This is a genomic window from Mesorhizobium sp. M0998 (genome assembly GCF_040318885.1).
GTDB lineage: Bacteria > Pseudomonadota > Alphaproteobacteria > Rhizobiales > Rhizobiaceae > Mesorhizobium.
This window is the reverse complement of the sequence record NZ_JAMYND010000023.1, coordinates 1-56077: the sequence shown is the minus strand read 5'-3', so window position 1 is coordinate 56077 and position 56077 is coordinate 1. Positions and strand designations below refer to the sequence as shown.

At 63.4% G+C, this 56077-nt stretch carries 56 protein-coding genes (1 of these 56 cut by a window edge); 27 read left to right on the top strand and 29 right to left on the bottom strand.

Features of this window, described 5'->3' with window-relative positions; all coding sequences use genetic code 11:
• The 4 genes from NKH59_RS21335 to NKH59_RS21320 all read right to left on the bottom strand — a co-directional run.
• Nucleotides 1–2222: the 5' portion of a lysozyme inhibitor LprI family protein gene (locus tag NKH59_RS21335; protein WP_353022953.1), read on the bottom strand. 73 nt of this gene lie to the left of the window's left edge; the window shows 2222 of its 2295 coding nt (coding positions 1–2222); the start codon lies at nucleotides 2220–2222; its stop codon lies off the left edge, out of view.
• A 39-nt stretch (nucleotides 2223–2261) separates the two neighbouring features.
• A complete protein-coding gene (locus tag NKH59_RS21330) occupies nucleotides 2262–3182 on the bottom strand; it encodes a Do family serine endopeptidase (RefSeq protein WP_352683976.1) in 921 nt (306 codons plus the stop codon).
• Nucleotides 3183–3295: 113 nt separating this feature from the next.
• A complete protein-coding gene (locus NKH59_RS21325; RefSeq protein WP_352473549.1) occupies nucleotides 3296–3736 on the bottom strand; it encodes a hypothetical protein in 441 nt (146 codons plus the stop codon).
• 35 nt (nucleotides 3737–3771) lie between these two features.
• Nucleotides 3772–4161, bottom strand: coding sequence for a hypothetical protein (locus tag NKH59_RS21320; protein WP_352614715.1), 390 nt, complete (start codon nucleotides 4159–4161; stop codon nucleotides 3772–3774).
• Between the two features lie 777 nt (nucleotides 4162–4938).
• Between NKH59_RS21320 and NKH59_RS21315 the strand changes: the two genes are divergently transcribed.
• Nucleotides 4939–5325 carry a hypothetical protein gene (locus tag NKH59_RS21315; protein WP_352822486.1) on the top strand — a complete coding sequence of 129 codons (387 nt, stop codon included), beginning with the start codon at nucleotides 4939–4941 and terminating at the stop codon, nucleotides 5323–5325.
• Nucleotides 5326–5464: 139 nt separating this feature from the next.
• On the opposite strand, the gene NKH59_RS21310 is transcribed toward NKH59_RS21315, so the two are convergent.
• The 8 genes from NKH59_RS21310 to NKH59_RS21275 all read right to left on the bottom strand — a co-directional run bounded on the left by NKH59_RS21310 (nucleotide 5465) and on the right by NKH59_RS21275 (nucleotide 15223).
• Nucleotides 5465–7105: an ABC transporter substrate-binding protein gene (locus NKH59_RS21310; RefSeq protein ID WP_353022951.1), complete on the bottom strand. Its 1641-nt coding sequence runs from the start codon at nucleotides 7103–7105 to the stop codon at nucleotides 5465–5467.
• Between the two features lie 330 nt (nucleotides 7106–7435).
• Nucleotides 7436–8428: an alpha/beta hydrolase gene (locus tag NKH59_RS21305; protein WP_353022949.1), complete on the bottom strand. Its 993-nt coding sequence runs from the start codon at nucleotides 8426–8428 to the stop codon at nucleotides 7436–7438.
• 16 nt (nucleotides 8429–8444) lie between these two features.
• Nucleotides 8445–9122 carry an isochorismatase family protein gene (locus NKH59_RS21300; RefSeq protein ID WP_352458179.1) on the bottom strand — a complete coding sequence of 226 codons (678 nt, stop codon included), beginning with the start codon at nucleotides 9120–9122 and terminating at the stop codon, nucleotides 8445–8447.
• Between the two features lie 20 nt (nucleotides 9123–9142).
• Complete coding sequence (locus NKH59_RS21295; RefSeq protein WP_352458178.1) at nucleotides 9143–10447, bottom strand: M24 family metallopeptidase; 1305 nt, start codon at nucleotides 10445–10447, stop codon at nucleotides 9143–9145.
• 293 nt (nucleotides 10448–10740) lie between these two features.
• On the bottom strand, nucleotides 10741–11718 hold the full coding sequence (locus NKH59_RS21290; RefSeq protein ID WP_353022947.1) for a GlxA family transcriptional regulator: 978 nt from the start codon (nucleotides 11716–11718) through the stop codon (nucleotides 10741–10743).
• 316 nt (nucleotides 11719–12034) lie between these two features.
• Nucleotides 12035–13216, bottom strand: a complete 1182-nt coding sequence (locus tag NKH59_RS21285; protein WP_353022945.1) for a cystathionine gamma-synthase — start codon at nucleotides 13214–13216, stop codon at nucleotides 12035–12037.
• Nucleotides 13213–14637 (bottom strand): pyridoxal-phosphate dependent enzyme, encoded by a 1425-nt coding sequence (locus NKH59_RS21280; RefSeq protein ID WP_352542812.1) that lies wholly within the window; start codon nucleotides 14635–14637, stop codon nucleotides 13213–13215. The genes NKH59_RS21285 and NKH59_RS21280 overlap by 4 nt, the downstream gene beginning before the upstream one ends.
• Before the next feature lie 187 nt (nucleotides 14638–14824).
• Nucleotides 14825–15223: a RidA family protein gene (locus NKH59_RS21275; protein WP_352614704.1), complete on the bottom strand. Its 399-nt coding sequence runs from the start codon at nucleotides 15221–15223 to the stop codon at nucleotides 14825–14827.
• A 157-nt stretch (nucleotides 15224–15380) separates the two neighbouring features.
• Between NKH59_RS21275 and NKH59_RS21270 the strand changes: the two genes are divergently transcribed.
• Both NKH59_RS21270 and NKH59_RS21265 read left to right on the top strand, forming a co-directional pair.
• Nucleotides 15381–15710 carry a hypothetical protein gene (locus NKH59_RS21270; protein WP_352458586.1) on the top strand — a complete coding sequence of 110 codons (330 nt, stop codon included), beginning with the start codon at nucleotides 15381–15383 and terminating at the stop codon, nucleotides 15708–15710.
• On the top strand, nucleotides 15707–16354 hold the full coding sequence (locus NKH59_RS21265; RefSeq protein WP_353022943.1) for a cysteine hydrolase family protein: 648 nt from the start codon (nucleotides 15707–15709) through the stop codon (nucleotides 16352–16354). Before NKH59_RS21270 ends, NKH59_RS21265 begins: the two co-directional genes overlap by 4 nt.
• 80 nt (nucleotides 16355–16434) lie before the next feature.
• Here the strand turns inward: NKH59_RS21265 and NKH59_RS21260 are convergent, their stop codons facing one another.
• From NKH59_RS21260 to NKH59_RS21245, 4 genes are all read right to left on the bottom strand, one after another.
• Nucleotides 16435–16788 (bottom strand): winged helix-turn-helix transcriptional regulator, encoded by a 354-nt coding sequence (locus tag NKH59_RS21260; protein ID WP_352473975.1) that lies wholly within the window; start codon nucleotides 16786–16788, stop codon nucleotides 16435–16437.
• 328 nt (nucleotides 16789–17116) lie between these two features.
• Nucleotides 17117–18463 (bottom strand): FAD/NAD(P)-binding protein, encoded by a 1347-nt coding sequence (locus tag NKH59_RS21255; RefSeq protein ID WP_352473976.1) that lies wholly within the window; start codon nucleotides 18461–18463, stop codon nucleotides 17117–17119.
• Nucleotides 18464–18512: 49 nt separating this feature from the next.
• Nucleotides 18513–18965 carry an RrF2 family transcriptional regulator gene (locus NKH59_RS21250; protein ID WP_023675902.1) on the bottom strand — a complete coding sequence of 151 codons (453 nt, stop codon included), beginning with the start codon at nucleotides 18963–18965 and terminating at the stop codon, nucleotides 18513–18515.
• 147 nt (nucleotides 18966–19112) lie between these two features.
• A complete protein-coding gene (locus NKH59_RS21245; protein ID WP_352458582.1) occupies nucleotides 19113–19304 on the bottom strand; it encodes a hypothetical protein in 192 nt (63 codons plus the stop codon).
• A 339-nt stretch (nucleotides 19305–19643) separates the two neighbouring features.
• On the opposite strand from NKH59_RS21245, the gene tauA reads away from it, so the two are divergent.
• The 4 genes from tauA (at nucleotide 19644) to NKH59_RS21225 (ending at nucleotide 22606) form a co-directional block, all read left to right on the top strand.
• A complete protein-coding gene (tauA, locus tag NKH59_RS21240) occupies nucleotides 19644–20657 on the top strand; it encodes a taurine ABC transporter substrate-binding protein (RefSeq protein ID WP_353022941.1) in 1014 nt (337 codons plus the stop codon).
• Between the two features lie 107 nt (nucleotides 20658–20764).
• A complete protein-coding gene (locus tag NKH59_RS21235) occupies nucleotides 20765–21538 on the top strand; it encodes a taurine ABC transporter ATP-binding protein (protein ID WP_352491242.1) in 774 nt (257 codons plus the stop codon).
• Nucleotides 21535–22398 (top strand): ABC transporter permease subunit, encoded by an 864-nt coding sequence (locus tag NKH59_RS21230; RefSeq protein WP_353022939.1) that lies wholly within the window; start codon nucleotides 21535–21537, stop codon nucleotides 22396–22398. Before NKH59_RS21235 ends, NKH59_RS21230 begins: the two co-directional genes overlap by 4 nt.
• Nucleotides 22399–22417: 19 nt before the next feature.
• On the top strand, nucleotides 22418–22606 hold the full coding sequence (locus NKH59_RS21225) for a hypothetical protein (RefSeq protein WP_352473982.1): 189 nt from the start codon (nucleotides 22418–22420) through the stop codon (nucleotides 22604–22606).
• 59 nt (nucleotides 22607–22665) lie between these two features.
• Here the strand turns inward: NKH59_RS21225 and NKH59_RS21220 are convergent, their stop codons facing one another.
• Entirely contained in the window at nucleotides 22666–22851 is a 186-nt protein-coding gene (locus tag NKH59_RS21220) for a hypothetical protein (protein ID WP_352491244.1), read from the bottom strand.
• 305 nt (nucleotides 22852–23156) lie between these two features.
• On the opposite strand from NKH59_RS21220, the gene NKH59_RS21215 reads away from it, so the two are divergent.
• The 3 genes from NKH59_RS21215 to NKH59_RS21205 all read left to right on the top strand — a co-directional run bounded on the left by NKH59_RS21215 (nucleotide 23157) and on the right by NKH59_RS21205 (nucleotide 25879).
• Entirely contained in the window at nucleotides 23157–23516 is a 360-nt protein-coding gene (locus NKH59_RS21215; RefSeq protein ID WP_352473985.1) for a septal ring lytic transglycosylase RlpA family protein, read from the top strand.
• 255 nt (nucleotides 23517–23771) lie between these two features.
• Entirely contained in the window at nucleotides 23772–25049 is a 1278-nt protein-coding gene (locus NKH59_RS21210) for a polyhydroxyalkanoate depolymerase (protein ID WP_352473986.1), read from the top strand.
• A 212-nt stretch (nucleotides 25050–25261) separates the two neighbouring features.
• Entirely contained in the window at nucleotides 25262–25879 is a 618-nt protein-coding gene (locus NKH59_RS21205) for a transglutaminase-like cysteine peptidase (protein ID WP_352473987.1), read from the top strand.
• Between the two features lie 9 nt (nucleotides 25880–25888).
• Here the strand turns inward: NKH59_RS21205 and NKH59_RS21200 are convergent, their stop codons facing one another.
• Genes NKH59_RS21200 through NKH59_RS21185 form a run of 4 tightly spaced genes read right to left on the bottom strand, consistent with a single transcriptional unit; the run spans nucleotide 25889 to nucleotide 28681 of the window.
• The gene (locus tag NKH59_RS21200; RefSeq protein WP_352818054.1) at nucleotides 25889–26257 is read right to left on the bottom strand and encodes a helix-turn-helix domain-containing protein; all 369 of its coding nucleotides are present in this window, start codon (nucleotides 26255–26257) and stop codon (nucleotides 25889–25891) included.
• Between the two features lie 53 nt (nucleotides 26258–26310).
• On the bottom strand, nucleotides 26311–26847 hold the full coding sequence (locus NKH59_RS21195) for a Smr/MutS family protein (protein ID WP_352818052.1): 537 nt from the start codon (nucleotides 26845–26847) through the stop codon (nucleotides 26311–26313).
• On the bottom strand, nucleotides 26844–27950 hold the full coding sequence (gene mltA, locus NKH59_RS21190; protein WP_353022937.1) for a murein transglycosylase A: 1107 nt from the start codon (nucleotides 27948–27950) through the stop codon (nucleotides 26844–26846). Before mltA ends, NKH59_RS21195 begins: the two co-directional genes overlap by 4 nt.
• A gap of 23 nt (nucleotides 27951–27973) precedes the next feature.
• Nucleotides 27974–28681, bottom strand: coding sequence for a Tim44/TimA family putative adaptor protein (locus tag NKH59_RS21185; RefSeq protein ID WP_353022990.1), 708 nt, complete (start codon nucleotides 28679–28681; stop codon nucleotides 27974–27976).
• A 199-nt stretch (nucleotides 28682–28880) separates the two neighbouring features.
• On the opposite strand from NKH59_RS21185, the gene NKH59_RS21180 reads away from it, so the two are divergent.
• Together NKH59_RS21180 and secB are read left to right on the top strand one after the other, a co-directional pair.
• On the top strand, nucleotides 28881–29372 hold the full coding sequence (locus NKH59_RS21180; RefSeq protein ID WP_352491248.1) for an FxsA family protein: 492 nt from the start codon (nucleotides 28881–28883) through the stop codon (nucleotides 29370–29372).
• 113 nt (nucleotides 29373–29485) lie between these two features.
• Nucleotides 29486–29989: a protein-export chaperone SecB gene (secB, locus tag NKH59_RS21175; protein WP_352491249.1), complete on the top strand. Its 504-nt coding sequence runs from the start codon at nucleotides 29486–29488 to the stop codon at nucleotides 29987–29989.
• A 153-nt stretch (nucleotides 29990–30142) separates the two neighbouring features.
• Here secB and dnaQ read toward each other — a convergent pair whose 3' ends face one another.
• From dnaQ to NKH59_RS21150, 5 genes are all read right to left on the bottom strand, one after another.
• Nucleotides 30143–30865 (bottom strand): DNA polymerase III subunit epsilon, encoded by a 723-nt coding sequence (gene dnaQ, locus NKH59_RS21170; RefSeq protein ID WP_353022935.1) that lies wholly within the window; start codon nucleotides 30863–30865, stop codon nucleotides 30143–30145.
• An 86-nt stretch (nucleotides 30866–30951) separates the two neighbouring features.
• Nucleotides 30952–31554, bottom strand: coding sequence for a dephospho-CoA kinase (gene coaE, locus NKH59_RS21165; RefSeq protein WP_352473995.1), 603 nt, complete (start codon nucleotides 31552–31554; stop codon nucleotides 30952–30954).
• Nucleotides 31551–32393 carry a shikimate dehydrogenase gene (locus NKH59_RS21160; RefSeq protein WP_352491250.1) on the bottom strand — a complete coding sequence of 281 codons (843 nt, stop codon included), beginning with the start codon at nucleotides 32391–32393 and terminating at the stop codon, nucleotides 31551–31553. The genes coaE and NKH59_RS21160 overlap by 4 nt, the downstream gene beginning before the upstream one ends.
• Complete coding sequence (locus NKH59_RS21155; protein ID WP_352473997.1) at nucleotides 32386–32985, bottom strand: Maf-like protein; 600 nt, start codon at nucleotides 32983–32985, stop codon at nucleotides 32386–32388. Before NKH59_RS21155 ends, NKH59_RS21160 begins: the two co-directional genes overlap by 8 nt.
• A 164-nt stretch (nucleotides 32986–33149) precedes the next feature.
• Entirely contained in the window at nucleotides 33150–33968 is an 819-nt protein-coding gene (locus NKH59_RS21150) for a pyruvate, water dikinase regulatory protein (RefSeq protein WP_254817949.1), read from the bottom strand.
• Between the two features lie 401 nt (nucleotides 33969–34369).
• Here NKH59_RS21150 and hemE point away from each other — a divergent pair, with 401 nt between their 5' ends.
• The 3 genes from hemE (at nucleotide 34370) to rho (ending at nucleotide 37378) form a co-directional block, all read left to right on the top strand.
• Complete coding sequence (gene hemE / locus NKH59_RS21145; RefSeq protein WP_352980325.1) at nucleotides 34370–35398, top strand: uroporphyrinogen decarboxylase; 1029 nt, start codon at nucleotides 34370–34372, stop codon at nucleotides 35396–35398.
• A 2-nt stretch (nucleotides 35399–35400) separates the two neighbouring features.
• Complete coding sequence (gene hemJ, locus NKH59_RS21140; protein ID WP_502893764.1) at nucleotides 35401–35946, top strand: protoporphyrinogen oxidase HemJ; 546 nt, start codon at nucleotides 35401–35403, stop codon at nucleotides 35944–35946.
• 166 nt (nucleotides 35947–36112) lie between these two features.
• Entirely contained in the window at nucleotides 36113–37378 is a 1266-nt protein-coding gene (gene rho, locus NKH59_RS21135) for a transcription termination factor Rho (RefSeq protein WP_023675925.1), read from the top strand.
• A 47-nt stretch (nucleotides 37379–37425) separates the two neighbouring features.
• On the opposite strand, the gene NKH59_RS21130 is transcribed toward rho, so the two are convergent.
• Nucleotides 37426–39444: a thioredoxin domain-containing protein gene (locus NKH59_RS21130; protein ID WP_352837260.1), complete on the bottom strand. Its 2019-nt coding sequence runs from the start codon at nucleotides 39442–39444 to the stop codon at nucleotides 37426–37428.
• A gap of 58 nt (nucleotides 39445–39502) precedes the next feature.
• On the opposite strand from NKH59_RS21130, the gene mnmE reads away from it, so the two are divergent.
• The 5 genes from mnmE to NKH59_RS21105 all read left to right on the top strand — a co-directional run bounded on the left by mnmE (nucleotide 39503) and on the right by NKH59_RS21105 (nucleotide 45322).
• Nucleotides 39503–40831: a tRNA uridine-5-carboxymethylaminomethyl(34) synthesis GTPase MnmE gene (mnmE, locus tag NKH59_RS21125; RefSeq protein ID WP_353022933.1), complete on the top strand. Its 1329-nt coding sequence runs from the start codon at nucleotides 39503–39505 to the stop codon at nucleotides 40829–40831.
• 202 nt (nucleotides 40832–41033) lie between these two features.
• Nucleotides 41034–42923: a tRNA uridine-5-carboxymethylaminomethyl(34) synthesis enzyme MnmG gene (gene mnmG / locus NKH59_RS21120; protein WP_352837266.1), complete on the top strand. Its 1890-nt coding sequence runs from the start codon at nucleotides 41034–41036 to the stop codon at nucleotides 42921–42923.
• Nucleotides 42920–43561, top strand: a complete 642-nt coding sequence (rsmG, locus tag NKH59_RS21115; RefSeq protein ID WP_352837269.1) for a 16S rRNA (guanine(527)-N(7))-methyltransferase RsmG — start codon at nucleotides 42920–42922, stop codon at nucleotides 43559–43561. The genes mnmG and rsmG overlap by 4 nt, the downstream gene beginning before the upstream one ends.
• A gap of 33 nt (nucleotides 43562–43594) precedes the next feature.
• Entirely contained in the window at nucleotides 43595–44395 is an 801-nt protein-coding gene (locus NKH59_RS21110; RefSeq protein WP_084642633.1) for a ParA family protein, read from the top strand.
• A 45-nt stretch (nucleotides 44396–44440) separates the two neighbouring features.
• Nucleotides 44441–45322 carry a ParB/RepB/Spo0J family partition protein gene (locus NKH59_RS21105; protein ID WP_352491256.1) on the top strand — a complete coding sequence of 294 codons (882 nt, stop codon included), beginning with the start codon at nucleotides 44441–44443 and terminating at the stop codon, nucleotides 45320–45322.
• Nucleotides 45323–45550: 228 nt separating this feature from the next.
• On the opposite strand, the gene holA is transcribed toward NKH59_RS21105, so the two are convergent.
• A complete protein-coding gene (gene holA / locus NKH59_RS21100; protein WP_352837324.1) occupies nucleotides 45551–46597 on the bottom strand; it encodes a DNA polymerase III subunit delta in 1047 nt (348 codons plus the stop codon).
• Between the two features lie 429 nt (nucleotides 46598–47026).
• On the opposite strand from holA, the gene NKH59_RS21095 reads away from it, so the two are divergent.
• From NKH59_RS21095 to lpdA, 4 genes are all read left to right on the top strand, one after another.
• Entirely contained in the window at nucleotides 47027–48259 is a 1233-nt protein-coding gene (locus NKH59_RS21095; protein ID WP_352818028.1) for a 3-methyl-2-oxobutanoate dehydrogenase (2-methylpropanoyl-transferring) subunit alpha, read from the top strand.
• A gap of 2 nt (nucleotides 48260–48261) precedes the next feature.
• Nucleotides 48262–49275, top strand: coding sequence for an alpha-ketoacid dehydrogenase subunit beta (locus NKH59_RS21090; protein WP_352770114.1), 1014 nt, complete (start codon nucleotides 48262–48264; stop codon nucleotides 49273–49275).
• 10 nt (nucleotides 49276–49285) lie between these two features.
• Nucleotides 49286–50677, top strand: coding sequence for a dihydrolipoamide acetyltransferase family protein (locus NKH59_RS21085; protein ID WP_353022931.1), 1392 nt, complete (start codon nucleotides 49286–49288; stop codon nucleotides 50675–50677).
• 263 nt (nucleotides 50678–50940) lie between these two features.
• Entirely contained in the window at nucleotides 50941–52335 is a 1395-nt protein-coding gene (lpdA, locus tag NKH59_RS21080; protein WP_352837331.1) for a dihydrolipoyl dehydrogenase, read from the top strand.
• A 168-nt stretch (nucleotides 52336–52503) separates the two neighbouring features.
• Here lpdA and NKH59_RS21075 read toward each other — a convergent pair whose 3' ends face one another.
• On the bottom strand, nucleotides 52504–53607 hold the full coding sequence (locus NKH59_RS21075) for a saccharopine dehydrogenase family protein (RefSeq protein WP_353022930.1): 1104 nt from the start codon (nucleotides 53605–53607) through the stop codon (nucleotides 52504–52506).
• 122 nt (nucleotides 53608–53729) lie between these two features.
• Here NKH59_RS21075 and NKH59_RS21070 point away from each other — a divergent pair, with 122 nt between their 5' ends.
• The 3 genes from NKH59_RS21070 to NKH59_RS21060 all read left to right on the top strand — a co-directional run bounded on the left by NKH59_RS21070 (nucleotide 53730) and on the right by NKH59_RS21060 (nucleotide 55963).
• Nucleotides 53730–54158: an Lrp/AsnC family transcriptional regulator gene (locus tag NKH59_RS21070; RefSeq protein WP_352474012.1), complete on the top strand. Its 429-nt coding sequence runs from the start codon at nucleotides 53730–53732 to the stop codon at nucleotides 54156–54158.
• Between the two features lie 187 nt (nucleotides 54159–54345).
• Nucleotides 54346–54711 carry a RidA family protein gene (locus NKH59_RS21065; protein WP_023675940.1) on the top strand — a complete coding sequence of 122 codons (366 nt, stop codon included), beginning with the start codon at nucleotides 54346–54348 and terminating at the stop codon, nucleotides 54709–54711.
• A gap of 22 nt (nucleotides 54712–54733) precedes the next feature.
• Nucleotides 54734–55963, top strand: coding sequence for an amidohydrolase/deacetylase family metallohydrolase (locus NKH59_RS21060; protein WP_352837337.1), 1230 nt, complete (start codon nucleotides 54734–54736; stop codon nucleotides 55961–55963).
• Nucleotides 55964–56077 lie beyond the last annotated feature (114 nt).

Below are 56077 nucleotides of genomic sequence, written 5' to 3'. Positions count from 1 at the left end.
AGCGTGCCGCCCTCCTTGACCATGACTTCGCCGGAGACCTCTCCGTCAACGACAAGCAGTCCCGAGACGGAAACGTCACCGGTCAAAGAGCCGGTCACGTGCAACTCCGCTCCCGCCACCACTTCCGTCATGCCCGAATATTTGTTCTTGCCGCTCAGCGTCAGCTTGCCACCGGCAACAACGAGGCCGCCGCTGTCGCCGGCGTCATCAAAGTCCGCGATGGTTCCATCAAATTGCCCGTCGGCTGCTGTCAGGATCAGTCTGCCCGCGCCCAGATAGACCTCGCCTTTACCGCCAAGGTTGCGAATGGCCGTATCGTTCAGGGAGTGCGCCACTCCCCAGGGCTTCAGGTGGTTTCCTTTCTGATCGATGTTGAGCACACCGTCGACTATGACGCGCGAGGAATGCTCGATGCTGCCCGGCCCGGCCAGAGTAAGATAGCCATCGGCCGCGATGTGGGTTGTGCCCGTGTAGGTATTGGCCCCGGTCATGCGCACGTCCGCGTCCTTCTCGATCGTGAAGTCGCCGGCGCCGAAGATGTTCCCGGCCAATCCGAGCCATCCGTCGCTGCCCATTTCGCCGTTCACTCGGTTGAGCTGCACTTGATCCTTGACAGCCGCGTCTGTCGTAAAGTCGGCAGCGCTGACAAAATAGGGTGAATAGGCGGTTGTTTTGTTCTCCAGATCATACATCACGGAATTGGACTGAAAGAAGGGTAGGCCGACCCAAATTCCATGGCCTCTCTCCTCATCGCTTTGGCGATCGATAACGACATCGCTGTATTCCCTGTTGTTGAAACTATCGTCAAATCCAAAAAACTTGAAGTTTATTATGCCAGAACTGTATTTATCAATTTTAAAACCTTTCGACTTTAGCTTATTTAAAGTATCTTCATTCGTAATATGAACAAATGTCGCTGTTCCTGTATCCAATAAGACGGGTCCGCTGAAATCAACCGATTGCTTCTTTCCCTTATGGTCAAAAGAAATCGTATAACGGTAAGACCCTTCGTACTCATTGGATGCATTCGCGCCTGATCGCGGGAATCGTCTCTGGTAAGCCTGAAAATCCCCTTCGCCCCACGGCGTCAGGGCCGTAAACTGGGATCTCAGACTGGGGGACAAATTCAGCGTCAGGCACGGACCGCAGCCCGGTGTCGTCTTCCTTTTTCCAAGATTTGCATTGGCAGAGACCACATAGCCGCTTCGGGTTTGACCGCCGGGGGCACTGGTCTGGTCTCCTGGAAAGATAAAATCGGCGGCTCCAAAGATGCCGTAAAACGTCGTCGAACCACCGGGTTCGCCTTTCTGCATTCTCTCGCGCGCATTAAGATCCGCATAGACTGGCGTATCGCCGTATTGACCAACGGGCTTCTGCATCAATTTCACATCCTCGAGGTCGCCGAAACCCTTGGTGTAGACGTAATCCACCACCCGAGCAGCGCTAAAGCCGCCGTCGAAGGTTACGACAGGCTCCCACGCATCATCCGGATCGTAAAAAGACAGGCTGTCGAACCGTACCTGTTGTACCCAATCGCCATAGGTGCCGTCACCATAGGCGTACATTGCGGGCTTGCTGCCGGGCACCGGCTTTACGCCAGGGACGCTCGAATCGATCTCCGCGTTGAACTCATCCGACCCGGTGTCGAATTCGAACAGACGAGGCTTGGCACTATTGATGCCCACCATGATCCCGAGTTTGTGACAACCACCGTCGGTTCCGTATTCCCTGACGTGTTGCAATGGAATAAGTATCGGGCCGGCAGCCTGGACAGGGACGGTCTCTTCGGCCACCGCAGGTGCGGCATGTGATATGTTCGCTGCCGGAACGGGGCAGCTCGGATCGCCTTCCTGGCATTTCAGGTAATCCTCGAAGTCTTTGACACGGGATTGCGTCAGGCTGTCCATGCACTGCGCGACGAGCATTGGCATTACACTTCCTCCGGCCGCTCCCACGGTCTGGAAACTGCACTCCGCGTCGCGAAATTTGACCCAATCGCGCTGTGCTTGAACAAAAAGCGTCTTGGTATCCACATCATCCTTCACGCGGGTTTCAATCTGCTTGTAAAGCTCGTTGAGCTTGTTGTCGGATTTCTTGGACGCGGCATCGGCGCACTCGTTCGCGGCGGCCTGATCCTTGGCGGCGTCGTAGCACTTGTCCTGGGCAAAAACGAAAGCCGGCATGGCCAGGACCATGGCAATGGTCAGCGTCGCGGTTTTCATCGGTTGACCTCTGTTTAGAACTGCCGGCCCGGTCGGCTGCTAGTTGGCATCGTCGTCGTTCGATCCGGCAGCGTCGTCGGTACTGTCATCCGTCGCATCGTCATCCGAGCTGATGTCGTCAGTGTCGGTGTTGTTGTCGCCATCACCACCGTCCGTTGGGTCTGCATCGTCATTCTGATCGCTCGAATCGTCCTGATCGTCGGAACTATTGTTGTCAGTGCTGTCATCCGACGCATCGTTATCCGTACTATCGTCGTCAGTGTCGTCGTTCTGATCGCTCGGATCGTCCTGATCATCGGAACTTTTGTCATCGGCATCGGGAGGAGACGTTTCTGCGTCCTGACTGGCGTCCCCAGGCTGCGAGTCGTCCCCGCGATAGCTTGTGTCATTGAGGCCCGTCTCCATCTCCTCGTCATACTCATCGACGATCTGCGTCCATTCCTCTCGATTGTCGACGCTCGTCCATTGGGAGATATTGTTGACCGAGATGTTGGTGTTGAAGTTGTTGACGGTGATGTTGGTGTTGACCTCGACGACGTCTGTGACTTCTGTCCCGCGGTTCACGCCAAACAGGAAACTGGTGGCACTCGCGGCAAGGGCGGCCCAAACGAACCTATCGACATCGCGCGGCGTCGAAATCGGCTGATGCCGCACTGTGGCAAGCACGTCACCCGGTCGGATGCCTTGCCGCGCGGCAACACCGTGGGGTGCAACGGCCAGGACATACACGCCGCGAAGCTTGGGCGGGATCTGGTAGCGGTGCCGAGAGGCGTGATTGATCGGTATCAGAACCGCGTTAAGAGCCCGGGAAACATAGGGTTTCGGCAGATCATATTTGCTGGCATACGCAACATTGATCGTGTGCGGGACAGCTACACTCACAACAGCCGTCATTTTCACTGAAGTTGCCAATGCACGGGCGAGCTGCATTATCAGTCTGGATTTTCGAACGGTTTGCATTTTGCACATCCTGCAGCTGATGATTGGAGTCGATCTCAGAGCCCCGGCGCCCCGGAGCGCTCACCAATCATTCTCCCCCTGCACCAACGGTCAGCGGCAATTTCCAGCGATCATCACCGTCGTTCCGTAACTTCCTCGGCAAAACACTTTGCCAGGTCTTGCGGCGCTCCGAGCTTCTTCGCCCAGGATACCAGTTCAGGTTTTTCCGACGGCTCGGCATAGCCGCCCCACACGTCGCGAAACTGCTTCTTTCCGTCGACTGTCTGGAAGAACATCACGCCGTCGTCGCTCACCGGCGTGGAGACGTAGGCGGCGCTCCAGCTGCCGCTCTCCATGATCGTGAAGAACTTTGCCTGAGCGGGCTTGAACTTATTGGTCATCGCCGAGACGACGAGAGGGGCATATTCCTGCTTGCGCGCCTTCGTCACTTCGACCTTTATACCGTCACAGGCGTTATTCGCAGCGAAAGCGGACGTCAGCGCCATTCCCAACCCCGCAAGGCCGACCATAACGATTTTGGCATGTCGCCGGACCAGGCCGCTGAATTCAGACATGATTGGCTTCCTCCTTGTTCGCGCCCCCGAGTCCGTTAATCGGAATCGTCATCGTCGGATGAATTGTCATCGTCCGGTGTATCGACCTCGCAGCCGATGCCGCGGCAGCCTTGGTAGTTGCCTTGCGTATCGAAGTTGGGATTGCCTTCTCTGTCGTACTGCGGTCTGTCGTCGATACTTTGATCCCCGTCATCAGGATCGTCGACTTTACATCCGAGCCCATGGCAGCCGATGTAACGGCCCCTGGTATCGAAGTTGGGATTGCCGTTCCTGTCGAACTGCGGCCGATAGTCAATCTGTCGGCCACCTTTATGGGGCCGATCAGCCAGGCAGCCCTTTCCGCGACAACCGCCGTAGTCGTCGGTGGTACAACCGGCGATCGCCATCAAAGCAGTGGCCAAGGTCGCATAGATTACGAATTTCATGATTCATTCCTCCGACTGGCTGGCGGCGGACATCGTCCATATCGGAAGGCCATTGCAGGCGGCGATCCCCGCTTTTGCCGCGAAGGCTGGCGCCAATCGGAGGAGGGCAAAGCTTCGCCGGCCATCAAACGAGAGCCAGGCTGTGGGCGATGCATTCGACGACTTAGCCGACGGTTGCCGTAGTCTCTTGCGTCGGGTCGAACGCTCCCGGCCGGGGCCGCCGCATTAGCGAGTGTCAATATTCCTCTCCATGCTTAGTGCCCCGTCCGCCCAAGCATGTTTCAACGATCCGCTGACGCGGCTGTGCTTCCAAGAAATGCATCCGTGTCAGCCTATGACAAGGACAAATCCCAATATCGCAGGATTGAATTTTGCAAATGCTTAATAATTCGGAATCAGCACGGGCTATCTTAGCAGATACTGAAATGTGACCAGCAGCAAGATTCCGGAATGCTTCCTTAGTTTTGTTCTCATTAAGCCGAGTTAGTACAAGCAATATTCTATGTTGTTGTGAATTTTGCGCCAGCTCTACAAAAAAGGCGCGACGATAGCACATCTTATACGATCGCCCTAATCGCGATCTATTGTAGTATTTTTTCGAACCCAGCCAACCGTTGCGAGGGCCGAAAGAAACGCGCCCCTTTGCCCGACTTTTCAACGCTGCGGAGTGCCAAATAGGGGCGCAGTGGGGGCGGCACATCCCACAAAAGCTCGCAGAGGCGGCTGCGGCCGACCGGATGCGGCGCCAGCGCCAGATAGGCGAGCAGCGCACACAGCTTGCGCGATTTTGGGAGCCGGCTGATCGACCAGAACATCGCGCAAGGGCATTATCTCGGCGCGCTGATCGCGGCCGAACCGGCACTCGCACTGGCGGCGCCGGTGAGCATCAACATCGTGTGCTTTCGCTACCGCGCGGACGGACTGGGCGGGGAGCGCCTGAAAGCGCTCAATACCGAGATCATGCTGAGGCTGCAGGAAGAAGGCATCGCCGCCATTTCCGACACGACGGTGCATGGCCAGCATAGCCTCAGGGTGGCGATCAACAACCACCGCACCCGGCGCGACGATCTGGACCTGCTGGTGCGGGAGACCGTGCGGCTTGGATTGGAGATTTCAAGGCGTGGCGTGGCTCTTCCTTCTCCCCTTGTGGGAGAAGGTGGATGAGGGGTGTTCCAGCTTGATACTGACGGCACTCCGTCCGCACCCCTCAACCGTCTTGGCGCTGCGCGCCAATCCACCTTCTCCCACAAGGGGAGAAGGAAGAAAGAGCGGCGCTGGCCCCGACAATTGGTCGTCTGCAAGGCTACGCCTCGAGCCAGACCTTCTCGAAATGCTGCTCGAGCGATTGGTGCTGCTCGCAGCCATGCACGCCCTTGCGGTAGGTGCGGTAGACCGAGCGCCAGTAGGGCTGGATGATGACGCCGGAATCGCGCAGATTCTGTTCGATCTTGGCCATGAGCTCCTTGCGGGCGCCGGGATCGGGCATCGCCAGCGCCTTGTCGAGCAGACTGTCGAATTCCGGATCGGCGTAGGCGGTCTCGTTCCACGCGGCGCCAGACTTATAAGCGAGCGCCAGCACCTGGACGCCGAGCGGCCGGCCGAGCCATTCCGTGCAGGAGAAAGGATATTTGCTCCAGTCGTTCCAGAAGGTCGCGGCCGGCAGCACGGTGCGCTTGATCTTCAGCCCGGCCTCGCGCATCTGCGCAGCGATGGCGTCGCCGGAGCTCTTCTGCCAGTCCACGTCGACCGAGATGAGTTCGTATTCGTGGTCGGCCTTGCCGGCCTCGGCGAGCAGGGCCTTGGCTTGATCAATGTTGCGGACGGCCGGGCCGATATCGGCATATTCGGGATGCATCGGCCCGACATGATGGTTCTCGGCAGGCTTGCCGCGGTTGTCCATGCCGATCTTCAGCACGGCGGCGTTGTCGACGGCGAGCTGGGCGGCGCGGCGCACCTTGATGTCGTCATAGGGCGGATTGCCGATATTGAACCGCGCGACGATGGTCGAGCCGGTGGCGATTTCCGAATTGCTCAGGCCCATGGAGTCGGTCTGCGCAACCGTGTCGGAGGCGGTTTCGTGATCGGTGTCGATCTCGCCCGATTCGAAGGCCGACAGCATCGCATTGGGGTCGGAGCCGTAGTCCACCCATTTGATGCCGTCGAGGTAGAACTCGCCCTTCCACCATGGCTTGTCTTTGCGGCGGACTTCGGCGCCGACCTCGGCGTCCCATGCCACGAGTTCGCAAGGCCCGGTGGTGATCGCCAATGCCTTCAGCGGATCGCCGTCGCCTTCATAGCTGCGGTGCATGATCAGCGCCGGGTAGTCGGCCATGCCGGCGATCAGCGAAATGTCGGGCTTCGGCAAATTGAGCCGCACGGTGACGTCGTCGACGCGCTCGATGCCGCCGTCGACGGGCTTCTTGGTATCGGCGTTGACCAGCGCGCCCATGCGCGCGGCGACTGAATTGCCGGCGACGGACGCATCACACCAGCGCGTCAGATTGTGGATCACGTCGTCGGCGTTGAAGGTGTCGCCGTTCGACCAGGTGATGCCCTTGCGGACATGCAGCGTCAGGACGCGGGCGTCGTCGCTGGTCTCCCAGCTCTCGAGCAGCCATGGCTCGAAGGTGAAGTCGCGCTTCCAGCGCACCAAATATTCGTTGCACTGGCGGGCGACGTTGGACATCTCGACGCCGTCGAAGGTGCGCGGATCCTTCCAGCCCTTGACGTTCATGGCAACGCGCAAGACGCCGCCGCGCTTCGCCTCCTCGGCCCTGGCCGGTGACGGAGCAAGCCCGCCAAGCGCCAGCGCGCCGGCAGCGCTGATACCGAGCGCAGCCATGGTGGCGAGATATTCGCGGCGGTTCATCTGGCCTTTCTTGAAGCCATCGGCGACGGGCTCGGCCTGCGGATGCAGTTTTCGATCGGTCAGCATGAACTTCATTGTCGTCATTCCCCTGTTGTTGGGCACCTCTGCCGATCGCCAAACGCGGGGGACGGATGCGATCGCCGGAGCGCCATTGCCTCGGGGATGATAGGGCGAGCGCCCGTGCGGGAGTGTTCGGACTTCCGCAGTTCTTGTGCGCTGTTCCGCAAGCGGAAAGTCCCCCTCACCCGGATCGCCAACCGAATTGCGAAGGGCAGTTCGGGGCAATCCGACCTCTCCCCCGGGGGACCCCCGGGGGAGAGGAGGTCGCCTGCGTTGATGCCCGGCTCTTCTCGCCAGCGGGGAGAAGGTGGACGCGAAGCGGCCGGATGAGGGGCCTTCGCAACCTCAGTAAGGCCAGTCGCCTTTGCCAAGCGCGGCGATGGCCGCAATGATGCGGGCGAAGGCTTCACCGGCGCGCGGAACGGTTTTGCGGGCGCGCAGGAAACTGTGCACCAGTCGCGGCTCCTCGCGCCACCAGGCGCGGCCGCCGGCGGCGAGGATGCGGTCGCGATAGGCCCCGCCGTCGGAGGACAGCGGATCGCACTCGGCTGTGATGATGAAGGTCGGCGGCAGGCCGGAGAAATTGCTGCCTCGGAGCGGCGAAAAGGTCGGACCGTCGGGCGACTGTGCCTTTGCGGAGCGCACGTTGCGATAGAATTCGATATCGCGCAACGTCAGCAGCGGCGCTTCGGCGTGCTCGACACAGGAGCCGGCGCTCTCTTTGCCAACTGGTTCCGGGCCGCCGAGCTCGGGATAGATCAGCACCTGGCCGATCGCATGGCGAGGATGGCGGTGTGTCGCCAGTGCCACCGCAGCGGCCAGATTGCCGCCGGCGCTTTCGCCGCAGAGCACTATCGGCAGGCCGGCCGTCGCCGTCGCCCATTCGAATACGGCCAGCGCATCGTCGAAGGCGGCCGGATGCAGATGCTCGGGCGCCAGCCGGTAATCGGCGGACAGCACGGCAAAGCCGGTGCCGGCGCATATCTCGGCGCAGATGTCGTCATGGCTGTCGAGCCCGCCAAGGACGAAGCCGCCGCCGTGATAATAGACAACCATCGCCTGCGGCGCCGTGCCCGCCATCTGGTAACGTCGGACCGGGATCGCACGGTCGCCGGCAGGAACCGCGCTGTCGCTGGCCTTGACACCAGGTGGATAGGGCTCGCGAAACGTCCGGCACATGGCATCATAGACCGCCCGCTGCCTGTCGATCGGCATGTAGACGATTTCGGGCGGATACCACTCGTTGACCCGATCGATATAGGCCCACAGCTCCGGATCGAGCAGCGTCTGGTATTTTCCGCGCCCTCTCGTTCCGGGTCGCTCGGCCTCGGTGATCATCGCTGCGCGATCCCGCTCAGAGTTCGGCGTAGAGCCGGGCAGCATTTTCATAGCTAAAGCGCAGCGGCACCGAGCCCTCGACCTGCCAGGCTTCGACCGTCTCGCCTGTCAGCAGCCGGCAGGCGCCGTCGGTGGTGGTGACGGCACCGCCATAGAGCCGGTTGGCAAGGTTGAGGATGGCCGTCTGGTGCATCGCCGTGCTGCCACTGCCGCAGGCATCCTTGACCAGCAGCACTCGAAACCCGAGCGCCACCGCATCCTTGACGGTGGCATCGATGCAGGCCTCGGTCCAGACGCCGGCAACGACCAGCCACTCGATGCCATCGGCCTTCAACCGTTCGGCGGCAGGCCCCGCGCGGAAGGCGCTGGCATCGGTCTTGACCAGCATCATCTCGCCTGGCGCCGGGCCTACTTCCGCGCAGATGGCAGTCAGCGGATCGTCCTTGTCGGAAAATGCCGACTTGCCGCTGGCCTCGACCGGGTGGAACGGCCGCGCCGTGGCGAGATCGACGATATAGGCCCAGTGATACAAAGGCACATGATTGGCTCGTGCTGCTGTCTGCAGCCGCTGGACGTTGGCGAGGATATCGCCATAGCCTTCGACCAGATAGCGCTTGTCCCGCCGATGCTCCTCCTGGAGATCGATAAACACCGCCGCCACCTTGCCGCGCTTGATCGAGATCGGGCTTTTCATGCAAAACTGCCTGTCAGCACTCAAACCTGCCTGTCAAGGAACTCGTCCTCATAAGGGAAGCGCGACAGAAGCTCGGTGCCGGTCTCGGTGATCAGGATCTCGTCCTCCAGCTTGACGCCCTCACGGCCGCCCTTCTCGCCGATATAGCTTTCGACGCTGACCACCATGCCGGGCACGATGACACCGTCGCGGCCATAGGTCTCGTAGTCCATGGCATGCGCGATGAACGGCGTCTCGCCATGCATGCCGACGCCGTGCATGACCGAGGTATAGCGCTGGTCGACGAAGCGGTCCGGTATCTTCCAGGCCTTTTCGGCAATCTCGCGAAATGCCATGCCCGGCTTGACGACCCCGATATTGTGCTGAACCTGGTCGTGCGCCATCTTGTAGAGCGACTTCTGGTAATCCGTCGGCCTGCCCGGGCCGCAGCGGAAGGTACGCGAGAAATCCGAATAATAGCCGTAGCAGCCGATCGTGTCGGTATCGAGCGCCAAGAGTTCGCCCGGCCTGATCTTGCGGCCGCTCGCCTCGTTGAACCACGGATTGGTGCGCTGGCCCGAGGTCAGCAGCCGGGTTTCGATGAACTCGCCGCCTTGCCGGATCACCTCGCCATACATGATGGCGAACAGGTCGTTTTCGGAAACGCCGGGCTTGATCGCCTCGCGCACGGCATAGACGGCGGCCTCGGCGCCAGCCATCGACACCTGCAGGCATTTTACTTCCTCGGGCGTCTTGACCGCGCGCACCGCCAAAATCTCGCCCTGGCAATCCCGCACCTCGCAGCCGCGCTTTTCCAGCGCCAGTGCCTGCAGATGGCTGCAGCGGTCAAGGCCGAGCTTCATCGAGCCGCCGCCATGCGCCTTGAGCAATTCGGCGATCTCATCGGCGAACGGGCCGGCGGTCTCGTCGTCGCGGCCCGACACCGATGACCAGACCAGCTTGGACGGACGCGCCTCGTCGATCGTGTCGAGCACCATCGAGACATGGTAGCTCTGCGGATATTCGAACAACACGATCGGCCCTTCGGTGGGGATGAAGAAGTAGCGCGTCGAGTTGCGCAGGAAATAGCCGAACATGTTGCGCGAGCCGGTGGCGTAGCGCTGGTTGTAGGGGTCGAACAAAACGACGCCGCCATAGCCGGCCTCGCGCATCCAGGCGCGCAGCCTGGCAAGCCGGCCCTTGCGCAGCGCGTCGGCGTCGATGAAGGACGGCTCGGTGTCCGACAGCCACATGCCGCCGGCCGGATCCGCCGCCGCCGGATGGCGCATGCGATCCCTAAAGTCGACATCCTCGGTGCTGTCGGGGTCAAAAACGACGATGCTCATGGGTGCCTCCTGGAAGCGGCGAGGATGGGCCATGCGCCGCGTAGAGGCTGTGCGAGATACCGCAGATGTTGTGCGAAATACCGCTTGAAGTCGTTCCGTAGCGTTCTACGGCGCCCCCCTCTGTCCTGCCGGACATCTCCCCCTCAAGGGGGGAGATCGGCTCGTCATCGCCGCTTTCGTGAATTTCCACCGTCGCAGGAGGAGCGGAGCATCGAAGCTGCCAATCTCCCCCCTCGTGGGGGAGATGTCCGGCAGGACAGAGGGGGGCGCTGTCCCGCCAACATCCGAAATACCTAATGCCTCCGCATCACCTTCGGCGCATGGCCATGCTCCTCCCGAAACGCCCGCGCAAAACTCGACATCGAGGCGAAGCCGCAGGCCAGCGCCACGTCGCGCACCATCAGCGTCGAATGCGCCAGGAGGTCGGCGGCACGCTTCAGCCGCAGGCGGCGGTAATAGCCGTTGGGCGAGATACTGAGTTCGGAGCGGAAATTGCGTTCGAGCTTATCGGAGGAGATACCAAGTCGCCCCGCCAGTTCCGCCATGCCGAGCCGCTCCTCCACCGCATCCTCCATGATGGCGATGGCCGACAGCACCAGTTCGTTCTGCACGCCGGTCCGCAGCCTGAGCGGCATCAGCTTGCGGTCGACGCTGGAGCGTAGCGGGCTGTGCACAAACCATTCGGCGACGCCGGCGGCCAGTTCGGCGCCATAATCGCCGGTGATGATCTCCAGCATCATGTCGAGGCTGCCGACGCCACCGGCCGAAGTGAAGCGCTTGCGGTCGATGACATAGAGATCGCGCCTCAGCTCGATGTCCGGAAACGCTTCGGTGAAGGCAGCCTGGCTGGTCCAGTGCAAGGTGCAGGCATGACCGTCGAGCAGGCCGGCCCGAGCCAGGAAGAAGGCGGCATCCGCCACCGCGCCGATATGGGCACCGCCGCGCAGGCTTTTGCGGATCCAGCTCACGGCATCCTCGGCGACGAGATGATCGGCGTCACCGCCTGAGCAGACGACGATGCGATCGACCTTCGGCGCGTCATGGGCGGAAAAGCCGGGCTGAATGACGACGCCATTCGAGGCCTCGACGGGGCCTTCGGCGGCGCCGACGATGATCCAGCGGTACCAGTCCCGCTTGGCCAGCACGTTCGCCGCGCGCAGCGGCTCGATCACCGAGCTGAACGCCATCATCGGAAAGCATGGGAAGACCAGGATGGCGAAGGTGAGCGGGGTATCGCTTGCCGTCGGTTGGTTGCGTTGTCGGTTGTTCATAGCTTCCGGAGCCAGGCAGCAAGGTGGATCAGGAAGCTACAATTCTGCCAGATGGCGCCAAGGTCAACGGAATAGAATGTAAGACACATGGATATGGATGCAGAATAAGCGCCGCTCGTTCGTGATCCTTCACGCCCCCTCTGTCCTGCCGGACATCTCCCCCACAAGCGGGGAGACGGCAGCTTCGCCGTCCCGTCCGTGTTTCAGCGTTGGAGGTTGGCGAAAGCGCAAGATGACGGCCAAATTCCCCCCTCGTGGCCGAGATGCCCGGTAGGGCGGAGGGGGGCGCTGTCCCGCCGACGTCTCGCTATCCGGCTCAACTGGCCAGCGCCTGATCCAGATCCGCGATCAGATCGTCGCCATCCTCGATCCCGGCCGACAGCCTTACCAGCGAATCCGAAATCCCGATCTCGGCGCGTTTTTTCGCCGGGATCGAGCCGTGCGTCATCAGCGCCGGGTGCTCGATCAGGCTTTCGACGCCGCCGAGGCTTTCGGCCAGCGTGAACAGTTGCGTATGTTCGAGGAAGCGTTTGGTGCCGGCGAGGTCGCGGTCGAGCTCGACCGTGATCATGCCGCCGAAGGCGTGCATCTGCCGCCTGGCGATGGCGTGCTGCGGGTGGCTGGGCAGGCCGGGATAGATGACACGGCGGATGTCGGGACGGCTTTCCAGCCAGTGCGCGATCTTCTGGCCGTTCGACGAATGACGCTCCATCCTCAGCGCCAGCGTCTTCAGTCCGCGCAGCGCCAGGAAACTGTCGAACGGCCCGGAAATGGCGCCGATGGCGTTCTGCAGAAATTTCAGCCGGTCGGCGAAATCCTTGTTGTCGCCGACCACGGCGACGCCGCCGACCATGTCGGAATGGCCGTTGAGGTATTTTGTCGTCGAATGGACCACGATGTCGATGCCGAGCTCCAGCGGCCGCTGCAGATAGGGGCTGCAGAAAGTGTTGTCGGCGACTGAGAGCACGCCTTTGCGCCTGGCAAGTGCTGCGACGCCTTCGAGGTCGACGACACGCAGCAGCGGGTTGGTCGGCGTCTCGACCCAGAGCATTTTGGTTTCCGGGCGGATCGCCGCCTCGACCGCGGCAAGATCGGTGAAGTCAACGAAGTCGACCTGGAGGTTGGCGGAGCGCTTGCGCACCCGCTCGAGCAGCCGAAACGTGCCGCCATAGATGTCGTCGGTGGCGACGATGTGGGTGCCGGAATCGAGCAGTTCGAAAATAGTGGCGATCGCCGCCAGCCCCGAAGCGAAGGCGAAGGCGGCTGTGCCGCTTTCGAGATCGGCCACAGCGCGTTCGAAGGCGAAGCGGGTCGGGTTCTGGCTGCGGGCATATTCAAAGCCCTTGTGCACGCCCGGGCTCTGCTGACCGTAGGTCGAAGTGGCATAGATCGGTACCATCACCGCGCCCGTCGTCGGGTCGTGGCTCTGGCCGCCATGGATGGTGCGCGTCGAAAAGGCGAGGCGGTTTTTGCCCGATACGGTGGCTTTGACGGTCATCGGGCGCGCCTCAGATGGTTGATCAGGTCGATGCGTGTTATCAGCCCGATGAATTCGTCGCCGTCGAAGACGATGGCGACCTCGTTGCGATCAAACACCGGCAGCAACGCGTCCAGCGTCTGGCTGGCTTGCAGCGTGTGCAGGGTAGAGGTCATGGCCGTACTGACCGGAGCCTTGAAGCGGTCCCAGCGGCTGTCATAGGGGCCTTCGACCTTGGCGAGGATATCGCTTTCGTCGATGATGCCGACGAGCTTGCCCTCGTCCAGCACCGGCAGCTGCGAGACGTCCGAGCGGCGCATACGGCCATAGGCGTTGAGCAGGCTTTCGTCCGGACCGACATACACGGTGTCACCGGTGCGGTGCGAACGCATCACCAGATCGCGCAAATCACCATGCTGCTCCTGCTCGGCAAGGCCCTGCTCGGCCAGCCAGAAGTCGTCGAACACTTTCGACAGGTACTTGTTGCCGCTGTCGCAGACGAAGGTGACGACGCGCTTCGGCACGGTCTGCTCGCGGCAATAGCGGAGCGCTGCCGAAAGCAACGTGCCGGACGACGAGCCGGCGAGGATGCCTTCCTTCGAAAGCAGGTCGCGCACCGCCAGCATGCTCTGCTTGTCGGGGATGGAATAGGCCTTCCTGACCAGCGACAGATCGGCATTGGGCGGGACGAAATCCTCGCCGATGCCTTCGACGGTCCAGCTCCCGGCCTCTATCATCTTGCCGGTCTTGATCAACGGCGCCAGCACCGAGCCGACCGGATCGGCCAAAATCATCTCGGTCTTTGGCGAGACTTTCGCAAAGTAGCGGCCGAGCCCGGTCAGCGTGCCGCCGGAGCCGACGCCGACGACAACCGCATCGACGTCGCCTTCGAGCTGTTGGAAGATTTCCGGTCCGGTCGTGGTTTCATGAGCCAGCGGATTGGCCGGGTTGGCAAACTGGTTGGCATAGAAGGCGCCGGGCAGCTCGGCGGCGATCTTTTCGGCCATGTCCTGATAATATTCGGCATGACCCTTGCCGACATCGGAACGCGTCATCCGCACCTCCGCGCCGAGCGCCCGCAAATGCTGGATCTTTTCGCGCGACATCTTGTCGGGGACGACCAGGATGATGCGGTAGCCCTTGGGGATGCCGACCTGGGCGAGACCAAGACCGGTGTTGCCGGCGGTCGCCTCCACAATCGTCCCGCCGCGCTTCAGTTTGCCCTGTTTTTCGGCGGCGGCAATCATCGACAGCGCGATGCGGTCCTTGATCGAGCCGCCGGGATTCTGGCTTTCGAGCTTGATGAACAGCCGGCACTTGCCGATGTCGAATTTGGTCAGCTCGACGACCGGCGTCTGCCCGATCAGGTCGAGAACCGAGGCATAAGGCGGGCGCAGGCGGGACGATGCATCGTCCGATGCCACGATCTTGTGCTTGCTCATGTCAGATGCTCCGTTGCCAGAATGAGCAACCGCCCTGGAAGACGGCAACCTACCGTCTTTTCCAGCCGTTTGCAGTTGGAAAGAAGATAGATCGTGCCAATCCGGCCGCCAGCAGGGGAATGGAATTTCGCGAAAGCTTCGTCGGCCTGCAGGCAGGGGCAAAAGATTTGCAGAACCCGCTTAGGGTTCAGGCGATCGCGGCCTGGGCTTCGATCTCGATCAGAAAATCCGGATTGCCGAGGCCGGCGACGCGCAGCACCTTGATGATCGGCGGCGCGCCACGGTTTGCCCAGAACGCCATCCAGGCGCCGAAGGCCGGCCCTATGTCCAGGTCGCCGGCGATATAGACCGAGAGGCTGACGAGGTCTTCAGGCTTTGCCCCACCGGCTTCCAGCACCTTTGCCAGGTTGGAAAGCGCCTGAGCGGTCTGCGCAGGGAGATCGTCCCTGGCGACGATCCGGCCTTGCGCGTCGACGCCATTCTGGCCGCCGACCAGCACGATGCGCGCGGATGCCGGCAGCGACACGCCTTGTGAATAGGCCGGATTGCTGTGCATGCCCTCGGGGTTCAGCCTTTCGATGGTCACCGCACTTTTTCCTCCTCTTCAGCAAAAATTATCCCGCGGCCGCCCATAGGATCAACGGCAATCGTGCGGGCGTTTCAACGCACCATCTCGTTCGTTGCGGCCGCCGATTCGGCCATGCTACCCGGCGCTGGGCGAACAGCAATACAAGGAACGGCCGATGAAGATTCTTGCCTATGACAATTTCAAGCCCGGCGTCACGCTCGACGATTTGCGGCCTTATCTGCGCGACGAAGTGTCGAATGTCTGGCGGCTCTGGAAGGCGGGGATCGTGCGCGAGAATTATGCGCGCGCCGATATTGGCGGCGTCATCATCGTCTTCGAGCTCGACAGCGTCGCGGAAGCGCGGCGCTACACCGAGGACTTCCCGCTGTCCAAGGCCGGGCTGCTAGAATGGCACTTCATCGCCTTCGACGCGCCATTGCCGCTGGAATTCCTGTTCGATCCGACGGTCGATATCGCCAAGCCATGGGACCGGACTGCGGCATGATCCGGTCGAGCGACGGGATCGAACTCCCGGCCAGCCTGGCTGAGTGGTGCGATCCGCGCCGCACGGCGCTGGTGGTCTACGACATGCAGGTCGGCATCTGCCGGCAGGTGGCCGGCGCCGCGACCATCGTCGAGCGTACCGGCACGGTGCTGGAAGCGGCGCGCGGGGCCGGAATGCGGGTGGCGTTCACGCGCCACCTGTCGCTGCCGCGCAAATGGATGGGCGCGACGCAGCTGCGCACCGCCATGGCCTGGCAGCGGCGCGACAGCCCCGACACGGTCGAGCCGTGGTTCCCGCGCGACGCCGAAGCGACGCGGATCGTGCCCGAGCTGGACCCCCGCGCGGACGAGGCGGTATTCGACAAGCTCACGATGTCGGCCTTCGATTCCACCGCGCTCGGCTTTGCGTTGCGCGATTGCGGCGTGCGCACGATAGCGCTCGCTGGCATCGCCATGGAGATCGGCATCGAGCCGACCGTTCGCCAGGCGACCGACAATGGCTTTGTCTCCGTGGTAATCGAGGATGCCTGTGGCTTCGGCAACCGCGAAGCGCGCGACCGCTCGATGGCGACGCTACGCTTCCTCGGCGAAGCCGTCGTCACCAACGTCGCAAGCTTCTGCAGCGCCCTTGCCGGCGCGGGTTGAGGGCAATCGGCTTGCTGGAGCCATTCACGGTTTCACGCAATTGCGGACGGAAAACCGCTCCGCGCTTTCCCGGAATTGATCTAGGTGGTGGCTGCGCTGTCGGTGCGAAAGCGCACGCCTTCGGCGCGACCGTGCACGCTGCCCCAGTCGTAGAGCGCCTGGAGCGCGGCGGCAAGATCTTCACCGCGCCCGGTCAAGGCGTAGCGCCCCTTGCCGTCGGGCGACGTCTGGAGCGTGACGAAGCCGATCTCGACAAGCTCGGCCAGGCGCTGCGTCAGCATCTTGTCCGAGAGTGAGGGAATCAGCCGGCGCAGGTCGGAATAGCGCATCGGCTGTTCCTTGATGCGCGCCAGGATCACCGTCTTCCATTTGCCCCCGAGCGCGTCGAGCGCGAACTCGACCGGACAGCCGTAGAGTCTTCCGCGTTGGGTCATGCGCCATGGTAGGCAAGGCACGGTGACGACGAAAGCAGAATTTGCCCGGCCATCTGGCCAGGGTCGCGGCTCACGGCCTCGCCGACTACAAAATCCATGGAGGAGAACGAAGACGAGCGTGCGCGACATCAATCCGGTCGATGCGAGACGGCCGAAACGTGTGGCGTCATCGCCTGGCTGTCTCGACCACCACAGGCTGCTGGTCGGCTCTGGTGGAGCGAGCTCCCGCACCCTGGTTCGCCTTCACCGAACGCGGCTATGCGGTCGAGATCTTTTCACCCGGCGACAGCGGTCTTGCATCCGAGATCGCGTCAAGACAGAGGCGGCCTCATCCGAGCAAGCGCTTGCTCAGCCGCGCGCACTGCACGCGAATATCGGGAATGGCGTCGATTTCGAAGAAGGTGCCGCGCGTCAGTGGACCGACGGCGAGGATATTGGCGAATACCGTGCCGTCGCCGGCGATGACCTCGCAGTTCGCGGTCACGTCGAGGCCGAGGCGCAGCGGATCCGGCCGTGCCAGCCCACGCTCGACCAGCGACCGCACCACGCTGTTCGAGGTGGTCGAGATGTCCCTGGCGATGCCTGTGCAATCATAGATGCGGGTGACGTCGAACCTTTCGAGCTGCTGCGTGTGGCGCGACTGGACCTGTAGGCTGAAGCCGTCGCCGGCGGCGATCTCGACGACGCGGCCGGCGACAAGGCGGATGCGGCCCGCTTGCACCGCCTCGGCAACGCGGGCGTAGACTTCCGGCGCCATGCGATGGCGGTGGATGTCCCACCAGGCCTTGGTGTGCTCGACGAAGCGGCGCTTGGCCGAGGACGGCCAGTTCTGCCAGATCTTCTGGTTGAAGGGTCTCAGACCGTCGACGACGTCGCGCCAGTCGATGCCGGCCTTCTGGTTTTCCCGGATCAGGTCGCGGAACCAGCCGACGAAATAGGAAAGCTGGGTGCCGAGCGGAATGTCGGCAACGTCGAGCTTGATCGGATTGCCCTTGCGATGCGGCGAAGGCAGCAGGCCGCGCCGCGACACCGCGACGATCGCGCCGCGGTGGCCGCGCTGCTCGAGCGACAGGAAGGCATCGACCATGCTCAAGCCGGTGCCCAGCACCAGGACTCGGGCTTCGGGGTCGAGCGCAGTGTCCGCCTCGGATCCCATCCTGATCGCATGCCCCTGCCCCGCCCCCGGCTCTTCGTCGTGGCCGGTGGCGAGCACGGCAAGATGCGCAACCACGCTGGTGCCGTTGGCCAGCGCCACTTCGACGCCTGACGCGGTCGGCGAGATCGACAGGCTCTCCTCGCGGATCAAGCGCAGCCGGCCCGTCTGCTGCTCACGCGCCTCGAGCTCGTCGAGCAACTCCTTGAGATAGCGGGCGTAGACGCTGCGCGGCGCATAGACCGGCGCCTGTTCCGGCGTTGCCAGGCCGCGTTCAAGCAGCCAGCGCGAGAAATTGCCGGGATCGTCGGCATAGGCGCTCATGCCCGACGCGCTGACATTCAGCACATGCGCCGACAGCAGCGTTGAATAGGCCATGCCTTGCCCAAAATGCGGGCGTTTTTCGATCAGGCTGACACGTAGATCGGGATTGGGCGACTTCAGCAGATGAGCGGCAAGCACGACACCGCTGGCGCCGCCGCCGACAATGATGATCGAACTTGGCGTAGCGCGCCCGGTCATGCGCACACCAGCTGTCCTGGCGATCGTCGCCGGCTCAGGAGAGATTGGTTCAGGCCTGGATTTTCAACGCCGCCGAAAAATCCTCGTCGCCGGCGATGTCGCGCATTTCCGCGAGGCTGCGCTGATCCAGCACCTCGGCGATGGCCTGCCGGACCTCCAGCATCAGGTGTCGGACTTGGCATGTCGCCTCGTTGCAGTCTTCGCAGCGCTGATACTGGGTGCGGCTGGCGCAAGGAATGGGGGCAAGCGGCCCGTCGAGCACGCGCACGACGTGGCCGACCTTGATCTCGTCCGCTGGGCGTGCCAGCCGGTAGCCGCCTTCCTTGCCCTTGCGGCTCTGAACGAAACCGGCATTGCGCAATTCGCCAAGGATGGCATCGAGGAACTTCTTCGGAATATTGTTTCCTGTGGCGATGTCGTTGACGAAGGCGAGCTGTCCAACCGGCAGGCGCGCCAGATGGACGAGCGCCTTGAGGCCGTATTTACCTTTTTTCGTGAGCATAACCCGCACGTTTCTCTGTCATGCGATGGCGCAAGGCCACCGGTTGCGAAACGCCTGGCGTGCCTCCCCGCCGCGTCCAAGCTGTCACTACAGATAAATTCTAGTGACATGATATACAAGCCGAGAAACGTTGATTTTGCTTCGTTTTCACGCCGCAATGGCCATTTTGGCCGGGGCTTGTGCTCTTGCGAGCACAGGAGCCACCGCGAATGACACACCGGCAAACTGGCCGGCGGCAGGAATGTCCCGATCGGCGAGAATACCAACAGCAGCTTCTGCCCCTGAATTTGAAGGCCAAAGCATGCCGCGCGCGGCAACAAGGAGGGTGGCGTCGCTCATCGTCCTCTCCAATCCTTCAATGTCGATAAGGATACTAGACTTAACCGCGAACACAGGGAACTTGTTTCCAATTTCTTGGCTATCCACAGTATGGATTTGCCGATGCAGGGGCGAAAACGGGAAAATCCTTGTTGCGCGCAAGGACGACGTGGAAGAGGTTCCCGGGCAAGGACGATGGTTCTCACCCGAGCCGTCACCCAGAAGCGCGCGAACTGCCATAGCCAGATGAATTTTTCTAACAAGACCGCACCGATTGGAAGGATTTAACTCTACAAGAACGATAGAGTTAGATGACCATGAAACGCAATCCGGGTTTTCCTCGTTTCCAAGGAGCGTTTCATGTCCACCATTTCGCGACGTATCGTTCTCTTGTCCTCGGCGGCCTTGGCTGGCGCCGCCTTTCTCGGCCCAGCCGATGCGCAGGACCTCAAGATCACTATCGGCTACCAGACGGTCGTCGAGCCCTCGAAGGTGCCGCAGGCCGACGGCGCCTATGAGAGCGCGACCAAGGCGGCAATCGACTGGCGGAAATTCGATTCCGGCGCCGACGTGATCGCCGCCATCGCTTCCGGATCGGTCGACATTGGCTATGTCGGTTCGAGCCCGCTGGCGGCGGCGGCGAGCCGCGAGCTTCCAATCCAGACAATCTTCATTGTCGGGCTGATCGGCGAATCCGAGGCCCTTGTCGCCCGCAACGGCGCCGGCATCGAGAAGGCCGCCGACCTTGCCGGCAGGAAGGTGGCGGTGCCCTTCGTTTCGACGACGCATTACAGCCTGCTCGCCGCGCTGAAGCATGAGGGTGTCGACCCGAAGTCGATCGATATTCTCAATTTGCGGCCACCGGAGATCGCGGCGGCATGGGCGCGCGGCGGCATCGACGCCGCCTATGTCTGGGATCCGGCACTCGGTCAGATCAAGACTTCGGGCAAGGTCGTGCTGGATTCCTCGCAGGTCGCCGCCTGGGGCGCGCCGACCTTCGACGCCTGGATCGTGCGCACCGATTTCGCCGAAAGGAACCCGGAAGCGGTGCGCGACTTCGTCAAGGTGACGGGCGCGGCCTATGCCGAGTTCCTGGCCAAGCCGGACGCCTGGTCGGTGACGTCGCCGCAAGCGGCGAAGATCGCCACGATCACCGGGGCCAAGCTGGAGGACGTGCCGCAACTATTGAGGGGCTATGTCTTCCCGACGCTCGAGGAGCAAGCCTCGGACAAGTTCCTCGGTGGCGGCACGGTCAAGGCGGTCGAGGCGACATCTGCCTTCCTCAAGGAGCAGGGCAAGATTGATGCCGTGTTGCCGGATTATTCGAAATACGTGTCGTCGAAATATGTCAGCGAAGCGCTTGCCTCGAACTGACGCCAACGCGCGCGGTTCTCCTTCCCTGACGCCGCGTGCTCCCTGCCCCGAACCGCTTGCGAGGAGCGGCTTCGGGGCAGACAGATCGGAATATCGGCGAGGTTCCCATGACGCATCTCGTGCTCGACAAGGTCTCGGTCCACTATGACGGTCAGCCGGCGCCGGCGGTCGAAAATGTGTCGATTGAGATCGCCAAGGATGACTTCGTTGTCCTGGTCGGCCGCTCCGGCTGCGGCAAGACCTCGTTGCTCAACGTCGCTGCGGGCCTGGTCGAGCCTGTGCGCGGACGCGCCACGATTGGCGGCCGGCCGATCACGGCGCCAGGCTCTGACCGCGCCGTCGTGTTCCAGAACGACGCGCTGTTTCCGTGGCTGACCGCGCGGGAAAATGTCGCCTTTGCGCTCAGGCTGCGCGGTGTCAGGGCCGCGGAACGGGCGCGGACTGCCGACGACCTTCTGGCGCTGGTGAAACTCGACGGCGCCGGCGACAAGCGCATCTGGGAGCTTTCCGGCGGCATGCGCCAGCGGGTCGGCCTGGCCCGGGCGCTGGCGGCCGAGCCGCAATTCCTGCTGCTCGACGAGCCGCTGGGCGCGCTCGATGCGCTGACACGCGAACGCATGCAGACAACGCTGCTCGATCTGTGGACGGCAAGCCAGGTCGGCGTGCTGATGGTCACGCACGGCATCGAGGAAGCCCTGGTGCTGGCAACCCGTATCATTGTGCTCGCTCCCGGCCCTGGCCGGGTGGTGTGGAGCTTCGAGACCGGCTTCAGCCGGCGCTATGCAGCCGGCGAGGCCATTCGCAGCATCAAGGCCGATCCCGCCTTCGCCGCAGCGCGCGACGAGCTGACCGACGCGATCTTCGAAGGGGAGGCAGCATGACCGTTACCTCCTATACCGAGCGGCCGCAGCGCAAAGTCGACGACGGAGCCGACGCGCTGTCGGTGCCATGGTCGCGGCCGCAGCCGAGACGCAGCCGCGTTTCGGCCCGCGTGGTTAGCGCGATCACCATTCTGATGATGCTGGCGGCGTGGACGGCATCGGCCCGCCTGCAATTGGTGTCGCCGGTTTTCCTGCCGTCGCCTGTGGCAGTCTGGAACAAATTTGTCGTCGTCGCCGGTGACGGCTTTGTCGACGCAACGCTGCTCCAGCATATCGCCGCCAGCCTGTGGCGGGTGTTTGCGGCGCTGGTCGCGGCCGTTTTCGTCGGCGTTCCCATCGGGCTGGCTATCGGCATCAGCACGATCGGGCGCGGCATCTTCGATCCGCTGCTCGAATTCCTGCGGCCGATCCCGCCGCTCGCCTATCTGCCGCTGATCATTATCTGGTTCGGCATTGGCGAGCCGTCCAAGATCCTGGTGATTGCCATTGCCATGCTGGCGCCGGTTGCGCTGTCGACGGCATCGGGTGTTCGCGGCGTCTCGCAGGAGCGCATCAATGCAGCGCGCTCGCTTGGCGCCACGCAGCGCCAGGTGATCAGGCACGTCATCCTGCCCAGCGCGCTGCCCTCGATCCTGACCGGGCTGCGCATCGCGCTCGGCGCCGGCTGGTCGACGCTGGTCGCCGCCGAGCTGGTGGCCGCGACGCGCGGGCTTGGATTCATGATCCAGTCCGCTGCCCAGTTCCTCGTCACCGACGTGGTGGTGATGGGCATACTGGTGATCGCTGCCATTGCCTTCGTGCTCGAATTCATCATCCGCAGGATCGAGCGGGTTCTCGTCCCGTGGGCGGAGCGGGAGTAACCGGACCGGAGACGTGACGATGCCCCATTCCACCGCTGTACTGTTTGCGCATTTCGGCCATTGGCTCCGCCTGATCAAGGCCGGAGACAAACAGCCGCCTGAAGACGAACGCAAAACGCCGACACCGGTGCATCTGGACGCCGAGCGCAACCGCCTGCCGCCGCGCGACGAAAGTTTCTACTGGGGCTGGCAGTACTGGTCGCGGTGAGCGGCCGCCACGGGTCCGCTGTGTGCTGCTCCGGCGGGCGCCTGAGGATCGACGCCTGTTCAACCACGCGAGCGGTTTGCCCAGGCCAGGCCGACCAAGCCGACCAGCACGGTCACGATGCCGGCATAGAGCCATTGCGACTGGCCGGTCATGAAGCTGCCCTGGACCCAACCGATGCCTTGCAATGACCACAGCACGCCGATGGCGAGCACAATCAAGGCCAGCAGATTTTTGATCAATCTCATCGCTAGAACTCCTCTCCAAGTCGATCATCAGCCGCATTCCGGCCGAAATGGAACAGCTAAAAGAAGCAGCCCAATCACGCCAACTTCTACTTAGATGCTAACCTCTGATCCTGCGCAAGACATGCGGAGATCGGTGGAAAGATCATCAAGGAAGCTGTGCCGCGCTGCGGGAAATCTCTGACAAATTGTTTCGCGTCGACTCCAAACGTGTAACATTGCCATGGAACCGACAGATCATTGCCGCATTTGCTGCCTCATTCGTCCCTAACCGCTGCGGGTCTGTCAACGGAGCCAGTCCCCAACACATGAACAAAAGCAACCAGACCGCGCTTGTCGCGGCCACGATCGCGGCTGGCCTGATGGTCGGCGCATCCACTGCCAGCGCCGCCGCGCAGTGCGGCCGTGCCTCCTGGTACTCACTGCATTCCAGAACCGCTTCCGGCGAACGCATGAACCCGTCGGCGCTGACCGCCGCGCACCGCAGCCTGCCGTTCGGCACCAAGCTGAAGGTGACCAATCGCAACAATGGCCGCAGTGTCGTCGTGCGCATCAACGACCGCGGCCCGTTCATCAAGGGGCGGATGCTCGATCTGTCGAAGGGCGCCGCCAGTCAGCTTGGCTTCATCAGCTCGGGCCATACGGCCGTCTGCATGGCACGGGTCTAACGGCCGCCACGGCCGGACACCGCCTCCGACGCTCGTCCCCAATAGCCGTGCTGCCTGCCGGGCCTTCGCAGGTGCACATTGAGCCGGCTGTTGCCGTTCCAGGCGGATTCTCAACGCCTTGGACGAAAGAACGAGCCTAAATCACGCAAGTTGACGTATTGCATCGCAGCAGATTGTTGCTAACTTCCCCGCAAGGCATTCAAGGCTCGGCGCTGCTCGTCGGCCCTTCGATCGCAGTCGGCAGCGGGGTTCTCGATGTTCTACCAGCTCTACGAACTGAACCACGCCGCCTTGCAGCCGGCGCGCCTCTATGCCGATGCGGTGCGCCTGTTCTACTCCAATCCGCTCAACCCGGTCTCACACACGTCCTGGGGTCGCTCGGTTGCGGCAACGGCCGAACTGTTCGAGCGCACGACGCGCCGCTACGGCAAGCCGCAATTCGGCCTGACCAAGACCGTGGTCGACTGGAAAACCGTCGAGGTCAGCGAACATACCGTCTGGTCGCGGCCGTTCTGCAACCTGGTCCGTTTCGAGCGGGCGGTTCCTGCTGGGCGCCGACCGGATCCGAAACTGTTGATCGTCGCGCCGATGTCTGGCCACTACGCGACGCTGCTGCGCGGCACGGTTGAGGCGATGCTGCCCTATGCCGACGTGCATATCACCGACTGGGTCGACGCCCGCATGGTGCCGCTGGCCGACGGCAGCTTCGATCTTGACGACTATATCGACTACATCGTCGACATGCTGCATGCGCTGGGTCCCGACACCCATGTGATGGCGGTGTGCCAGCCTTCGGTGCCGGTGCTGGCGGCGGCGGCACTGATGGAAGCCAAGGGTGATCCGTTCGTGCCCTCGACGATGACGCTGATGGGCGGGCCGATCGACACGCGCCGCAATCCGACGGCGGTCAATCTGCTGGCGCAGGAAAAGGGCATCGACTGGTTCCGCGACAACGTCATCATGCGCGCGCCCTGGCCGGTGCCGGGCTTCGGCCGCGAGGTCTATCCCGGCTTCCTGCAGCTTTCGGGGTTCATGAGCATGAACCTCGACCGCCACATCATCGCCCACAAGGACTTCTTCATGCATCTGGTGAAGCATGACGGCGACAATGCCGAGAAGCACCGCGAGTTCTACGACGAATATCTGGCGGTGATGGATCTGACGGCGGAATTCTACCTGCAGACCGTCGACACCGTGTTTGTCCGCCAGGCCTTGCCCAAGGGCACGATGACGCATCGCGGCGTGGCGGTCGACCCTTCGGCGATCCGCAATGTCGCCCTGTTCACGGTCGAGGGCGAGAACGACGACATCTCCGGCCTCGGCCAGACCAAGGCTGCGCACGACCTGTGCATCAACATCCCGGCCGACAGGCACGCCCATTACATGCAGCCGGCGGTCGGCCATTATGGTGTGTTCAACGGCTCGCGCTTCCGCTCCGAAATCGTGCCGCGCATCGTCGACTTCATTACCAGCTACGGCCGTCAGAACCGTGTTGCGGTCAAGCCCAAGCTGGTCAGGACCGGCAAGAAATAGGCGACCAGTGATGATGCCCGTCAATCCGCATCAGGTCGGTCAATGCCAAAATCATCGGTTGGCGGGGCCGTGCGGCCGGTCGACCTGTTGCACAATAGTCGCGTTGGCGCCACGCGGGTAACCATGCCGCAAAAATCAATCCATCCTCATAATTGACACGGACTGTAAATACCCCTTAACGTTTCGTTAACAACAAGGGACAAGCGGGGACAATGATTTCCTCACCAATGGCGAGAACGCTGCGCCTGTGTGCGCTGGCCGGACTTACTGTGGCGGCAGGTTGGGCCGGTTCGGCCTCGGCAGCCAGCCCGATGATAACAGGTGGCCCGACCTCGCAGCCGATCGGCCATTATGATTTCTGCAAGAGCTACGCGTCCGAATGTTCGATCCGCCCGAAGGATCTGTCGCCCGCCAGCCTGACCGGCTCGCTGTGGCGCAAGCTGCTCAGCGTCACGACAAGGGTCAACGCCGCCGTCAAGCCGGAGAGCGACTTCGACATCTACGGCAAGGACGAGGTCTGGGCCTATCCCGACAAGGGCGTCGGCGATTGCGAGGACTATGTCCTGGAAAAGCGCCGTGAGCTGAACCGGCTGGGCGTCTCGTTTTCCGATCTGCTGATGACCGTCGTGCGCAAGCCGGATGGCGAAGGCCACGCCGTGCTGACGGTGCGCACCGACAAGGGCGACTACATCCTCGACAATCTGACCGACCAGGTCCGTTCCTGGGACCAGACCGGCTATCGTTTCCTCAAGCGGCAGGCGATCGACAATACCGGCCGCTGGGTCTCGATCCGCGGCGGCCAGCAGGTGCTGGTCGGCTCTGTCCAGTAACAAGGCAGCTCATTTCGGTCGTGCCAGTGCGGCGCGGAGCGACGCAATGATGCGGCGAAGCTCGGCTTCGTCAAGCTTTTCGATGTTGTCGGCCAGGAGATTGGCAAGCTCGGTCGCCGCAGGGCTAAGACCCGACGTGTCGAGCTTGACGCGCGGATGCGAGGTTTCGGCCAACCGCGCCAGTTCCTCGGCCTCGTCCCAGATGATGTTGAAATAGCCGATGATCTTCTGGATCAGCGTCCAGCTCGGCGCACCGCGGCGGCCGTGTTCCAGCGCCGAGAGATAGGCTGCGCTGACGCCGATCGCCTTGGCCATGTCCTTCTGGCTGACGCCGCGCTCGTTTCGCAGCACGCGAAGCTTTTCGCCGAACGGGGTCACAAGCGCACCTTCATGGGTGCATCCTCATAGGTGCGTCCCTCATCGGCGTTTCCTCATGAGCGCGCCCGCCGCAAGCGGATATAGAGCGCACCCGAGCCGCCATGTTTGCGGGCGGCATGGTCGTGGCTGGAGACGAGGGGCCGGAAGGCGGGTGTCGACAGCCATGACGGCACGGCGCGCCGCAAGACGCCATCGCCGCCCGACGAAGAGCCCTTGCCGGTGATCACGAGGACGTAGCGGATGCCGCCGGCATGCGCCCGGTGCAGAAAGGAAAACAGCAGCGAATAGGCTTCGTCCTGCGTCAGGCCATGCAGGTCGACGCGGCCCTCGATCGGCAGCCGGCCCTTCGACAGCTTGTCCAGCGTCGGTTCGTCGAGTGCGTGGGAGACATGCTGCGCCTTCGGCTTTGCGGCCGTGGCAGCATTGCCCGCGACCTGTGCCCGCGGCGGCGCCTGCCTGGTCTCGTCGGTCTCCGGCCCGACGTGCGGAATTTCGACGGCGGTTCTGCCCTTCAGCGGTTTTGCCGTGTGCGCCACCAGGTTCCACAGCACCCGGTCGTCCTCGCTCAGCCTGTCGATGCGCCGGGTCATCGGCCTGCTCCTGAAACCAGCGGCCGGGGGATCAGCGCATAAAAATCTGCGGCGTTGCGGATAACGCCGGCGATCTCGCCGGCAGCATCGCCCGACCCGGCAAACAGATCGCCGCGGGCCGGCCCGGTGATCGCCGAGCCGGTGTCCTGCGCGATCATCAGCCGCCGGAACGGTTTTCCGTCGAAAGCGGTCAGCGACGGCGCATCGATATGGAAGGGCGTGCCGAACGTGTGCAGCAGTCGGTCGACGGCGATCGAGCGGCCGGGGGTCAGCGCCACCTTGGCGGCAGCGATCGGGCCGAGCTCTGAGTCGTCGACGCCCATCTCGCGGAAGAAGATGTAGGAGCGGTTGCGCCAAAGGATCTCGTCGACGCGTTCCGGATGCGCCTTGAACCAGGCACGGATCGACTGCATCGTCACTTTCTCCAGCGGGATCTCGCCTTCCTCGCTCAAGATCTTGCCCGGTCCGGTAAAGCGCTGGCCGGATTTGGCGGCATAGGTGATGCGGCGAAGCCTGCCGTCGGTCATCTTGAGGCGTGCCGCGCCCTGCACGTGAATGAAGAAGGCGTCGACCTTGTCGGCGAGCCAGGCGATTTCCAGCCTTTTTCCGGCAAGCGCGCCGCGTTCGATCTCGCCGCGGTCGAAATATTCGACCGGGCCGTTCGGCGCCGCACGAGCAAAGGCGAGATAAGGATCCAAGGCTGAAGGACGATTGCCGTCGTCGATGTCGACTAGGTCGGCCGGGCGCGCCAGCAACGGCACCGAAAACCGTTGCGTGCGTACCGGCGAGGCTTCGACCTCCGGCTCATAAAAGCCGGTGACCAGGCCGGGACCACCATCTTCGGCATCGATACGGGCCGGAACGAAATGGCGCTCGAAAAAGCTTCGAGCCTGCGACCGATTCGCCGGCGAAACGGTGCGCGCTTCGGCATAGGCGTCGGCAAAGCCATTGTAGTCGACGCCGAGCGCGGCGGAGCGGTAGGGTTTGCTCAGGATATGAAAGGCTGAGCGGCGAAAGGCGTCAAAGGCAGGGAGATGGTCGTCCTCACCCCAGCCCGGCAATTCGCCAAAGGATTTTTCGCTGAAGGCTCGAGAAAGCGACACGACAGCCTCCGCCGCCGTCCAGTTCAGTCTTCTTCTTCGGTGGCGACGAGCTTCCAGTTCGGATCGCGCGAGCGCGCGTCACGAGCGAAGGTCCAGACATCCTTGACCTCGGCGACGGTTTCGGGATCGCCGTCGATGACGGCGCCGGCCTTGTCGCGGGTCGCCGAAATCAGTTCGCTGACAATGCGCAGCGTGATGTGGGCCTCGCTGCCCTTCATCTCGGCCGAAACGATGTCGGCCTTGTCGATGCCGACGAAGGAGGACTGGATCTTTTCGGCTTTCGCCTCACGGTCGCCGATGGCCGCGACGAAGCCGTCATAGACCTCGCGCGACAAAAGGTTCTTCAGCGTTTTGCGGTCGCCATCGGCGTAGGCCATGACGATCAGCTCGTAGGCCATCTTGGCGCCGTCGACGAAGGTCTTCGGGTCGAAGGTCGGATCATTGTCCTTGATCGCCCGCAGGCCCCGGTTGAGATCGGTGTCCGGCTTGGCAAAGGCATCGATCGCCACATAGGCATCGGCCGCCGGCTCTCCCGCCAGGCGCTTGCGCGGCAGCGAGACCACGTTCTCGGGTTTCTGGGCGGCATCCTTGTCGTTTTTGCGCGCTGCCGTATATGGATCGAAGGGTGGGCGCTCGTTGCCCGTGCGTCGGCCAAGCACGTTGCGCAGCTGGAAGAAGATCACCACCGCCGCAATCAGAAAGAAAATCGTGCCGAAGTCGAAGAAGCCCATATCTTGCGCCAATCAATCCCTGCTTTGGCCGGACCAGCGGCCAAGCAAGGGCCGCGATCACATAGCGTTCAGTATCCAAAGCATATAGAACGCATGGCGCAATCATTCAAATCAAAGGCAGCCATACCTATCTAACAGCTCTGGTGCCAGCGGCGATTGCTCGCCGGCCGGCAAAACATCGAAAACGATCGGTCAAGATTTGCGTATCTCGCTGCTTCCCCTGTTCATTCTCGCGCTTCCGCTGCTGGAGATAGCGGGTTTCGTTATTGTCGGCCGCCAGGTCGGCGCGCTGGCGACAGTCGGCTTGGTGATGGCCTCGAGTGTCGCCGGCGCCCTGCTGCTGCGGCACCAGGGTTTTGGCGTCATGGCCAGGGTCCGTGCCGAAATGGATGCCGGGCGTGATCCGAGCGGCCAGCTTGCGCATGGCGCCATGATCGTGCTGGCAGCGATCCTTTTGATCATCCCCGGCTTCATCTCGGATATTTTCGGCCTTCTGCTGTTCCTGCCGCCGGTGCGCGATCTTGCCTGGCGGATGCTGAAAGGCCGCATCGTGCTGGCAACCGATTTCAGCAGTGGTTTGCGGGCAAGGCAACGCGGCAAGACCATCGATCTCGACGACGGCGACTATTCGCGGGCCGACGACCATACGCGCGGACCGGGTTCTCCCTGGCGCCGCCTCAAGGACGAGTAGCTGCAAGGCAACCGGTGTCTTTTGCAAACTTGTCTTGTCGGGCCGGCCATGATAGCGAACGCCCGAATTTCAATCCGGTCAGCAACGCTGCCCAGGCAAAAGGACCACAGCTTATGGCCAGCAACGACGACGCGCCGACCGGCGCAGCCAACGGTAATGGAAATGCGGCGCAGCCTTCGCTCAACGTGCTTGCGCAATATGTGAAGGACCTGTCCTTCGAAAGCCCCGGCGCACCGAACTCGTTGCGCGGCCGCGACAAGGCTCCGGGCATCGCCATCAATGTCAACGTCAACGCCAACCCGCTCTCGGACAAGCAGTTCGACGTCAATTTGACGCTGAACGCAAAAGCGTCGTTCGACCAGGAAGTGCTGTTCAACGTCGAGCTGGTCTATGGCGGCGTCTTCTCCATCAGCGGCTTCCCGCAGGAGCACATGCTGCCGATCCTGTTCATCGAATGCCCGCGGCTGCTGTTCCCGTTCGCCCGGCAGATCATCGCCGAGGCAACACGCAACGGCGGCTTCCCGCCGCTGATGCTAGACCCGATCGATTTCGCGCAGATGTTCCAGCAGAAGCTGACCGAGGACCAGGCTGCCGCCGCCAAGGTCAAGGTGAGCTGAGGCTGGTTGGCTCGCAGCGTTTGAAAAACCCGGCGCGAAGCCGGGTTTTTTGTTTGAGACGCCGGCGGGGACGCTGGGTCTGCCAATCTCCCCCCTTGAGGGGGAGATGTCCGGCAGGACAGAGGGGGGCGCGAAGGATCACTCCGGTCAAAATCACTGTGCCGCGGAACTCGCTTCCGGGGGGACGCGCAGCCACAGCGCTTTTTCGCCGAGGCTGCCAACCATGCCTGCGTGTGCTGCGCGCTCGGCATCGGTCAGGCGCGACGGCAAGGCGATCGGCCGCACACCGATCGAAATATCGATGTCGTCGACATTCTGCCTGCCGCCCGCCGGAGTCAGGATGCTGTCGAGGATAAGGCTTGCCTGCTTGCCGCCGATGAGCTCGATATAGACCTCGGCCAGCAATTCCGAATCGAGCAGCGCGCCGTGCTTGGTGCGGCGGCCGTTGTCGATGCCGTAGCGGCGGCAGAGCGCGTCGAGCGAATTGGGGCCCATCGGATGCTTGCGGCGCGCCAGCGCCAGCGTGTCGACGATCCGTCCCGGATCGATGGCCGGATGGCCAAGCCGGCCGAATTCGAGATTGAGGAAGCCGATGTCGAAGCCGGCATTGTGCGCGACCAGTTTGGCGCCGTCGATGAAGGCCAGAAACTCCTCGGCGATCTCCATGAAAGTCGGCTTGCCCTGAAGATCGGCGGCGCTGATGCCGTGCACGGTCTGCGCCTCGTGATGGATCTGGCGGCCTTGCGGGTTGATGTATTTGTGGAAGGTTCGGCCGGTCGGGAAGCGGTTGACCAGCTCGACGCCGCCAAGCTCGATGACGCGGTCCTCGCGCGTGTCGAGGCCGGTGGTTTCCGTATCGAAGATGATCTCACGCATCGAATCAGTCCACTGGTGCCGGCATCATTCTAGCCGAATCACACCAGGAACAAAATGGCAACAAGTAATGTGGGTCTGCAAGCCTCTTAACCAGGCCTGGCTGCCTTATCCACGACTAGTTCGGCGATGATGGCCTTGACGGCCGCGCGAGTGGCGTCAAAGCCCTGACCGGTGTCGATGACAAAGTCGGCGCGCCGGCGCTTTTCGGTGTCGGGAACCTGCCTGGCCAGGATCGACGCCAGTTTCTCCTCGTTCATGCCCGGCCGCGCCAGCACGCGGGCGCGCTGGACTTCGGGCGGCGCGGTGACGACCACGACCTTGTCGACGCGGTTGCGGCCGCCGGTCTCGAACAGCAGCGGTATATCGAGCACGGCAAGCGGCGCGCCGGCGGCACGATGTTCAGCCAGGAAGGCATCGGCGTCGGCACGGACCAGCGGATGGATGATCGCTTCCAGCCGTTTCAGCGCGGCGGCGTCGCCGAGCACCCGCTCCGCCAGTGCCGCGCGGTCGACCGCACCGGATCGGGTGGTGCCGGGAAAGGCCGCCTCGACCAAGGGCGCGGCCTTGCCGGCATAAAGGCGATGCACAGCCTCGTCGGAATCATGGACCGGCACGCCGGCCTCGGCGAACATCTTGGCCGCGGTCGATTTGCCCATGCCGATCGATCCGGTGAGGCCGAGCACGATCATTTTATCGCGCCGATATCGGCAATAATTATTTGCCGCAGTTCGGCGGTGACTTCTGGCCTGATGCCGAACCACCGCTCGAAGCCGGGCACCGCCTGGTGCAGCAGCATGCCGAGCCCATCGACGGTTCTCAGGCCGCGCGCTTTGGCGGTAGCAAGCAGCGGCGTCTCCAGCGGCACGTAGACGATGTCCGTGACGATGGCGCGGTCCGGCAGTCTGCCTGGATCCGCGGACAGGCCTTCATTGCCATGCATGCCGAGCGCCGTCGTGTTGACCAGCAGGCCGGCATCTTCGAGCAATTCGCCGGTCGCCGCGAGGTTGTGGGCGGAAACGCCGGCACCGAAGCCGTCGCGCAGCTCCTGCGCCCTCGCAAGCGTCCGGTTGACGATGCGGATGTCGCTGACGCCGCGCTGCTTCAGCGCATGGATGACCGCGCGAGCGGCGCCGCCGGCACCGAGCACCACGGCGGGGCCGTTAGCCGCCCAGCCCGGTGCATATTCGTCCAGATTGGCGGCAAAGCCATGGGCATCGGTGTTGCCGCCGCACAATTCGCCATTCTCGAACCACAGCGTATTGACCGCACCTATCTGTTCGGCGTCGGCGTCGCGGCGCGCCGCCAGTGCGAAGGCGGCTTCCTTGTGCGGGATGGTGACGTTGCCGCCGCGATAGCCTTGTGCCTGCAGCGTCTGCAGGAATTCGGCAAACGCCTCCGGTGCAACGTCGATTGCCTCGTAGACGCCGTCGATGCCGTATTTCGCCAGCCAGTGGCCGTGGATCTTCGGAGACCTGGAATGCGCGATCGGGTGGCCGGTGACGAAGGCTTTTTTCGGGGCCTCAGCCATCGATCGCCCCGAACTCACGCAGCTTGGCCAGCACCGGCAAAAGTGGCAAGCCGACAATAGTAAAATAGTCGCCTTCGATTTTTTCGAACAGCTGGATGCCTTCGCCTTCGATCTGGTAAGCGCCGACGCTGGACAACGCTTTGGCGCCGACGCGCGCCAGATGGCGGCCGATGAAGGCCGGATCGAGCTTGCGCATGGTCAGGCTGGCGATGCCGACATGCCGCCACAGAACCTGGCCGTCACGGCCGAGCACGACGGCGCTGTTGAGATGATGCGTCTTGCCCGACAGCGCCAGCAGATGACGGCGCGCCCCTTCCATGTCGGCCGGCTTGTGGAACAGCTCGTCGCCGAGCGACAGCGTCTGGTCGCAGCCGAGCACCAGGGCGCCGGGCTTGCGCTCACTGACGTCGGTGGCCTTGGCTTCGGCGAGCACCAGGGCGACGTCCTCCGGCGACACGCCAGTATTCTGCAGCGGCGCCTCGAGCGCGCGCTCATCGACAGAGGCCGGAACCGCTTCGACAGTGACGCCGGCATTGACGAGCAGCGCCTTGCGGAACGGGCTGCCCGAGGCAAGGATGATTTTTTCAGCCATTTTTTCACCCGGTTCCTGACACTAGGGTGTGTCGAGATTCAGGTCAGGCCGAGCCGAAAACGGCGGCTTCCGAGAACCGGAGCGGAGCGTACTTTTCGTACGTGAGCACCGGAAGCGCAGGAAACCGCCGTTTGCAGGCCGGCATCACCTGAATATCACACGCCCTACCGCGTCTTGCCGCGCAGGGCAACGATGGCCGCCGCCGTCTCCTCGATCGAACGGCGGCTGACGTCGATCATCGGCCAGCCGTGCCGCGTGCATATCTGGCGGGCATAGGCGAGCTCTTCGGCGATCGCGGCACGGTCGACATAGTCGGTCGGTTCGTAGGCGCTGGTGCCGAGAATGCGGTTCTGCCGGACCTGCGAGATCCGTTCGGCGGTGGCGACCAGGCCGACGATCAGCGGCCTGGTGGCATTGACCAGGCTTTCGGGCACCGGAACGCCGAGCACGATCGGGATGTTGGCGGTCTTGATGCCGCGATTGGCGAGATAGATGCTGGTCGGCGTCTTCGAGGTGCGGGAGATGCCGACGAGCACGATGTCGGCATCATCCATATTGGCCGGCAGCTGGCCATCGTCATGCTCCATGGTGAAGTTGAGCGCGTCGATGCGGCGGAAATATTCGGCGTCCAGCACATGCTGGGCACCGACGCGGCGGCCGGCCGGCGTGCCGAGATAGGACTGGAACACCGTCAGCACCGGTTCCAGCACCGAGACGCAAGGCAGGCCCATGGCCGCGCAGCGTTCGTCGATGCCGCGGGCAAGCTTCTGGTCGACCACCGTATAGAGGATGATGCCCGGCTCCTCCTCGATATCCTCGAACACCTTCGTCACCTGCTTTTCGGTGCGGATGAGCGGGTAGATATGTTCGATGGCGCGCGCGTCCTTGTATTGCGCGGAAGCCGCGCGGCCGGCGGCCAGCAGCGTTTCGCCGGTGGCGTCGGAAATCAGGTGAAGGTGAAAGAAGCTCTGCGGTTTGTTCACAGGATACATTCCAGGCTGTGGGCCGATGTGGATAAGCCGGGCGGGAAACTCGGCCACCGCAAAGCGACTGTATCAGATGGCGGTTTGTCCACAATTCGATGTGCTGTCGGCTTCTCCGGGCGGTTGGGGACAAGTCCGGGGACGGAGCTTTTTGCCTTCGCTTCATCCACAGGGGCAATTTCCCTGGCCTGGCGGCAACGCATTGACTCCAGTCGTAAATTCCCGACTTTCCACAAAGTCCTGCAATCCCGTTGGAGAAGCGCGCGACAATATGCTGGCTGGTCTTTTCGAGGGCAAAGCGGGACAGGAGACAACCACCACAACCAACAGACTCTTAGAATCATAAGATTCCTAAAAATAGAATATTTAATTATAGGGAAGCCTGGAAAGGCGAGCGCTCAATGCCTCAAGACCGGATCGTGCTGGACGTGTTGAGAGGCAAGGCGGCGTTTCCGCCACCGCTCTGGATGATGCGCCAGGCCGGCCGCTATCTGCCGGAATACCGGGAGACGAGGAGACGGGCCGGATCCTTCCTCGATCTTTGCTACGACCCGGATCTCGCCGTCGAAGTGACCCTGCAGCCGATCGAACGCTTCGGCTTCGATGCATCGATCCTGTTTTCCGATATTCTTGTCGTGCCGCATGCGCTCGGCCGCGACGTGCGCTTCGAGGAAGGACGCGGCCCGCTGCTGACGCCGATCACGGCTGCGGAAATTGCGGCTCTCGACGGCGAAACGTTTCACGTGAATCTCGAGCCGGTCTACGAGACGGTGCGGCGGTTGCGCGCCAGACTGCCTGATGAAACGACGCTGATCGGCTTCTGCGGTGCGCCCTGGACGGTGGCGACCTACATGATTGCCGGCCACGGTACGCCCGACCAGGCGCCGGCCAGGCTGTTCGGCTATCGCGAGCCGGCGGCCTTTCTTAGGCTGCTGAAGGTGCTCGCCGATCATTCGGCTGCCTATCTGATCCGCCAGATCGAGGCCGGCGCCGACGTGGTGCAGATCTTCGATTCGTGGTCAGGCGTGCTCGACGAAGCGTCTTTCGAATTGTTCTGCGTCGAGCCGGTGGCCTCGATCGTCCGGCAAGTGAAGGCTGCCCATCCCAATGTTCCGGTCATCGGCTTTCCCAAGGGCGCGGGAGATCACTATCGAAGCTATCGCCAGAAGACCGGCGTGACCGGGCTGGGCCTCGACTGGACCGTGCCGTTGTCGAGCGCGAAGGAATTGCAGCGTGACGGCGCCGTGCAGGGCAATCTCGATCCGCTGCGGCTTGTAGCCGGCGGCAAAGCGCTTGCCGACGGCGTGGGGGCGATCCTGAAGGCGCTGGGCGACGGACCACTGATCTTCAACCTCGGCCACGGCATCACGCCGGAGACGCCGCTGGCGCATGTCGAGCAGATGGTGAAACTGGTGCGGAGCGCATCGTGACGATGATGGGCGCAGACAATGCGAACGGCACCAACACCGGTAAGGGCGCGATGCGCCGCGCGGCAATCGCGATCGTCATTTTCCTGGTGCTGGCCGGGCTGCTGTTGCTGTTCGGGCCCGATGATTTCTATCCCTGGGCGAAGGCGATCCATGTGATTGCCGTCATCTCCTGGATGGCTGGCATGCTCTATCTGCCGCGCTTGCTGGTCTATCATGCCGATGCCGAAAAAGGCTCCGTCCAGTCGGAGACTTTCAAGGTGATGGAGCGCCGCCTGCTGCGCGGCATCATCAATCCGGCAATGGTGATCACCTGGGCATTCGGCCTGTGGCTCGCCTGGAAAGGCTTTGGTTTTCAAGGCGGCTGGCTGCATGCCAAGATCGCTGCGGTGGTGGGCCTGTCGGCCGTGCATGGCTATCTCGCCGGCGCCGTCCGCAAATTTGCCGAAGACCGCAATGAAAAATCGGCAAGGCACTGGCGGATCGTCAATGAGATCCCTACATTGCTGATGATCGTCATCGTCGTCCTGGTAATCGTGAAACCGTTCTGACGTCTTCGGTTGCCCGCAAAAGGCGGCTTGCTCTTTCAACCGACCGACGATAAAAGACGGGTCTTCCTTCCCGTCATGCGCCGCCCATTTGTCGCTTCGGCCGCGCCCGGCATTTGTCGCATCCCGCCGATATTTTTCCCAAAGCTTACTCAGAGTCCGTCTAATGATGCAAGAAATGAAGCTCACAGAGTTCAAGAACAAGAAACCGCCAGAGCTGATCGCTTATGCGGAATCGCTCGAAGTCGAGAATGCCAGCGTCATGCGCAAGCAGGAGCTGATGTTCGCGATCCTGAAGAGGCTGGCGACCCAGGATATCGAGATCATCGGCGACGGCGTCGTCGAAGTGCTGCAGGACGGCTTTGGCTTCCTGCGCTCCGCCAATGCCAACTATCTGCCGGGTCCCGACGACATCTATATTTCACCGTCGCAGATCCGGCGGTTCTCGCTGAAGACCGGCGATACGGTCGAAGGGCCGATCCGCAGCCCGAAAGAGGGCGAGCGCTATTTCGCGCTGCTCAAGGTCAACACGATCAATTTCGACGACCCGGAAAAAATCCGCCACAAGATCCATTTCGACAATCTGACGCCGCTTTATCCGACCTCGCGGCTGAAGATGGAGATGGAGGTTCCGACCTCGAAGGACATTTCGGCGCGCGTCATCGACCTGGTGGCGCCGCTCGGCAAGGGCCAGCGCGCCCTGATCGTGGCGCAGCCGCGCACCGGCAAGACGGTGCTGCTGCAGAACATCGCCCATTCGATCACCACCAACCATCCGGAATGCTATTTGATCGTGCTTCTGATCGACGAGCGGCCGGAGGAAGTCACCGACATGCAGCGCTCGGTGAAGGGCGAGGTGGTATCCTCGACCTTCGACGAGCCGGCGGTGCGCCACGTCCAGGTTGCCGAAATGGTCATCGAGAAGGCCAAGCGCCTGGTCGAGCACGGCCGTGACGTCGTCATCCTGCTGGATTCGATCACCCGCCTCGGCCGCGCCTACAACACCGTCGTGCCGTCATCCGGCAAGGTGCTGACCGGTGGTGTCGACGCCAACGCGCTGCAGCGGCCGAAGCGCTTCTTCGGTGCTGCCCGCAACATCGAGGAAGGCGGCTCGCTGACCATCATCGCGACGGCGTTGATCGATACCGGCAGCCGCATGGACGAGGTCATCTTCGAAGAGTTCAAGGGCACCGGCAATTCGGAAATCGTGCTCGACCGCAAGGTGGCGGACAAGCGCATCTATCCGGCCATGGACATCCTCAAATCCGGCACCCGCAAGGAGGACCTGCTGGTTCCGCGCCAGGACCTGCAGAAGATCTTCGTGCTGCGCCGCATCCTGGCGCCGATGGGAACGACCGACGCCATCGAGTTCCTTATCGACAAGCTCAAGCAGACCAAGACCAACGCGGATTTCTTCGATTCGATGAATACGTAAAGGGGCAAGGCGCTGTCCCGGGGCGTTCCGGTTCTGTGCACCTCGACCTATCGACGGCGCAACTGCCGCTCGAGTTCCTCAGCGTCGGTTATCACCGGCAGGCAGACCTGCCCCGTGCAGAGCCAGGCGCCGGGCTCGGTCGTTGGCGGCAGGACGCCGCCTGGCAAGGCTGGCAGATTTGTCGCCGAGCCAACAGGCACGACGACGTCCACCCGGCGCGGGTCTGGATTTCGATTCGCAACCGGAACAAGCCTTAGAGTCTCCGGTCTATCCACGATCACCAGCTTCAGCGGTTCAAGCGCCAAGGCACAGGCATTGACTATACCCGCCTGGCCATAGCCCTGGTGCTCCGCCCGCCCGCCCGCGTGCTCTGCGACTGTCCAGGCTTTTTCCCAGAGATCGAGATCGCCCGAAAGCGACGACAATCGGACCAGGGCTTCGATGATCTGGCCGGTAGCGGAAGGAATGGCTTCGTCGACATCGCCGCGGATGCGGATCGGCACATCCGCGCTGTCGGACGCGGTCAGATAATAGCCGGTCTTGTCGCTGTCCCGGTGCCAAAGATCGAGTTGCTCAATGAAGTTCCCGGCGCGATCGATGTAGTCGGGATTGCCGGTCGCCTCGAACAGTGAGATGGCGGCGTTGGCCATGGCGGCATAGTCGCTCGACAGAGCCGGAAACAGCTTCTTTGCGCCGAGCATCGAATGCGGCAGGCGGCCGTCACGTCCGGCAGCCGCAATCGCGGCAAAGGCCGTTGCCGCCGCTTCGATCCAGTCGGATCGGCCAAGCGACCGTCCGGCCTCGGCAAGGGCTGCGATCATCAAGCCGTTCCAGTCGGTCAGGGCCTTGCCGTCACGCCCGGGCCGCACGCGCTGTTCCCTCGCTGCCAGCAGCCTTTGCTTGAGCGGAACCAGAAGGTCACGATCGACGACGCTCTGCGCCTGTTGAGCATCAGTCTGGCAAATGATCGGCTTGCCTTCCCAACCATGCGGATCGGCAAGCGTGAAGTATTTGAAAAACAATGCTGAATCGTCGCCAGGGGCTGCCTCGAGCTCATCCCTGCTCCAGGTGTAGAACAACCCCTCCTCGCCCTCGCTATCGGCATCAAGGCTGGCGGCGAAGGCATCGCCCTCGACTCGCATTTCGCGCAACAGCCAGGCAATGGTCTCTTCGATTCGCAGCCGGAACAATTCCTCGCCGGTTGACGCATAGGCCCAATTGCACAAGCGGATGAGCTGGGCATTGTCGTAGAGCATTTTTTCGAAATGCGGGACCAGCCATTCGGCGTCGGTCGAGTAGCGGCTGAGTCCGCCGCCAATATGGTCATAGATGCCACCGGCCAGCATCTTTTCGAGGCTGAGGAGAACGGCGTCGCGGTGCGATGCGGTGCCGTCGCGCAGCCAGGTCAGCCAGAGGCTCTGCATGAACGGCGCGTTGGGGAATTTCGGCGCGCCGCGCAGACCGCCCAAATCGCGGTCGATCATGCCGTCAATGCCATTGGCGAGGTTCGCCAGCATGCCGCGGTCGAGCACGGCCTTGGCATGGCTGCCCGCCAGCCGCGTCTCGACATGCGTGGTCAGCCCGTCGGCACTCTGGTTAACGCTTTCTTTCTTCTCCCGCCAAGCCTTGTCAACCGCCTCCAGCACCTGGACGAAACCCGGCCGGCCGTAGCGGGCTTCGCGCGGAAAGTAAGTGCCGCCCCAGAACGGCTTGCCCTCCGGCGTCAGGAACATGGTCAGCGGCCAGCCGCCCTGCTCGCCCATCGAGGACAGCGCCGCCATGTAGATCTGGTCGATGTCGGGGCGCTCCTCGCGGTCGACCTTGATATTGACGAAGAGACGGTTCATGACGGCGGCGACGTCGTCGTTCTCGAAGCTCTCATGCGCCATGACGTGGCACCAATGGCACGCGGCGTAGCCGACAGAGAGCAGGATCGGACGCTGCAGCACCTTTGCTTCGGCCAGAGCGGCGGGCGACCATGGCCGCCAGTGCACTGGATTGCCGCTGTGCTGCTGCAGATAGGGGCTGGCCTCTTCGGCAAGCAGGTTTTGTGCAGGCAATGTCACGGCACCACTCGATGCGGATTGAACAGGCATAGCTAGGGCGCTTCGGCAGAGCGGGCAAATGATTTCAAAAGACTCCATCGTGGCGCTGTCGAGCGGGCGCCTGCCGGCCGGCATTGCGGTGATCCGGATTTCCGGGCCGCAGAGTCGATTCGCTGTCGAAACGATTGCTGGATCGAAGGTGCCAAACCGCGTTGCCACCTATCGCAAGTTCCGGGCGCTCGACGGATCGGTGCTGGACAGCGGCCTGGTCGTCTTCTTTGCCGGCCCTGACAGTTTTACCGGCGAGGACGTTGCAGAGTTCCATGTGCATGGCGGGCGCGCCGTTGTGGCGAGGATGCTGGAAACGATCGCCTCCTTCGACGGCGTCAGGCATGCCGAGCCTGGCGAATTCACCCGCCGCGCCTTTCTCAACGGCAAGCTCGATCTGGTCGAAACCGAGGCGCTGGCCGATCTCATCAACGCTGAAACCGAGGCGCAGCGGCGCTTTGCCGTTCACAACGCCCAAGGCGTGCAGAGCGAAGTCTATCTGGGCTGGCGCCGACGGCTGATCCACGCCCGCGCGATGATCGAGGCCGAGATCGACTTTGCCGACGAGGATGACGTGCCGGGCTCGGTCGCTGATACGGTCTGGTCCGATGTCCGGGCCATGATCGACGAAATCGAGCGCCACGTCGCCGGCTTCCGCGCTGCCGAAATCATCCGCGACGGGTTCGAAGTGGTAATCCTCGGCGCACCGAATGCCGGCAAGTCCAGCCTGTTCAACGCCTTGGCGCGGCGCGAAGCGGCCATCGTCACCGACGAGCCGGGCACGACCCGCGACCTGCTCGAGGTGGTACTGGACCTGGAAGGGGTGCGGGTCAGGGTAACCGACACCGCCGGTCTGCGCGAGGCGCCCGGCAAGATAGAGGCGATCGGCATCGAGAAGGCCAGGACCAAGGCGCACAGCGCCGATCTGCTGTTGCTGCTTGAGGATCTGGCGGAGCCAATCGCAATCGGTGTGCCGCCGGGCGACATTCAGGCGCTGAGGGTTGGAACAAAAATTGACCTGCTGGGGGGTAAATCGCCCTCGCCTGCGGTGCACTATGATTTCGCTATCTCGACGCGGGACGGCACGGGTCTGGCCGAACTGCTGGACGAGATCGGGCGTCGTGCCGCAGTCCAGATCGGCAAGGCCGGCGATGTCCTGCCGTCGCGGCTGCGGCACGTCGAGCTGCTCAACGAGACGAAACGCTTCCTGCTCGCAGCAGTGGTCAGTGGTGATCGCGGGCAGGAGCTACGGGCCGAGGAACTGCGCCTGGCGGCGGATCGGCTTGGACGCATCGTTGGGGCGGTCGATGTCGAGGATATGCTGGGCGTTATCTTTTCGCAGTTCTGTATCGGCAAATGACTCACGTGAAACATTGCCAAATGCCGAGATGCGGGCGTGTCGCTAGCTTACTCGCATAGTGGCGGGAAGCCGGTGATGATTCACGTGAAACACGTAGCGATGAACGCAGACGGAATTGTTTCACGTGAAACGACTAGTTGGTGTCCTTGACAGTGCAGGCTCACGGGCACATGTGTCGGCAGATTTGAATCGGAATATACAAATGACCAATCGCTACGATGTGGTGGTGGTGGGCGGCGGTCATGCTGGGTGCGAGGCGGCTAGTGCGGCCGCGCGGGCTGGCGCCAGGACGGCGCTGGTGACGCTGCGTTTCGACACGATCGGCGTGATGTCTTGCAATCCGGCGATCGGCGGCCTCGGCAAGGGCCATCTGGTTCGCGAGATCGACGCCATGGACGGGCTGATGGGGCGCGTCGCCGATGCCGCCGGCATCCAGTTCCGCCTGCTCAACCGCCGCAAGGGGCCAGCCGTGCGTGGTCCGCGAACACAGGCCGACCGAAAACTTTATCGCCTCGCCATGCAGGCGGCAATCCGCCAGCAGGCTGGCCTCGATGTCATCGAAGGCGAGGTGCTGGATTTCGAAATCAACAATGGGGAAATCGACGACGGACGCATCGCGGCGGTGCTGCTGGCGGATGGTAGCCGGCTCGCCTGCGGCGCCGTGGTGCTGACGACCGGCACTTTTCTGCGCGGGCTGATCCATATCGGCGAGAAGAAGATCGTCGCCGGCCGCATGAACGAGCAGGCGAGCGTCGGCCTGTCGGCGACGATGAGCCACGCCGGCTTCAGGCTCGGGCGGCTGAAGACCGGCACGCCGCCGCGGCTGGACGGCAGGACGATCGATTGGGCGTCACTGGAGAGCCAGGCGGCGGACGAGGACCCCGTGCCGTTCTCGCTGCTGACCGATCGCATCGAAAATCCGCAGATCCATTGCGGCATCACCCGAACGACCAATGCGACGCACGAGCTGATTCGCGCCAATCTCGGCCGCTCGGCCATGTATTCGGGGTCGATCGAAGGCGTCGGGCCGCGTTATTGCCCGTCGATCGAAGACAAGATCGTCAAGTTCGGTGACCGCGAAGGCCACCAGATCTTTCTGGAGCCCGAAGGGCTGGACGACGACACGGTGTACCCGAACGGCATTTCGACCTCGCTGCCCGAGGACGTGCAGCTCGACATCCTGAAGACCATTCCGGGGCTGGAGCGGGCAACGATGCTGCAGCCGGGCTATGCCATCGAGTATGATCATGTCGATCCACGCGAGCTCAAGCCGACGCTGGAAACCAAGCGGATCGCCGGCTTGTTCCTCGCCGGACAGATCAACGGCACCACCGGCTACGAGGAGGCCGGCGCGCAAGGGCTGCTTGCCGGCTTGAATGCGGCGCGCAAGGCGTCGGCGAGCGAGGAAATCGTGCTCAGCCGCACCGAAGCCTATATCGGCGTGATGGTCGACGATTTGACCAGCCGCGGCATTGCCGAACCCTACCGCATGTTCACCTCGCGGGCCGAGTTCCGGCTATCGCTCCGAGCCGACAACGCCGATGAGCGGCTGACGCCACTGGCGATAAGGCTGGGGATTGCCTCGCCGGAGCGGATGCAGCGGTTCAACAATAGTATGCAAGACCTTGAGAAGGCGCGACAGCTCGCCCTCGGCACCACCATGACCCCCAATGAGGCAGCGCGCCATGGGCTCGAAATCAACCGGGACGGCGTCCGCCGCTCGGCCTATGAGTTGCTGGCCTATCCCGGCGTCGACATCGCCTGGCTGGCGAGGGTCGAGCCGGCTTTCGCGGCGATCGACAGCAAAACGGCCGAACGTCTTGAAACGGAAGCCAAATATTCTGTCTATCTCGACCGGCAGCAGGCCGATGTTTCGCAGATCAGGCATGAGGAGAGCAGGCTTATTCCCAAATCGCTCGACTTTGCTTCTGTTCCCGGCCTGTCGAACGAGTTGAAGCAGAAGATGCTGGCACGCCAGCCGCGCTCGATTGCCGATGCGCAACGCATGGAAGGCATGACGCCGGCGGCGCTGGCGATTATTGTCGCCCATGTCCGCAATGCCGAGGCGGCCGCGCGAAAGCAGGTCGCGTGAGCGCTGCGTCCTGGGCAAACCTGCAGGCGGCAGCGGGCCCGGTTTCACGTGAAACATTCGATCGCCTGGTCGAGTTCGAGGCCGTCTTCCAGAAATGGAACCGCCGGATCAATCTGGCCGCGCAATCGACGCAGGACGATGTCTGGCGCCGCCACATCCTCGACAGCGCGCAGCTGGCGCGAATCAAACCAAAGGCGAAGCGCTGGGTCGATCTCGGCTCCGGCGGTGGGTTTCCCGGCCTTGTGCTGGCCTTTTTGCTTGCCGAGCGGGACGGCGCCGGTATCGACCTGGTTGAAAGCAACCGGAAAAAAGCATCGTTCCTGCAAGCGGTCATCGGACAGTTCAGCCTGCCCGCCAAGGTTATCGCGCGCCGCATCGAAGACAGCTATCCTCTTGTTCCTGCACCGCAAATCGTCACAGCCAGGGCACTCACCTCGCTGCCCGGCTTGCTCGACCTGGCAGCACCGTGGCTGACCAAGGGGTCGCGCGGCCTGTTTCACAAAGGTCGGGATTACCGCGCCGAAGTGGCAGAAAGCGCTCAACGATGGTCTTTCGATCTGGTAGAACATGCCAGTGCAACCGACGCACAGGGCGTCATTCTCGAAGTATCCGACTTGCGACAGCACCCTGGCTTGTGACCGGCGACCCAAATGAATTTCTGGCATAGACCCATGATGAAGAACGGCCCCCGAATCATCACCGTCGCCAACCAGAAAGGCGGCGTCGGCAAGACGACGACCGCCATCAATCTGGCCACCGCGCTGGCGGCCATAGGCGAACAGGTGCTGATCGTCGATCTCGACCCGCAGGGCAACGCCAGCACCGGGCTTGGCATCGACCGGCGCGACCGCACCGTCTCGTCCTATGATGTGCTGACCGGCGAGCTGGATCTCGAAGCGGCGGCGATCCCGACGGCGGTGCCTGGCCTGTCGATCGTACCGTCGACGCTCGACCTGCTCGGCATAGAGATGGAAATCGCCTCGGCGCCGGATCGAGTGCTGCGGCTGCGCAACGCTCTGCGGGCTTCGGCTGAGCGCTCGGCCAATTTCGGCTATGTGCTGATCGACTGCCCGCCGTCGCTCAACCTGCTGACACTGAATTCGATGGCTGCGGCCGATTCGGTGCTGGTGCCGCTGCAGTGCGAGTTTTTCGCGCTGGAGGGCCTGAGCCAGCTTTTGGAGACGGTCGAGCAGGTGCGCCGCTCGATCAACCCCGACCTGACGATCCAGGGCATCGTGCTGACCATGTTCGACGGGCGCAACAATCTCGCCAACCAGGTGGTGCAGGATGTGCGGGCGCATATGGGCGACAAGGTCTATGAAACCGTCATCCCGCGCAATGTCCGCGTCTCCGAGGCGCCGTCCTACGGCAAGCCGGCGATTCTCTACGACCTCAAATGTTCGGGCAGCCAGGCCTATCTGCAGCTTGCTTCGGAAGTCATCCGCCGCGAGCGCAAATTGCGTGCCGCCTAGCAGTAACCAACAAGCGATTCGATACCGAAACGATCTGGACGGACGATGAACGAAGACCCTTCGAGGAAAAGACTGGGACGGGGACTGGCGGCCCTGATCGGCGAAATCGATCGCCCGGCGGCACCGGAAAAGCCCGGGTTGGCGGCCGACGGCAAGGTGCCGATCGAGTTCCTCAGCCCTAACCCGAAAAACCCGCGCCGGCATTTTGGCGACGCCGACCTGACCGACCTCGCCCAGTCCATCCGCGAACATGGCGTGGTGCAGCCGGTGGTGGCGCGGCCGTCGAAAACCCAGCCGGGCCGCTATGAGATCATCGCCGGCGAGCGACGCTGGCGTGCGGCGCAACGCGCCGGGCTGACCGAAATCCCGATTATCGTGCGCGACGTCAACGATCGCACGGCGCTCGAACTGGCGATCATCGAAAACGTCCAGCGCACCGACCTCAACCCGGTCGAGGAGGCGCTCGGCTACCAGCAGCTGATCGACGACCATGGCTATACCCAGGCCGATCTCGGCCAGGTGATCGGCAAGAGCCGCAGCCATGTCGCCAACACGTTGAGACTGCTCAAGCTGCCCGACGTCATCCGCGACATGCTGGTCGACGGGGCGCTCTCTGCCGGCCACGCCCGTACCCTGGTGACGGCCAACGACCCGGCCGGGCTTGCCAAGCGGATCATCGATGAGGGGCTTTCGGTGCGCCAGGCCGAGGCCTTGGCGCAGCTGCCGGTCGGCGCGCCGTCGGCAAAACGCCAGCCCGCCGCACCGCCGCAAAAGGATGCCGACACGCTGGCGCTGGAGCGGCTGATGACCAGCACGATCGGCATGATTGTCACGATCGAGCACAACCAGCGCGGCGGCGTGATCAGCGTCGCCTACCGGACGCTGGAGCAGCTCGACGAGCTTTGCCGAAGGCTGAAGCGGGAGTAGGTAGGTTGCTAAAATTAGCCGGCAAATAAGATTTTTGCTGCCGTGCGGTGATTGGCGAAATCGTCGAAGTAGTTAATCTCCCCCCTTGAGGGGGAGATGGCCGGCAGGCCAGAAGGGGTCGTCAAATTTCAAGCGCCCACCTCCTCTGTCGTCGCGGAAGGGGCTGGTGTTCTACGCGCTGTGACCCCTCTGTCGCCTTTGGCGACATCTCCCCCTCAAGGGGGGAGATCAGGTGCGCTGCGCCAGCCTCGCGCTCTCCACCGCGATGCCGAGCAGGGCCTGGCGTGCCAGCGCGACCGACAGATCCGGCCGCCGGCGTGTCTGCAGCACCGCCGTCTGCAGGCGGTTGAGGGCGCGCCCGAGCGCCTCGCTGCTCCAGCGTTCGAGGGCTTTCTCGACCAGCTTGCGCCTGGAGAAAAACACCGGCGGGCGCGCCGCGGCAACGACCGAAGCGGCATTGCGGCCGCCGGCGTCCATCAGGCCGCGCATCGCCTGGATCGCCTGCAACTGCCGCATCGCCGATGAAAGTACCAGAAAGGGCTGGCCGCCGGACTGGCAATGGCGGGTGAAGGCGGTGTCGAAGTCGGCGATCCTGCCTTCGAGCAGGGCGTCGACGGCCGCATCGAAGGAGAGGCCGGAGACATCGCCGGATGTCGCCTTGACGTCGTCGAGGCCGATTTCGGCCTGGCCATGCGCATAAAGCACGAGCTTTTCGATCTCGCCGCGCGAGGCCAGCCGGTCGCCGCCGAGATTGCGGCGCAGCGCCTGCCGCGCCTCCAGCGTCATCGACATGCCGGCCTTGCGCAGTTCGTCGTCGATGACCGTGTCGATGTCCCTGGCCTCATCGGCGTAGCAAGGCAGAGCCATGGCATTGTCCGCCGCCTCCACCACGGCGCGCAGGCCGACGCCCTTCTTCAGGTCGCCGGCCTCGATGAGGATGATGGCGTCCCGCGCGGGCTCCGACGTCAGCGCCTTGACGTCGTCGGCAAGCGCCTTCTGAGCGTCGGCGTTGCGCACCCATAGCAGGCGCCGCTCCGAAAACATCGGCACGGTGCGGGCCTCGTCGAGCAGGCGGCCCTCGTCGCGATCGACTTCCGATCCGTCCAGCCTGACGACCGAGAACGGATCGTCGAGCGGCAGGCCGGTCTTGCCGGCAAAGGCCTTTGCCCGCTCGGCAACCAGCCCGCGATCGGGACCGTAAAGCAGCACGATCGAGACGCGCGGATCCGGCTTCGCGAGCCATGCATCGACCTCGTATGCTTTCTTTTGTGCCATGGGCGCTGATTAGCATGACGCGGGCGCGGGGTGAACGGCGCCGCCCTCCTTTCCTTCTCCCCCTTGTGGGAGAAGGTGGATTGGCGCGCAGCGCCAAGACGGTTGAGGGGTGCTGGCCGGAGCGCTGTTGGTGCCAAGCTGGAACACCCCTCATCCGACCGAGCTTCGCTCGGCCACCTTCTCCCACAAGGGGAGAAGGAGGTGCTCGCGCCGCCCAACCCGACGCATGCCTTATCTGGCGGGAAACCCGGCGCAATCATCTCCCAAATTGCGCGCCGGCGCGGAAGATCGACAAGAAATTTCGCCGACATATCTCCATCCTGTCTGCCGCGGGCAGCAGCCAGCGGCAGCGAAGCCGCGCCCGACGAATTGGCACTGGTCTGGCGGTGTGCAAGTATCCTGGCCGGGCAACAGTGGAGGACCGAGATCATGGCCGATGCCGGAATGCTGCGCTTCCATGTTCCGGAACCGGAAGTGCGGCCGGGCGGGACGCCGGATTTCTCCAATGTGAGCATTCCAAAAGCTGGCTCGGTGCCGCGCCCGAAGATCGACGTCGACCCGCGCGACATCCGCGATCTGGCCTTCTCGATCATCCGCGTGCTCAACCGCGCCGGCGAGGCGGTCGGGCCGTGGGCAGGGCTGCTTTCGGACGACGAGTTGCTGGAGGGGCTGCGCCATATGATGACGCTGCGCAGCTTCGATGCGCGCATGCAGATGGCGCAGCGCCAGGGCAAGACCTCTTTCTACATGCAGCACCTCGGCGAAGAGGCTGTGAGCTGCGCCTTCCGCAAGGCGCTGTCGCGGGGCGACATGAATTTTCCGACCTATCGGCAGGCCGGCCTGCTCATCGCCGACGGCTACCCGATGGTCACGATGATGAACCAGATCTATTCGAACGAGGCCGATCCGCTGAAAGGGCGGCAATTGCCGATCATGTATTCGTCGAAGGAGCACGGCTTCTTCTCGATCTCCGGCAATCTGGCGACGCAGTACATCCAGGCGGTCGGCTGGGCGATGGCTTCGGCGATCAGCAATGATTCAAAGATCGCCGCCGCCTGGATCGGCGACGGCTCGACCGCCGAGTCCGACTTCCATTCGGCGCTGGTGTTCGCCTCGACCTACAAGGCGCCGGTCGTGCTCAACGTCGTCAACAACCAGTGGGCGATCTCGACCTTCCAGGGCATCGCCCGCGGCGGTTCCGGCACTTTTGCCGCCCGTGGGCTCGGCTTCGGCATCCCGTCGCTGCGCGTCGACGGCAACGACTATCTCGCCGTCCATGCGGTGGCCAAATGGGCGGCGGAACGGGCGCGCAGCAATCTCGGGCCGACGCTGGTCGAATACGTCACTTACCGCGTCGGCGCCCATTCGAGCTCCGACGACCCGTCGGCCTACCGGCCGAAGGCCGAGTCCGATGCCTGGCCGCTCGGCGACCCGATCGTCAGGCTGAAGAACCATCTCATCCAGCGCGGCGTCTGGTCGGACGAACGCCACGCCCAGGCCGAGGCGGAAATCCTCGACACGGTGATTTCGGCGCAGCGGGAGGCCGAGCGCCATGGCACGCTGCATGCCGGCGGCAAGCCCTCGACGCGGGACATGTTCGAGGGCGTCTATGCCGAGATGCCGCCGCATCTCAGGCGCCAGCGCCAACAGGCAGGGGTCTGACCATGCCGCGGCGGACCATGATCGAGGCGATCCGCGACGCCATGGACGTGTCGATGGCGCGCGACAGCCAAGTCATCGTGTTCGGCGAGGATGTCGGCTTCTTCGGCGGCGTCTTCCGCTGCACGCAAGGCCTGCAGGCGAAATACGGCAAGGGCCGCTGCTTCGATGCGCCGATCAGCGAATCCGGCATTGTCGGCGCGGCCATCGGCATGGCCGCCTACGGGCTGAAGCCTTGTGTCGAGGTGCAGTTTGCCGACTATGTTTATCCAGCCTACGACCAGATTGTCTCGGAAGCGGCGCGGCTGCGCTACCGGTCGAACGGCGATTTCACCTGCCCGATCGTCGTGAGAATGCCGACCGGCGGCGGCATTTTCGGCGGCCAGACCCACAGCCAGAGCCCGGAGGCGCTGTTCACCCACGTCTCCGGCCTGAAAGTCGTGGTGCCCTCGAACCCGCATGACGCCAAGGGCTTGCTGATCGCGGCGATCGAGGATCCGGACCCGGTGATCTTCCTGGAGCCGAAGCGGCTTTATAACGGCCCGTTCGACGGTCATCATGAGCGGCCGGTAACGCCATGGTCGAAACATGAGCTCGGCGAGGTTGCCGACGGCCATTACACGGTGCCGCTCGGCAAGGCGGTGATCCGACGGCCGGGTGCGGCAGTCACCGTGCTTGCCTATGGCACGATGGTCTATGTCGCCCAGGCGGCAGCCGAGGAGACCGGCATCGATGCCGAGATCATAGATCTGAGGACACTGCTGCCGCTCGATCTCGAGACGATCGTCGCATCGGTCAACAAGACCGGGCGCTGCGTCATCGTGCACGAGGCGACGCTGACATCGGGGTTCGGCGCCGAACTTTCGGCGCTGGTTCAGGAGAGCTGCTTCTACCATCTGGAAGCGCCGGTGGCGCGGGTCACCGGCTGGGACACGCCCTATCCGCATGCGCAGGAGTGGGACTATTTTCCCGGTCCTGCCCGGCTAGGCCGCGCGCTGGTCGAAACGATGGAAGCCTGAAGAGGGAACGATGGGCGAATATGTCATCAAGCTGCCCGATGTCGGCGAAGGCGTCGCCGAGGCCGAGCTCGTCGAATGGCAGGTCAAGGTCGGCGATCTCGTGCGCGAGGACGCCGTGCTTGCCGCTGTCATGACCGACAAGGCGACGGTCGAAATTCCGTCGCCCGTCGATGGCGAGATCGTCTGGTTGGGCGCCGAGATCGGCGACACGGTGGCGATCGGCTCGCCGATTGTCAGGTTGAAGGTGGCCGGCGAGGGAAATGTGAACGCAGGCGCGAAATCGGCGGAGGGTGAGGCGGCACCTACCCCCACCCCTAGCCCCTCCCCACAAGGGGGAGGGGGACGAGCTTCGGCCGCCAAAGCCGAAGCCAGGTCCAGCTCGCCCTTGGTCGGGCATGTGCCAAGAACCGAGGGCGCACGAACGGCGGATATGGAGTCCCCCTCCCCCTTGTGGGGAGGGGTTAGGGGTGGGGGTACTGCGCCGGCTTTCGGGGGTATAGCGCCGGTCGGTGCGCCGCGCCCCGAGGGAGAAAAGCCACTGGCCTCGCCGGCCGTCCGCCTCAGGGCGAAAGAGGCCGGCATCGACCTTCGGCAGGTCCCGGGAACCGGCCCGGCCGGCCGCATCCGGCACGAGGACATCGACGCCTTCCTGGCACGCGGACCCCGGCTCGCGAAGGCCCCTGGCCTCGCCCGCAACGAGGCGGTCGAGGACATCAATATAGTCGGGCTCAGGCGAAAGATCGCCGAGAAGATGACGCTGGCCAAGTCGCGCATCCCGCATATCACCTATGTCGAGGAGATCGACGTCACCGCGCTCGAGGATTTGCGCGCCGCGCTCAACAAGGAGAAGCGGCCCGGCGCGGACAGGCCGAAGCTGACGCTGCTGCCGTTCCTGATGCGGGCGATGGTCAAGGCAATCGCCGACCAGCCCAATGTCAACGCACTGTTCGACGACGAAGCCGGCATCGTCCACCAGCATGGCGGCGTCCACATCGGCATCGCCGCGCAGACGGCTTCCGGGCTGATGGTGCCGGTGGTCAAGCACGCCGAGGCGCGCGACATCTGGGACTGTGCAGCCGAGGTTGTCAGGCTGGCCGAGGCGGCAAAATCCGGCACGGCGACGCGCGACGAGCTCTCGGGCTCGACCATCACCATCACTTCGCTGGGCGCCATGGGCGGCGTGGCGACGACGCCGGTGATCAATCATCCGGAAGTGGCGATCGTCGGCGTCAACAAGATGATGGTGCGGCCGGTATGGGACGGCAGCCAGTTCATCCCGCGCAAGATGATGAACCTGTCCTCCAGCTTCGACCACCGCGTCGTCGACGGCTGGGATGCAGCGGTATTTATCCAGCGGATAAAGACGCTACTGGAGACGCCGGCGCTGATTTTTGTGGACTGAGGAGATGAGAACGGTCGCAAAGGCCCCCTCGCCCGGCAGCATGGGGCGCCGGGACGCTGGCTCCCCCTTCTCCCCTTGTGGGAGAAGGTGTCGCCGAAGGCGACGGATGAGGGGTGCTCCAGCTTGGCACCTACCGCACTCCGTCCAACACCCCTCATCCGTCTCGGCGCTACGCGCCGATCCACCTTCTCCCACAGGGGGAGAAGGAAAGGCGCGCAGCGGCCGGATGGTGGGGCATTTATCCCCGAAAGGACGCAGCTGACATGAAGGAAATCTCCTGCAAGCTGCTGGTCATCGGCGCCGGTCCGGGCGGCTATGTCTGTGCCATCCGCGCCGGGCAGCTTGGCATCGACACGGTGATCGTCGAGGCAGGCAAACCGGGCGGAACTTGCCTCAATGTCGGCTGCATCCCGTCAAAGGCGCTGATCCATGCAGCCGAAGAGTTCGAAAAGCTCTCGCACATGGCCGGCGGCAAAAGTCCACTCGGCATAACGGTCGCGGCACCGTCGCTTGATCTCGCCGCGACCATTGCCTGGAAAGACGGCATCGTTAGCCGGCTGAACAACGGCGTCGCCGGCCTGCTGAAGAAAGCTGGCGTGAAGACGGTGCATGGCTGGGCGACATTTCGCGACGGCAAGACCGTTGCCGTCGAGACCGAGATCGGCATGCAGGTGATCCGAGCCGAAACGGTGGTGATAGCGACCGGCTCGGCGCCGGTCGAGCTGCCGTCGCTGCCGTTCGGCGGGCCGGTCATTTCGTCGACCGAGGCGCTGGCGCTGAGCGAAGTTCCGGAGAGGCTGGCGGTGGTCGGCGGCGGCTATATCGGGCTGGAACTCGGCATCGCCTTTGCCAAGCTGGGCGCCAAGGTGACCGTGGTCGAGGCGTTGCCGCGCGTGCTGGCGCAATATGATGCGGAACTGACCCGGCCGGTGGTGAAGCGGCTGGCCGAACTCGGCATCGAGGTGCTCGTGAACGCCAAGGCCAAGGGGCTGTCCACTAAGCGCGACGCGCTGCTGGTCGAGACGAATGGCGGCAAGAACGGCAAGATTGCCGCCGACAAGGTGCTGGTCACGGTCGGTCGCAAGCCGGTGACCGAAGGCTGGGGGTTGGAGCAGATCGACCTCGACATGGCCGGACCCTTCATCCGCATCGACGACCAGTGCCGCAGCTCGATGCGTGGTATCTTTGCCATTGGCGACGTCACCGGCGAGCCGATGCTGGCGCACCGGGCGATGGCGCAAGGCGAAATGGTCGCCGAGATCGTCGCCGGCCACAAGCGCAGCTGGGACAGACGAGCGATCCCGGCTGTCTGTTTCACCGATCCGGAGCTGGTCACCGCAGGCCTGTCGCCGGAGGAGGCCAAGACCCGTGGCGAGATCAAGGTCGGACTGTTTCCCTTCACCGCCAATGGCCGGGCGATGACGAAGTTGGGCGAGGACGGATTCGTCCGGGTAGTGGCGCGGGCGGACAACCATCTGGTGCTTGGCATCCAGGCCGTCGGCCAGGGCGTGTCGGAACTGTCGACGGCGTTTGGGCTGGCGCTGGAGATGGGCGCGACGCTGGAGGACATCGCCGGGACGATCCATGCCCATCCGACACAGGGCGAGGGTTTTCAGGAAGCGGCGCTGAAGGCGCTGGGGCATGCGCTGCATGTCTGAGGGCTCGCGCTCTCCCCCCTTGAGGGGGAGATGGCCGGCAGGCCAGAGGGGGTCGGTTCGACTGGATGCGACCTCCCTTGCGACAGATGGAGGTTGGCGCTCTACGCGAGGCGACCCCCTCTGTCGCCTTCGGCGACATCTCCCCCTCGAGGGGGGAGATTACGCAGCTCACCCTGCAAGCCGGCTAACCATTTCGTGCTGCGCATAGGCGCGGCCGAAGCGGTTGGCCAGGAACGCGTCGAGCGCGATGTCCTCCTGCTTGATGAAACCTCTTGCCGGCAAGGTGCCGTCGGCGAGCATGTCGAGCACCGCGCAGATGGCGGAGGCGGTGGTGATCTGGATGGCGCTGCGCACCATTTCGCCGTCGCGCCTGGCGTAGATCTTGTTGGCGTAGGTTTCCTGCAGCAGACGGCGGTTCTTGCGGCCGCTGACGGTGACGAAGACGATGACGACGTCCTGCAGCGTCGCCGGCAGGGCGCTTTCGAAAATGTCCTTCAGCACGTCGCGGCGGTGGCGCAGGCCGAGGTCGTTGAGCAGCGCCTTCATGATCGCCGCATGGCCGGGATAGCGGATGGTGCGGTAGTTCAGCGTGCGCACTCTGCCCTTCAGCGTTTCGGCCAGCGTGCCCAGCCCACCCGAGGTGTTGAACGCCTCATAGGTGACGCCGTCGAGCGAGAATTCTTCACGCTCCTCGAGCGGCGGCACTTCGATCAGCTCGCCTTCGACGATCGCCTCGCAAGGCTCGCAATATTCGTTGATGACGCCGTCGGTGCTCCAGGTCAGATTGTAGTTCAGCGCATTCGACGGGTATTGCGGCAGCGCGCCGACCCGCATGCGCACGCTTTCCAGCGTGTCGAAGCGGCTGGCGAGATCGTTGGCAACGATCGAGATGAAGCCCGGCGCCAAGCCGCATTGCGGGATGAAGGCGCTGCTGCCGGAACGAGCCAGTTCCTTGACCCGCCTGGTGCTGACGACGTCCTCGGTCAGATCGAGATAGTGCACGCCGGCGCTGGCCGCCGCCTCCGCGATGCGCGTGGTCAGATGGAAGGGCGCGGCGCTGAGCACCGCGAACTTGCCGGCCAAGGCCGCTTCGAGGGTGCCGGCGGCTTCGATGTCGAGTTCCAGCGTCTCGACCGTTTCAGGCAGTTCGGCCGCGCCGAGCTGCGCCGCCGAGCGGTCGACGAGCGTGACATGGTAGTTGCCCGTGGAAGCCAGCATCTCGGCAATGGTCGAGCCGATCTTGCCGGCGCCGACGACGATGATTTCCTTCATGACCGGTCCCTCGCACCAATGCTAAATTCACGGTTAGAATCGCAGCTTGCCTGTCGAAAGGAAGCGTGAGATTGTACGAAACGCAGCCTCTCTTGGGCAATGTGCCGGTAAGGTTCGTCGAAATGCTCAGCGATGCCGACCAGGCCCTGCTTTCCCTGCTGCGCACCAATGCGCGCGCCTCGACCGCCGAACTGGCGCGGCGGCTCGGCGTCTCACGAACGACGGTGCAAAGCCGGATCGAGCGGCTGGAACAGCGCGGCATCATCGCCGGCTACGGGGTCAGGCTGTCGCCGGATTACGAGCAGGGGCTGGTCAGGGCGCATGTCCTGCTCACCGTCACCCCCAAGCTTGCCGACAAGGTGGTGCGCAGCCTGCAGGCGCTGGCACCGGTTCGCACGCTGCACTCGGTCAGCGGCAATTTCGACATGATCGTCATCGTCGAGGCGCCGTCGATCAGGGATCTCGACACGCTTCTCGACCAGATCGGCGCCATGGACGGAGTCGAGCGCACGTCGTCGTCGATCATCCTGTCGACGCGGATCGACCGCTGAGCGGGCTGGTGTCGCGGGTCCAGACGCTGGCGCGAAGGATCACCGAGCGCAGTGATCGTTCTGGCGCTCTCGCGGCAAAGCGATATAGGCTTCGAAGATGTTGGATGAGACTCGCAGAGGGGCCGCGTCCTCTCGCGCCAAGCTGACAAGTCGCGCGGTCACGCAACGATTTCCAGAGGAGACCTCCTTGCCCAAGCAGTGTTTTGGAAAATCCCATGTGCCGTTGTCGCCGGCAGTCAGGGCCGGCGATTTCGTCTATGTCTCAGGCCAGGTGCCGGTCGGCACAGACGGGCTGGTGGTCAAGGGCGGCATCGCCGAACAGACCGAGCAGGTGCTGTCGAACGTCAAGGCGGCACTGGCGCTGGCCGGCTGTACCCTGGACGACGTAGTCAAGACGACGGTCTGGCTCGAAGACGCCCGCGATTTCGGCATTTTCAACACCGTCTATGCCAGGCATTTCCCGAAAGACCCGCCGGCGCGCACGACAGTGGAGTCGCGGCTGATGATCGACATCAAGATCGAGGTCGAGGCCGTTGCCTACAGGCCGGCCTGACGGGAAAATGGAGACAGGCGCGATGCAATTCGATCTCCTGATAAAAGGCGGCCGCCTCATCGATCCGGCCTCCGGCCTCGACGCGCAGCGCGATCTGGCGATTGCCGACGGCCGTATCGCCGCGATCGACACCGAAATCCCATTCGAACGTGCCGCCCACGTCATCGATGCCACGGGCTCGATCGTCGCGCCGGGCCTGATCGACCTGCACAGCCATGTCTATTGGGGCGGCACGTCGCTCGGCGTCGATGCCGACCGGTTCGCCGCAAAGAGCGGCACCACCACCTTCATCGATGCCGGAAGCGCCGGCGCCGGCAATTTCCTCGGCTTTCGCCGCCACGTCATCGAGCGCTCGAAAGTCCGCATCCTGGCCTATGTCAACATTTCCTTTGCCGGCATATTCGGCTTCTCGCAGACCGTGTCGGTCGGCGAGTGCAGCGACCTCCGGCTCTGCGAACCGCGCGAGACGGTAGCGGCGGCTCGCGAGCACGCGGACGTGGTTGTCGGCATCAAGGTCCGCTCGGGTCGCCATGCCGGCGGCACCAGCGGCATCGCGCCGGTCGATCTCGCGCTCGAAGCCGCCGACAAAGCCGGCCTGCCGCTGATGGCGCACATAGACGAGCCGCCGCCGGGCCGCTCGGAAGTGCTGCCGCGGTTGCGCAAGGGCGACATCCTCACCCACTGCTTCCGGCCGTTTCCCAACGCGCCGGTCTTCGCCTCGGGGGCGGTGCGGCCAGATATGCGGCTGGCGCGCGAGCGCGGCGTCATCTTCGATATCGGCCACGGCATGGGCTCGTTCGATTTCGAAGTGGCGAAAGCGATGCTCGGCGAGGGGCTGGCGCCGGACGTGATCAGCAGCGACGTGCATCTCTACTGCGTCGACGGGCCGGCCTTCGACATTCTGGTGTGCATGTCGAAGCTGCTGGCGCTCGGCATGCCGCTGGTCGAGGTGCTGCGCGCCGCGACACAGCGGCCGGCCGAAGCGATCGCCAGGCCCGATCTCGGCAGGCTGGCGGTGGGTGCGGTCGGCGACATCGCGGTGCTGCGGCTGCGTCCGGGCCGCTTCACCTTTGTCGATTCGGTCGGCGCCTCGCTGGTCGCCGAGCAACGGCTGGTCTCGGACGGAATCGTGGTCGGCGGCAGCTGGTGGCCGAACGAGGCGGTGGACGATCTCGGCGAAACCGAGCGTTTCGAAGCGCATGCGCACGACACGCATGTCGAGGTGGCGAGCCGGCATTTCGGGCGTGGGTGATCTCCCCCCTTGAGGCAGGGGAATCGCACATGGCGATTTTGGGGTTGAGTTTAGGCTGAGAAAGGATTCTTTGGAGAGGCAGTTGAGCGAAGGAGCGACTGCCATTTCCTGCCT

Coding starts and splice junctions, on each gene's coding strand:
- hemE (WP_352980325.1), top strand. CDS start 34,370: ATGCCTCAAGACCGGATCGTGCTGGACGTGTTGAGAGGCAAGGCGGCG.
- holA (WP_352837324.1), bottom strand. CDS start 46,597: ATGGCACAAAAGAAAGCATACGAGGTCGATGCATGGCTCGCGAAGCCG.
- NKH59_RS21305 (WP_353022949.1), bottom strand. CDS start 8,428: ATGATCACCGAGGCCGAGCGACCCGGAACGAGAGGGCGCGGAAAATAC.
- NKH59_RS21235 (WP_352491242.1), top strand. CDS start 20,765: ATGACGCATCTCGTGCTCGACAAGGTCTCGGTCCACTATGACGGTCAG.
- NKH59_RS21225 (WP_352473982.1), top strand. CDS start 22,418: ATGCCCCATTCCACCGCTGTACTGTTTGCGCATTTCGGCCATTGGCTC.
- NKH59_RS21060 (WP_352837337.1), top strand. CDS start 54,734: ATGCAATTCGATCTCCTGATAAAAGGCGGCCGCCTCATCGATCCGGCC.
- dnaQ (WP_353022935.1), bottom strand. CDS start 30,865: ATGCGTGAGATCATCTTCGATACGGAAACCACCGGCCTCGACACGCGC.
- NKH59_RS21070 (WP_352474012.1), top strand. CDS start 53,730: ATGCTCAGCGATGCCGACCAGGCCCTGCTTTCCCTGCTGCGCACCAAT.
- NKH59_RS21245 (WP_352458582.1), bottom strand. CDS start 19,304: ATGAGCGACGCCACCCTCCTTGTTGCCGCGCGCGGCATGCTTTGGCCT.
- NKH59_RS21085 (WP_353022931.1), top strand. CDS start 49,286: ATGGGCGAATATGTCATCAAGCTGCCCGATGTCGGCGAAGGCGTCGCC.
- mnmG (WP_352837266.1), top strand. CDS start 41,034: ATGACCAATCGCTACGATGTGGTGGTGGTGGGCGGCGGTCATGCTGGG.
- NKH59_RS21310 (WP_353022951.1), bottom strand. CDS start 7,105: ATGAAGTTCATGCTGACCGATCGAAAACTGCATCCGCAGGCCGAGCCC.
- mnmE (WP_353022933.1), top strand. CDS start 39,503: ATGATTTCAAAAGACTCCATCGTGGCGCTGTCGAGCGGGCGCCTGCCG.
- NKH59_RS21285 (WP_353022945.1), bottom strand. CDS start 13,216: ATGACCGTCAAAGCCACCGTATCGGGCAAAAACCGCCTCGCCTTTTCG.
- NKH59_RS21265 (WP_353022943.1), top strand. CDS start 15,707: ATGATCCGGTCGAGCGACGGGATCGAACTCCCGGCCAGCCTGGCTGAG.
- NKH59_RS21185 (WP_353022990.1), bottom strand. CDS start 28,681: ATGGGCTTCTTCGACTTCGGCACGATTTTCTTTCTGATTGCGGCGGTG.
- NKH59_RS21330 (WP_352683976.1), bottom strand. CDS start 3,182: ATGCAAACCGTTCGAAAATCCAGACTGATAATGCAGCTCGCCCGTGCA.
- secB (WP_352491249.1), top strand. CDS start 29,486: ATGGCCAGCAACGACGACGCGCCGACCGGCGCAGCCAACGGTAATGGA.
- rho (WP_023675925.1), top strand. CDS start 36,113: ATGCAAGAAATGAAGCTCACAGAGTTCAAGAACAAGAAACCGCCAGAG.
- NKH59_RS21105 (WP_352491256.1), top strand. CDS start 44,441: ATGAACGAAGACCCTTCGAGGAAAAGACTGGGACGGGGACTGGCGGCC.
- NKH59_RS21220 (WP_352491244.1), bottom strand. CDS start 22,851: ATGAGATTGATCAAAAATCTGCTGGCCTTGATTGTGCTCGCCATCGGC.
- NKH59_RS21210 (WP_352473986.1), top strand. CDS start 23,772: ATGTTCTACCAGCTCTACGAACTGAACCACGCCGCCTTGCAGCCGGCG.
- NKH59_RS21230 (WP_353022939.1), top strand. CDS start 21,535: ATGACCGTTACCTCCTATACCGAGCGGCCGCAGCGCAAAGTCGACGAC.
- NKH59_RS21320 (WP_352614715.1), bottom strand. CDS start 4,161: ATGAAATTCGTAATCTATGCGACCTTGGCCACTGCTTTGATGGCGATC.
- NKH59_RS21280 (WP_352542812.1), bottom strand. CDS start 14,637: ATGAGCAAGCACAAGATCGTGGCATCGGACGATGCATCGTCCCGCCTG.
- NKH59_RS21270 (WP_352458586.1), top strand. CDS start 15,381: ATGAAGATTCTTGCCTATGACAATTTCAAGCCCGGCGTCACGCTCGAC.
- NKH59_RS21260 (WP_352473975.1), bottom strand. CDS start 16,788: ATGACCCAACGCGGAAGACTCTACGGCTGTCCGGTCGAGTTCGCGCTC.
- NKH59_RS21250 (WP_023675902.1), bottom strand. CDS start 18,965: ATGCTCACGAAAAAAGGTAAATACGGCCTCAAGGCGCTCGTCCATCTG.
- NKH59_RS21205 (WP_352473987.1), top strand. CDS start 25,262: ATGATTTCCTCACCAATGGCGAGAACGCTGCGCCTGTGTGCGCTGGCC.
- tauA (WP_353022941.1), top strand. CDS start 19,644: ATGTCCACCATTTCGCGACGTATCGTTCTCTTGTCCTCGGCGGCCTTG.
- NKH59_RS21110 (WP_084642633.1), top strand. CDS start 43,595: ATGATGAAGAACGGCCCCCGAATCATCACCGTCGCCAACCAGAAAGGC.
- NKH59_RS21300 (WP_352458179.1), bottom strand. CDS start 9,122: ATGAAAAGCCCGATCTCGATCAAGCGCGGCAAGGTGGCGGCGGTGTTT.
- NKH59_RS21090 (WP_352770114.1), top strand. CDS start 48,262: ATGCCGCGGCGGACCATGATCGAGGCGATCCGCGACGCCATGGACGTG.
- hemJ (WP_502893764.1), top strand. CDS start 35,401: ATGATGGGCGCAGACAATGCGAACGGCACCAACACCGGTAAGGGCGCG.
- NKH59_RS21325 (WP_352473549.1), bottom strand. CDS start 3,736: ATGTCTGAATTCAGCGGCCTGGTCCGGCGACATGCCAAAATCGTTATG.
- coaE (WP_352473995.1), bottom strand. CDS start 31,554: ATGATCGTGCTCGGCCTCACCGGATCGATCGGCATGGGCAAATCGACC.
- NKH59_RS21295 (WP_352458178.1), bottom strand. CDS start 10,447: ATGAGCATCGTCGTTTTTGACCCCGACAGCACCGAGGATGTCGACTTT.
- NKH59_RS21095 (WP_352818028.1), top strand. CDS start 47,027: ATGGCCGATGCCGGAATGCTGCGCTTCCATGTTCCGGAACCGGAAGTG.
- NKH59_RS21255 (WP_352473976.1), bottom strand. CDS start 18,463: ATGACCGGGCGCGCTACGCCAAGTTCGATCATCATTGTCGGCGGCGGC.
- lpdA (WP_352837331.1), top strand. CDS start 50,941: ATGAAGGAAATCTCCTGCAAGCTGCTGGTCATCGGCGCCGGTCCGGGC.
- NKH59_RS21075 (WP_353022930.1), bottom strand. CDS start 53,607: ATGAAGGAAATCATCGTCGTCGGCGCCGGCAAGATCGGCTCGACCATT.
- NKH59_RS21160 (WP_352491250.1), bottom strand. CDS start 32,393: ATGGCTGAGGCCCCGAAAAAAGCCTTCGTCACCGGCCACCCGATCGCG.
- NKH59_RS21215 (WP_352473985.1), top strand. CDS start 23,157: ATGAACAAAAGCAACCAGACCGCGCTTGTCGCGGCCACGATCGCGGCT.
- NKH59_RS21195 (WP_352818052.1), bottom strand. CDS start 26,847: ATGACCCGGCGCATCGACAGGCTGAGCGAGGACGACCGGGTGCTGTGG.
- NKH59_RS21155 (WP_352473997.1), bottom strand. CDS start 32,985: ATGGCTGAAAAAATCATCCTTGCCTCGGGCAGCCCGTTCCGCAAGGCG.
- NKH59_RS21290 (WP_353022947.1), bottom strand. CDS start 11,718: ATGAACAACCGACAACGCAACCAACCGACGGCAAGCGATACCCCGCTC.